Consider the following 56280-nt stretch of genomic DNA (forward strand, 5'->3'; position numbering starts at 1 on the left):
CCAACTCCGCCTGCTCCAGACCGTCGTGGCCGTCGCAGCCGAGAAGAACTCCACCCTCGTGCTGCCCTTCCCCGTCGAGCTGCTCCGGTTCCTGGAGCGGGCGGCCCAGCCGCAGGCCCCGGCACCGCGGAGTGAAGAAGGAGGGGCCGCGGGGTCTTGAGGGGCCCGGCGTCCCATGCTAGAAAGCGCTTGCTAGGCGACACCGCACCCGCCGCTCCCCCTTTCCCTCCCGGGAGTTCAGCATGCCCTCATGGCCCCGCCGCGCCTTCCTCCTGACCACCGGCACCGCCCTCGTGCTCGGCGCCCCCGGCGGCCCCGCCGCCCGGGCCGCGGCGCCGGATCCGTACGCCGGCCTGCGTGCCGCCTGGCGCGCCCTCGTCCTCGGCGAGGGGTTCAAGCCGACCGAAGAGCCCTTCACGAGCCGGCTCGCCGGGCTCGGTGCCTCCGCGCGGCGGTGGCGTGCGGCGATGGCCCCGGCGAGCGGCTCCCTCTGGCCCGACCTGCCGTACGCCGACCCCGAACCGGACACCGACCAGGAGTCGTTCGCGTACTCGGCGAACGTCGTGGCCAGTTACACCCGGCTCGCCACCCTCGCGCAGGCCGCCTGCCAGCCGGGCACCGGCCTGACCGGGGACGCCGGGCTGCGCGCCGACGTCCTCAAGGGGCTCGACCATCTGTACGCGCAGGTCTACAACGAGCGCCAGGTGCGCTTCGGCAACTGGTGGAGCTGGCAGATCGGCGCCCCGCAGGCCCTGCTCGACAGCTGCGTGCTGCTGTACGACGCGCTGTCGGCGGAGCAGGTGGCGCGGTTCTGCGCGGCCGTCGACCACTTCGTGCCCGACTCGGCGGTCGCGCGCTACACCGGCACCAGCACCGGCGCCAACCGCGTGGACCTGTGCCGGGTGCTCGCGCTGCGCGGGATCGTGGGCGCGGCCCCGGCGAAGCTCGCCCTGGCCCGGGACGCCCTGTCGCCCGTCTTCCCGTACGTGACGAGCGGCGACGGCCTGTACCACGACGGCTCGTTCATCCAGCACACCACCGTGCCCTACACCGGCTCCTACGGATCGGTGCTGCTCGGCGGGCTCGGCCTGCTGTTCGCCCTGCTCGCCGACTCGCCCTGGGCGGTCACCGACCCCGAGCGGCAGACCGTGTTCGACGCCGTCGAGCACGCGTGGGCGCCCTTCCTCCACAACGGCCTGGTGATGGACTGCGTCGCGGGCCGCGCGCTCAGCCGGGGCGTGGCCGCGTCCGACGCGCAGGGGGTCCAGGCCGACGACCATCTGCGCGGCCATCCGATCCTGGCGTCGGTGGTGCTGCTCGGCCAGGGCGCGTCCGCCGCCGAACGGGCGCGCTGGCGCGGCCTGGTGAAGGGCTGGATGCGCCGCGACCACTACAGCCCGCCGCTCGCCGACCCGCACCTCGGCATCGCCGCCCTGGCCCGCCTCAAGGGCGTCGAGGACGATGCCTCCGTGGCGCCGGTGCCCGAGCCGACCGGCCACCGGCTCTTCCCCGACATGGCGCGGGCCACGCACCGGCGCCCCGGCTGGGCCGCGTCGATCAGCATGGCCGACTCCCGCATCACGTACTACGAGACCGGCAACGGCGAGAACCTGCGCGGCTGGCACACCGGCTCGGGGCTGCTCGCCTGGTGGGGCGACACCTATGCCAACGGCCAGTACAGCGATGCCTACTGGCCCACCGTCGACCCCTACCGGCTGCCCGGCACCACCGCGTCGCGCAAGGTCCTCGCGGACGGGGCGGGCGGGGACTGGGGCGCGGCGCGGCCCGCGGTGCGCTGGGTGGGCGGTGCCACGGACGGGCAGCGGGCGTGTGTCGGGCAGCATCTGAAGGGGCTGCAGAGCACCCTGTCGGCGCGCAAGTCGTGGTTCTGCCTGGACGACACGATCGTGTGCCTGGGCGCGGGCATCGGCTGCGCGGACGGCACGGCGGTGGAATCGACGGTGGAGAACCGCAACCTGGGGGCGGCGGGCCGCGCCCCCTTCCAGGCCGACGGCGTCACCAAGCCCGTCGCCACGCCCTGGTCGCAGACGCTGACCGGCGCCCGGTGGGCGCACATCGGCGGGCACGGCGGCTACGTCTTCCCCGGCGGCGCCACCGTGAAGGCGCTGCGCGAACAGCGCACCGGCAAGTGGAGCGACATCAACCGGGGCGGCTCCACGACGCCCCTGACCCGCACCTACCTCACCCTGTACGTCGACCACGGCACCGACCCCACGGCCGGGACGTACGCCTATCTGCTGCTGCCCGGCGCGAGCGCCGCCCGCACCGCCGAGCGGGCGGCGGCCGTCGACTGGCTGCGGATCCTCGCCAACTCGGAAGGCGCGCAGGGCATCGCCGTGCCCGCGCTCGGCTGCGCGGCCGTGAACTTCTGGGCGGGCGGCACGGCCGGGCCGCTCGGCGCGAGCGCCGCGTGCTCCGTCCTGGTCACCGAGCGGTCCGACGGTACGGCGACGGTGTGCGTCAGCGACCCGACCCGGGCCGCGGGCGGCGGCCTGACGGTGGTCTGGCGGCGGCCGGTCGCCGAGGTCACGGGCAGGCCCGCCACCGTGACCTCGGCCGCCACGGGCGACCGCCTGGAGCTCGTCTTCGGCGACCTCGCGGGTACCCGGGGCGGCACGCAGAAGGTCACGGTGCGGCTCGGCTGACCGCCCCCGCGCCGCTACGACGTGGCCGCCGCCGGGAGGTCCGACCGGCTCGGCGCGCGCCCGGGGGCCATGCGCAGGACCAGGACCATGGTGAGGCCGCCGCCCGGGGTGTCCTCGGCGGTGAGGGTGCCGCCGAGGGCCTCGGTGAAGCCGCGGGCGACGGCGAGGCCGAGGCCGACCCCGGCGCCGCGCGGGGCGTCGCCGTAGCGCTGGAACGGCTCGAAGATGCGCTCCTTGGCGTCGTCGGGGACGCCGGGGCCGCGGTCCACGACGCGCAGCTGCACCTGGTCGGCGGTGGTGCTGGCGGCGACGAGGACGCTCTCGCCCTCGGGGCTGTACTTCAGGGCGTTCTCGATGACGTTGGCGACGGCGCGCTCCAGGAGGCCCTTGTCGGCGGCGACCATCGGCAGGTCCTCGGGGATGTCGAGGACGACGTTCTCGGCGGGCGCGGTCATGCTCTCCAGGGCGAGCGGGACGACCTCGTCGAGGTCGATCTCGCGAACCATGGGCTGGACGGTGTCGGTCTGGAGGCGGGACATGTCCAGGAGGTTGCCGACGAGGTGGTCGAGCCGGTCGGCGCCCGCCTCGATCGCCTCCAGGAGCTCGGCCCGGTCCTCCTCGGACCACTCGATGTCGTCGGAGCGCAGGCTGGACACCGACGCCTTGATGCCGGCGAGCGGGGTGCGCAGGTCGTGGCTGACGGCGGCGAGCAGCGCGGTGCGGATGCGGTTGCCCTCGGCGAGGGTGCGCGCCTGGTCGCCGCGTGCGGCCGGGTGCCGACGCTGCCCGCGCAGGTCCAGGGCGCCGTGTCGCTCGCGCGCTCCAGGAGGGCGACGGCCTCCATGGCGAAGGTCTCCCGGACGGTCTCCAGGAGCGATTCCAGGCTGTTCTCGCCGCGCAGGACGCTGCCCGCGAGGTGGGAGAGGATCTCCGACTCGGCGCGCAGCCGCGCGGCCTGGTGGGTGCGCCGGGCGGCCAGGTCGACCACGGACGCCACGGACACCGCGACCCCGATGAAGATCACCAGCGCGACGATGTTCCTGGGGTTGGAGATCAGTACGTGGTGGACGGGTGGCGTGAAGTAGTAGTTGAGCAGCAGGGAGCCGAACGCCGCGGAGGCAAGGGCCGGGAGCATGCCGCCGAGCAGGGCCGCCGCGACCGTCAGGGTCAGGAACAGCAGCATGTCGTTGGCGAGGCCGAGGCCCGGCGCGACCCCGCGCAGCAGCACGGCGAGCAGCACGGGGCCGACCATGCCGATGAGCCAGCCCCAGATGAGGCGGTTGCCGCTGAGCCGGGCGGTGCGCGGGGTGCGGGACAGGCCCGTACCGGTGCCGACCTCGTCGTGGGTGACGAGGTGGACGTCCAGGTCGGGCCCGGACTCGCGGGCCACCATGGCGCTGACGCCTGGCCCGAAGGCGTACTGCCAGGCCTTGCGGCGCGAGACGCCGAGGACGATCTGGGTGGCGTTGACGCCGCGGGCGAACTCCAGGATGCCCGCGGGGATGTCCTCGCCTATCACCTGGTGGAAGGAGCCGCCGAGGTCCTCGACCAGGGTGCGCTGGATCGCGAGTTCCTTGGGCGACGCGGCGGTCAGGCCGTCGCTGCGGGCGATGTAGACGGCGAGGACCTCGCCGCCCGCGCCCTTCTCGGCGAGGCGGGCGGCGCGGCGCAGCAGGGTGCGGCCCTCGGGGCCGCCGGTGAGGCCGACGACGATGCGCTCGCGGGCCTGCCAGGTCGAGCGGATGTTGTGCTCGCCCCGGTACTGCTGCAAGTACCTGCCAGCGCTTGGCGTTGCGCGAACCGGGCACGTTCGTGTGGGCCAGCTCGTCCACGAGGGCCACGGCGGGGGCCCGGCGCAGGACCGTGTCCACGTCCATCTCGGTGAACGTCGCGCCCCGGTACTCCAGCTCCCTGCGCTCGACCTGCTCCAGGCCGCCCAACACTCAAAGGCGCTCAGAATGCCAGACGCCGACGCTACGCGCACCGTTGACCTCGGCGAAGTGTGCGGCGAAGGGCAGCGAGAGGACCATGGTGAGGCCGCCGCCGGGGGTGTCCTCCGGCGTGAGGGTGCCGTCCATCGCCTCGGCGAGGCCCCGGGACAGGGCGAGGCCGAGGCCGAGCCCCGTGGTGTTGTCGGTGTCGCCGAGCCGCTGGAACGGCTCGAAGACGCGGTCGCGGTCGGCGGCCGGGAGGCCGGGGCCCCGGTCCACGACGCGCACCTCGACGCGGCCCGCCAGGGCGCTCGCGGTGACCAGGACCCGGCCGCCGGGCGGGGTGTGCCGGGCGGCGTTGTTGACGAGGTTGGCGAGCACGCGTTCCAGGAGCGGCGGGTCGGCGAGGACCGCGGGGATCTCCTCCAGGCCGCCGGTGTCCACGGGGCAGGCCACCGGCAGCGAGTCGAGGGCGGGCCCGAGGACCTCTTCGAGGGCGGTGGCGCGCAGCTCCAGCTTGAGGGCGCCCGCCTGGAGGCGGCTCATGTCGAGCAGGTTGTCGACGAGCCGGTTGAGCCGGGTCATGGACTCCTCCGCGGTGGCGAGCAGCTCCTGCCGGTCCTGCTCGCAGAAGTCCAGGTCGGGGCTGCGCAGCGAGCCGATCGCGGCGAGGGCTGCGGCCAGCGGCGTGCGCAGGTCGTGGCCGACGGCCCGCAGCAGGGCCGTGCGCATCCGGTCGGCGGCCTTGACCGGCTCCACCTCGGCGGCGGCCTCGGCGAGCCGGGCCCGCTCCACGGCGGCGCCGACGTGCGCGGCGAACGCGGTGAGCACGCGCCGGTCGGCGGACGGCAGGGTGCGCCCGCGCAGCACCAGGTAGGTGTCATTGCCCGCGGGCACGGCGGTGACCAAGGCGTCGGTGGTGTCGGGCGGCCGCTCGACCAGTTCGGCGGCGGTCACGCCGAAGGCCTCGCGGGCCCGTTCGAGGAGCGCGGGCACGGGCCGGCCGCCGCGCACGATGGTGCCCGCGAGCGCCGACATCGTCTCGGCCTCCGCGGTGGCGCGCGCGGAGCGCCGGGACAGGCGCAGCGAGCGGTCGACGACGGCGGCGACGGTGGCCGCGACGATGGCGAACACCGCGAGCGCCAGCACGCTGTTGGGATCGCCGAGCGTGAAGTGCCCGACGGGCGGCATGAACCAGTAGTTGAGCAGCAGCGAGGCGGTCACGGACGCGACCACCGCGGAGGCCACGCCGCCGATGCAGGCCACGCCCACCACGGCGAGCAGGAAGAGCAGCGCCTCACTGGTGAGGTTCAGGTGCCCGCGGGCGACGTCCAGGTCGAGCAGGAAGGTCAGGGCGAGGGGAAGGAGCAGCCCCGCCACCGGTCCCGCGACGCGGCGGGGGCCGGAGAGGGTGCGTCTGCGGGAGGGCAGGAGCGTGCCGTGCCCGGCGCGTTCGTGCGTCACGGTGTGGACGTCGATGGCCCCGGAGAGCGCCACGACGGTCTCGCCGGTGCCGCGCCCGGTGAGGAACCGCTCGAAGCGGCCGCGGCGGCTGGAGCCGAGGACGAGCTGGGTGGCGTTCTCGGCGCGCGCGAACTCCACGAGGGCGCTCGCCGCGTCGTCGCCGACCACCGAGTGGTAGCTGCCGCCGAGGTCCTCCACCAGGCGCCGCTGCCGGGTCAGGGCCGCGTGCGAGGTCCCGGCGGCAAGCCCGTCGCTGCGCGTGATGTGCACGGCGAGCAGTTCGCCGCCCACCGAGCGGTCGGCGATGCGGGCGGCCCGGCGGACCAGGGTGTCGCCCTCGGGCCCGCCGGTGAGGCCGACGACGACGCGCTCGCGGGTCTCCCACACGCCGCCGATGCCGTGCTCGGAGCGGTAGGCCTGGAGGGCCTCGTCGACGCGGTCGGCCAGCCACAGCAGGGCGAGCTGGCGCAGGGCCGTGAGGTTGCCGGTGCGGAAGTAGTTGGCGAGGGCCGCGTCGACCTTCTCGGGGGCGTGGATGTTGCCGTGCGCCATGCGGCGGCGCAGCGACTCGGGGGCGATGTCGACGAGTTCGATCTGGTGGGCGCGGCGCACCACCTCGTCGGGGACGGTCTCGGCCTGCGGCACCTTGGTGATCTTCTCGACGACGTCGTTGAGGGACTCCAGGTGCTGGATGTTGACCGTGGTCACGACGTCGATCCCGGCGGTGAGCAGCCGGTCGACGTCCTGCCAGCGCTTGGGGTTGCGGCCCTCGCCCGGCACGTTGGTGTGGGCGAGGTCGTCGATGAGCACGACCTGGGGGCGGCGGGCGAGCAGCGCGTCCAGGTCCAGCTCGGTGAACTGCTCGCCCCGGTAGGAGCAGCGGGCCCGGTCGACGGCCGTCACGCCGCGGGACCGCGCCTGTGCCAGGGCGTCCTCGGTGTGCGGCCGCCCGTGGCTCTCCACGTAGCCGACGACGACGTCCGCGCCGCGGGCGGCCCTGCGGCGGCCCTCGTCGAGCATGCGGCAGGTCTTGCCGACCCCCGGTGCCGCGCCGAGGTAGATCTTCAGCTGTCCGGGTCGTACGTCCGTCATCGCGCCGGTGTCAGAACCTCTCGGGGTAGAGCCGCGCGAGGACGAGGTACCCGACGAGGGCGGCGGCGATCAGAAGTCCCACCACGTTCTCGGCGCTCATGTTCCTCAACTCCCTGGCGTCCTGGGTGACTTCCCCCACCGAAGCGGGTGCGGGGGACTTGGGACACGGCCATTGACGCATCCTTGTCAGCCGTCACCGGGACGTTGACACGGCCTTGACGTGCGGCCCCGCGGCTGCGGTGCCGCACGCCCGGCGCGCCGGCCCACCGTCCGCCGCGCCGGCCCACCGGACAGGCCCTAGCGCAGGGACTCGATGGCGCGGGCCATGCTCTCGCTGCCGTGGCCCTCGGCCAGCTGCCGCTGGAAGAGCTCGTGCAGCGGCTGGAGCAGATCCACGCCGACGCCCTGGGCCCTGGTCGCGGTGAGGATGTTGGCGAGCCCGACGGCGTTGATGTCGATGTTCGACGTCTCCGTGCGGTAGTCGCGCGCGTCGATCTCGGCGGCGAAGGCGGGCAGCGCGCCGAGCGCCTCCTTCAGCCAGCGGACGAGGAGTTCGGTGACCTGCGCCGCCTCGATCCCGGCCGAGCGGCCGACCGCGACGGTCTGGAAGAAGCCGGCGAACATCCCGTACATGCCGCTGAGCAGGGCCACGTCGTGCACCGGCGCGAGCCCGGCGTCGGCGCCGACGAACACCGGCGAGCCGAGCGGCTCCAGGAGCGGCCGGTGCGCGGCGAAGGCCTCGGCGTCGCCGCTGTACAGGACGAAGGCCTCCGGGGTTCCGATGGTCTGCGGGATCGCGTACACCGCGCCGTCGACGTAGGCCGCGCCCTGCTCGGTGACCCAGATGCCGAGCTCGCGGGCGGGGTCGGGGGTGCCCGACGTCAGGTTGACGACGACGCGGCCCGCCAGGGCGCCGCCGACCGGCGTGAGCAGGGCACGGACCGTCGTGTAGTCCAGGACGCAGACGACGACCAGCTCACTGGCCTCGACGGCGGCGGTCGGCGTGGGCGCGAGGGTGGCGCCGAGGGCGACGAGTTCGTCCGCCTTGCCCTGCGAGCGGTTCCAGACGGTGACCTTGTGGCCCTGGTCGACGAAGGAGCGGGCGAGGGCCTGGCCGAGGTTGCCGAGGCCGATGACGGTGACCGTGGCGGGCGTCGGGGCGGCGGCGGGAGTGGTGGTGTTCATGAGGGTCGCTCCGTGGTGAGGGGCCGGGCTCTGGTGCGCCGCGGCCTGTGGTCATCACCCTGCGGGCGGGCGCTTTCGGTCGGCTGTCGGTCCGCTGTCGGTCCGCTACCGGTGCGCTGCCGTCGCGCTGCCCCTGAGGTGATCGCGCCGTTCACCTGGCGGGATATCGTCGTCGGCATGCGATTCGGGGTGCTCGGTCCGCTGGCGGTGCGGACGACGGACGGCGCGGCCGTCACCGTGCCGGGTGCCAAGGTCCGTGCGCTGCTCGCCCAGTTGCTCGTGCACCCAGGGCGGCCGGTCTCCGCCCAGCGCCTCATCGACGGGCTGTGGGGCGAGGCCCTGCCGGACCACCCGGCCAACGCCCTCCAGGGCAAGGTGTCCCAGCTGCGGCGCGCCCTGGAGCGGGCCGAGCCGGGCGGCCGCGACCTGGTCGCGTCGGGGCCCGCCGGGTACGCGCTGCTTGTCGGCCCGGACGACGTGGACGCGACCCGCTTCACGGCCCTGGTCGAGCGGGCGCGCGGCGCCGAGGGGCCGCGCGAGCGGGTGCGGCTGCTCGCGGACGCCCTGGACCTGTGGCGCGGCGAGGCGTTCGCTGACTTCGCGGGCGAGGCGTTCGCGCGGGGCGCGGTGGACCGGCTCGACGAGGCCCGGCTCACCGCGCGGGAGGAGCAGGCCGAGGCGCGGCTCGACCTCGGCGAGCACGGGCCGCTGGCCGCGGACCTCGCCGACCTGGTCGTCCGCCACCCCGCGCGGGAGCGGCTGCGGGCGGCGCAGCTGCTGGCGCTGTACCGGTCGGGCCGCCAGACGGAGGCCCTCGCCGCGTACGAGGACCTGCGGCGCCGCCTCGCCGCCGACCTCGGGCTCGCACCGGGGCCGGAGCTGGCCGCGCTGCACGGGGCGATCCTGCGCCAGGACCCGGGGCTCGACGGGCCGTCCCCGGCGTCCGGCGCGGCGTCCCCCGCGCTCGGCACGACGTCCCGGGCGCCCGACGGAGCGGGCGGATCCACTTCCCGGGACGCGCTCCCCCGCCCGTCGGCCGGACCCTCCGGCGCCCGCACCAACCTGCCCGCGCCCGTCTCCGGTCTCGTCGGCCGGGACGACGCCGTGCCCGAGGTGCGTGCGCTCCTCGGCAGCACGCGCCTGGTGACGCTCACCGGGCCCGGCGGCGTGGGCAAGACGCGGCTCGCGGTGGCGGCGGCGCGCGGACTCGCGCCCGACTTCCCCGACGGGGTGTGGCTCGTCGAGCTCGCGGGGATCGACGCGGGCCGCGACCGGACGGCGGACGCCGTCGCCGAGGCCGTGGCCCGGGTCCTCGGCCTCCACGAGGAGCCAGGGGCGGGCCCGCCCCTGGACGCCGTGGCCCGGCTGACGGACGCGCTGCGCGCCCGGCGCCTGCTCCTCGTGCTCGACAACTGCGAGCACGTGGTGGACGCCGTGGCCGAGGTCGCCGCCGGGCTGCTGCACGATGTGCCGGACCTCACCGTCCTCGCCACCAGCCAGGAGCCGCTCGACGTGAGCGGCGAGCGGGTGCGCCCGGTGCCGCCGCTGAAACTCGAAGGCGCGATGGAGCTGTTCGTGCGGCGGGCCGGGCTCGGCCCCGGCGCGGCGGCGCTGGGCGCGGACGACGCCGAGGCCGTCGCGGAGCTGTGCGTACGGCTCGACGGGCTGCCGCTGGCCCTGGAACTCGCCGCGGCCCGGGTCCGCACGATGGGCGTGCACGGCCTGCTGGCGCGGATCGACGACCGGTTCGCGCTGCTTGGCCGCGGCTTCCGCGGCGCCCCGGCCCGGCAGCGCACCCTCCGCGCGGTGATCGACTGGAGCTGGTCGCTGCTCAGCGGGCCCGAGCGCACGGTGCTGCGCAGGCTCGCCGTGCACGACGGCTGCGGCCTCGCCGCCGCGGAGGCGGTCGGCGCGGGCGGCGCGGTGCGCGCCCCGGACGTACTCGACCTGCTCGCACGCCTGGTGGACCGCTCCCTTGTGGTGGCGTCCGACCGGCCGGAAGGGCCGCGCTACTGCGTACTCGAATCCGTACGGGCGTACGGGGCCGAGCGGCTGCGGGAGGCGGGCGAGGCCGAGGAGGTGCGCGAGCGGCACAGCGTCCACTACGCCGCGCTCGCCGAGCGCGGCGGCGCCGCGCTGCGCGGCCCGGAGCAGCGGCGGTGGCTGGAACGGCTCGACGAGGAGAGCGGCAATCTGCGCCGGGCCCTGGACGCGGCGGTCGCGGGCGGGGCCGTGGAGCGGGCGCTGCGGATGGTGAACGCGCTCGCCTGGTACTGGGTGCTGCGGGGCCGTGTCGCCGAGGCGCGCCGCTCCCTCGACGCGGCCCTGGCGCTCGCGCCCGTGGCCACGGGGCTGGCACCGGGGACGGCCGCCGCGCGGGCGCTCGCGCTGGCCTGGCGCACCGGGATCGCCCTGCGCGAGGGCGACGAAGGGTTCACCGACGCCTGCGCCGGGACCGGTTCCGGCACCGGCGGCCCGGTGTCCGGCCCCGACGTCGACCCGCCCCTCGCCGCCGCCCTGGCCGCGTACCAGCACGTCGACGATCCGTCGGGGCGCGCCACCGCGCTGTGGATCCTCGGCTCCGCGCAGCTCGGCGCGGGCGCCGTGCGCACCGGGGAGCGCCTGGTGAACGAGGCGCTCGACGCCTTCGACGCGCTCGGCGACCGCTGGGGCACCGCGGCCGCGCTCGGCGTGCGGGCCCGGCACGCCATGGCGCACGGCGACCTGGCCGCGGTGCGGCGCGACAGCGAGCGCAGCGCCCGTCTCTTCCGTGAACTCGGCGATGCGCTGGGGCAGTTGCAGACGGTGTTCCCGCTGGCCGCGCTGAGCGAGATCGCGGGTGACTACGCCGAGGCCGCGCGGCTGCACGGCGAGGGGCTCGCCGTCGCGGAGCGGCTCGGCCTGTGGGCGGAGGCCTCCAAGCGCCTGTCCGGGCGTGGCCGGATCGCACTGCTCACCGGCGATCTGGCGGGGGCCCGCGCCGATCATGAGCAGGCCCTGAAGCTGGCGCGTGACCACAGCTTCCGCTCCGGCGAGATCGACGCCCTGATCGGCCTCGGGCTCGGGGCGCGCAGGGAGGGCGACCTGGACGGCGCCGAGCGGCACATGCGCGAGCTCCTCGCGTGGTTCCGCAAGGCCGACTACGGGCCGGGCGTGACGCTCGCGCTCGCCGAGCTCGGCTTCGCGGCGGAGCTGCGCGGCGACGCGGCGGCGGCCCGGGCGCTGCACGCGGACGGGTTCGCCGCGGCGCTGCCCCTGGGCGACCCGAGGGCGCTCGCCCTCGCCCTGGAGGGCCTCGCGGGGGCCGAGGCGGCCGCGGGGGCGCACGGCATGGCGGCGACGCTGCTCGGCGCGGCCGCGGCGGCACGCGCGTCCGTGGGCGCGCCGCTGCCGGACGCCGAGCGCGGGGACGTGGACCGCGTGGCGGCCGCGGCCCGCACCCGTCTGGGCGCGGAGTCGTACACAACCGCTTTCAAGCAAGGGCAGCTGCTGAGCCCGGTGGAAGCGCGCCGCGCCGTGCCCCTCGCATAACGCCGTCACCTGGGCCGATGCCCGTCGTCGCCCCTGCTTCAGCGTCCGTCGCAGGCCTCACGGGCGCGCCATCCGCCCCGGTGGTTACCTGCTGGCACCCACCCGGTCAAGCACCGGTTTCCGGTCGAAGCCCACGCCGCGGAAAACGACCAACCGCTCATTTTCCCAGGTCAGATGGTTGTTTTGGTTTATACCACCAGTGTCAAAACGGCGCGCCGCATGGTTTGTGGGCGCGCTCCCGCATACGTTGAGCTGCCCGAACGGCCATGCGTGCCTCGCTCAGCGGACGCCAGCATCCGGAAATCGACCATCGGTTTGCTGCTCACTCAGCGCACTTGCCAGACTCCCCAACGCAATCGCCGCTACGGCACGCAACCCGTCCGTAACGCGCAGCAGTATCGGTACGCAACACCCATTCTCGTACCACTCACCCGCAGTTGAAGGAGCATCCAGTGCGTCACCTCCTCAAGACCGTGAGCGCGGCCGCGGCCGTGGCCGCCGGTGTCCTGGCCGTCTCGGCGGTCACGACGGGCGCGGCCCAGGCCGCCACGCCGAAGCCGATGGGCCTGTACGCGCCGTCGGACCTCGTGCTCACCGTCGGCCAGGGCGAAGACGCCGCAACGGCCACGGTGCAGCGCGCGGTCACCCTGACGTGTGCGCCCAAGGCCTCGGGCACCCACCCGGCACCGCGTGCCGCCTGCGCGGAGGCCGGCGCCGTGGGCGCGCGGTTCGACGCGCTCGTGGACAAGGAGCCCAAGGCCTTGTGTACCAAGGAGTGGAACCCGGTCATCGTCTCCGTGAGCGGTGTCTGGCAGGGCAAGCACGTCGCCTGGACGACCACGTTCGGCAACCCCTGCATGAAGGACGCGGCGCTCACCGAGGGGGCGCTCCTGAACTTCTGACGGTCCTTCCGTCCCCCTGACCCCTCGGCCACCTTTCGTGGGGGGAGGCAGCCGAGGTACGCGGCCCCCGATGTCCCGAGCATCGGGGGCCGCACAACGTCGTCCTGCGACCACGGAGTCCAGGAACCACGGCCGCCCGGAGCCACGCGCTCCCGGCGGCCGTCGGCCGTCGGGCCCCGGGGGCGCGGGCGCACGGGAAGAGTTCGCGGGTCCGGCCGGTTGGCACCAACCGGGCCGGTCTCCGACCGTCCCGTACGCCCTGGTCGAACTTGTCGAAGGAGCCCGCATGAGCACAGCGGACGACCGCACGCTGGACGGCGACTACGCCCCCAACACCTGGGACTGGGTGGCGGAGCACGTCGAGCGCTACGAGTCCAGCGGCGGCCTGGACGGCACCATGCTGCACGGCTTCCCCACCGTCGTCCTCACCACCAGGGGCGCCAGGTCCGGGAAGATCCGCAAGACCCCGGTGATCCGCGTGCGCGACGGCGAGCGCTACGTCGCCGTCGGCTCCGTCGGCGGCGCGCCCAAGCACCCCGCCTGGTACCACAACGTGCTCGCCCACCCCCGAGTCCGGCTCCAGGACGGCCCCGTGGTCAAGGAGTACGAGGCGCGCGTGGCCGAGGGCGAGGAGCGCGCCGCCTGGTGGGCGCGGGCGGTGGCGGCCTTCCCCCGGTACGCCGAGTACCAGCGGCAGACCGAGCGGGTGCTGCCCGTGGTGATCCTGGAGCCGGTGGCGGCGGACGCGTGACCCGCTCCGGCACCCGCCCGGTCGTCCCCGAACCGCTCGGCACCGACCGGCTCGTCCTCGAACCCCTGCGCCTCGCGCACGCCGAGGAGATGGCCCTCGTCCTCGCCGACCCGGCGCTGCACGCCTTCATCGGCGGCGCCCCGGACGACCTCGAAGCGCTGCGCGCCCGGTACGCCCGCATGCTCGCGGGCGCGCCCGAGCCCGGGGTCTCCTGGTGCAACTGGGTCGTCCGGCTCCGGGCCGACGACCGCCTCGCGGGCACCGTGCAGGCGACCGTCACGCCCGGCCCCCGCCCCGGTGAGCTGACCGCCGAGGTGGCGTGGGTGGTGGGGACGCCGTGGCAGGGGCGCGGCATCGCGGCGGAGGCCGCGCGGGCCCTCACCGCCTGGCTGCTCGGGCACCCGGAGGTGGTGTCGGTGAGCGCGCACGTCCACCCCGATCACGCCGCGTCCGCCGCCGTGGCCCGCGCCGCCGGGCTCGCCCCCACCGCCGAACGGCAGGCCGGCGAGGTCAAGTGGCGACTCGTACGAGAGTCTTGAGGGGGCAAGCACACCGACCCGCCCCCCACCCCGGGGCGGGTATGACGGATGATCGTGTCAGCCACACCACAGAGCTGCACACAGCACCGCAAACGCAGAGAGGAACCACCCCATGGATGACCGCTTCGACGTCGTCGTGCTCGGAGCAGGACCCGGCGGTTACGTGGCCGCCATCCGCGCCGCCCAGCTGGGCAAGCGGGTAGCGGTCGTGGAGGAGAAGTACTGGGGCGGCGTCTGCCTCAACGTCGGCTGCATCCCGACGAAGGCCCTCCTGCGCAACGCCGAACTGGCCCACCTGTTCACGCACGAGGCCAAGACGTACGGCATCAAGGTCGACGGCGAGGTGTCCTTCGACTACGGCGAGGCGTTCCGGCGCAGCCGCACGGTGGCGGACGGCCGCGTCAAGGGCGTCCACTTCCTGATGAAGAAGAACAAGATCACGGAGTTCGACGGCCGGGGCACCTTCCTCGACGCCAACACCCTCCAGGTGGCCAAGTCCGACGGCACCACCACCACGATCGGCTTCGACAACTGCATCATCGCCACCGGTGCCACGCCGAAGCTGCTGCCCGGCACCCGCCGCAGCGACCGCGTGGTCACGTACGAGGAGCAGATCCTCGCCGACGAGCTGCCGGGCTCCGTGGTGATCGCGGGCGCGGGCGCGATCGGCATCGAGTTCGCGTACGTCCTGCACAACTACGGCGTGAAGGTCACCATCGTCGAGTTCCTCGACCGCGTGGCGCCGCTGGAGGACGCGGACGTCTCCAAGGAGCTCGCCAAGCAGTACCGCAAGCTCGGCATCGACGTGCTGACCTCCACCCGCGTGGAGTCCATCGACGAGTCCGGCGCGCAGGTCCGCGTCACCGTCACCGCCAAGGACGGCAAGCAGCAGGTCCTGGAGGCCGACAAGGTCCTGCAGGCCATCGGCTTCGCGCCGAACGTCACCGGCTACGGCCTGGAGGCGACCGGGGTGGCCCTCACCGAGCGCGGCGCGATCGACGTCGACGGCCGCTGCCGTACGAACGTGCCGCACATCTACGCCATCGGTGACGTCACCGCCAAGCTGATGCTCGCGCACACCGCCGAGTCCATGGGCGTGGTGGCCGCCGAGACGATCGGGGACGCCGAGACGATGGAGCTCGACTACCCGATGATCCCGCGCGCCACCTACTCGCAGCCGCAGATCGCGAGCTTCGGCTGGACGGAGGCGCAGGCCAAGGAGAAGGGCTTCGACGTCAAGGTCGCCAAGTTCCCGTTCCAGGCGAACGGCAAGGCGCACGGCCTCGGCGACACCGTCGGCTTCGTGAAGATCATCAGCGATGCCAAGTACGGCGAGATCATCGGCGCCCACCTGATCGGCCCGGACGTGACGGAGCTGCTTCCCGAGCTGACCCTGGCCCAGCAGTGGGACCTCACGGTGCACGAGGTGGCCCGCAACGTGCACGCCCACCCGACCCTGGGCGAGGCCGTCAAGGAGGCCGTGCACGGCCTCGCCGGACACATGATCAACTTCTGATTCGGGGCCCGTACTCCCCTCGTCTCCCGGGGCCGCGGCCGCGGCCCCGGGAGCCCGCCCCGAGTGGCGCGCCCGCATGGTCCGGCCGATCCTGGGCAGGATGTGATGTGCCTCGGGGGCGAGGAGAGGCAGTGGGTCATGTTCTCTGCGCTGGGCCGGTTCGTGGTCCGCCGCCCCTGGTGGGTCGTCCTCGCCTGGGTCGTCGCGGCCGCCGCCGTGATCTCGCTGGCACCGAAGCTCACCTCCAGCACCGACGAGGCGAGCTTCCTGCCCGGGCACTACGAATCCATCCGCGCCTCCGACCTCCAGGAACGGGACTTCCCCCAGCAGGAGAACATCGGCGCGATCGTCGTCTTCCAGCGCTCCGACGGCCGTCAGCTGACGCCCGCCGACTCCGCCGCCGTCACCCGGATCTCGGGAGACCTCCAGGCGAAGAAGGTCGAGGACGTCCAGGCCGTCACGCCCGGCGACCTGTCGCCCAACAAGCGCGTGCAGACGGCCGTCGTGGCCATGCCGAAGATCACCAACCCCGAGGACACCAAGCAGCAGGACGCCGTCGAACAGCTCCGCAAGGACCTGAAGACGGAGCTCAAGGGCACCGGCCTCAGCGCGGGCATCACCGGCTCGGCGGCGCAGGCCCTCGACGAGAGCGACGCGTCCGAGCGCGCGGGTCTGCTCGTCGGCGTCGGCACGATCGTCATCATCGTCGTGCTGCTGCTCGTGATCTTCCGCAGCCCCATCATCGCGCTGCTGCCCGTCGTCCTCATCGGCCTGATCTCCCCGATGGCCACGGGCCTGATCGCCTGGGCCAACAAGGCCTTCGACATGAAGGCCGACTCCTCCATCCAGGAGCTGCTCACCGTCGTCCTGTTCGGCGTCGGCACGGACTACATCCTGTTCCTGCTCTTCCGCTACCGCGAGGCGCTGCGCGCGGGCGAGGATCCCAAGGGCGGCATGGTGCACGCCGTGGAGCGGGTCGGCGAGGCGATCACCTCGGCGGCGGGCGCCGTCATCGTCGCGTTCGCCGCGCTCACGCTCTCCTCGCTCGGCATGCTGCGCTCGATGGGACCGGCCCTCGCGATCGCCGTGTTCCTGACCCTGCTCGCCGGGCTCACCCTGGTCCCGGCCGTGGTGTCGCTGCTCGGCACGAAGGTGTTCTGGCCGTCGAAGTCGTGGCAGCGGGAGCCGCAGGGCACGGGCTTCGCCAAGCTCGGCACGTCCATCGCCCGCAGGCCCGCCGTGTGGGCGGTCGTCTCGGCCCTGTTCATGGGCGCCCTCGCGCTCGGCGCGCTCGGCTACAAGGCGAACTTCGACCTCGCCGGGTCCTCGCTGCCCAAGGACAAGGAGTCCATCGTCTGGCAGGACAACCTGGAGAAGGGCTTCCCGGCGGGCACCACCGATCCGACGTTCGTGTATCTGACGTCGACCGGTGACCAGCCACTGGCCGCAGGTCAACCGGCCGCGTTCCGCAAGCAGTTGGAGTCCGTCGACGGGGTGGGCTCGGTGGCCGCGCCACGGGTCAGCAGGGACGGCACGACCGCCGCGTACTCGGTCGTGCTCACCGACCCGCCCGCCTCCGAGAAGGCCCTCGGTACCGTCAAGGACCAGCTGCGGCCCACCGCCCACGACGACGCGCCGGCCGGCACGGAGGCCCTCGTCGGCGGCACGACGGCGGTGTACGTCGACATCAACAAGGCCGTGGACCGCGACTACTCGGTGGTCTTCCCGGTGGCCGCGATCGCCATCATGGTCATCCTCGGCCTGCTGCTGCGCAGCCTGGTGGCGCCCTGGTACCTGATGCTGTCGGTCGCGCTCGGCTTCGGCGCGACGCTCGGCGCGACGTCGATCCTCTTCCAGCAGATCGGCAGCCAGCCAGGACTGATGTTCATGCTGCCCGTGATCATGTACTTGTTCGTGGTCGCGCTCGGCACGGACTACAACATCCTGATGGTCTCGCGGCTGCGCGAGGAGGCCCGCGAGGGCCGCGACCCGCACGACGCGGCGGGCACCGCGGTGCGGCACTCGGGCCCGACCATCGGCTCGGCGGGCGTGATCCTCGCGGGGACGTTCGCCACGCTGACGCTCGCGGGCAACTCGACGCTCTCCCAGATGGGTTTCTCCCTGTCCTTCGGCATCGCCGTCGCCGCGTTCGTCATGGCGATGCTGTTCACGCCCGCCCTGACGGCCCTCATCGGGCACGCGGCGTGGTGGCCGGGGCACGGGGACCGGGCCCCTCGGGCGGGCGAACGGGGCCGCACCCGGGAGGAGTCGCACCGCTGAGCGCCGCCTGCGCGCGGGCCACGGCCCGCATGCCCACGAGGAGCACGATCAGCACGGCCCGCGCGCCGAGCACGCCCCCGCCCTCACCCGGTCCGCTCACCGCCGCTCCCCGCGTCACCGCCGGGCGGCGCTCCCCGCGTCGGCGCCGCACGGCGACCAGCATCCGCCGCCGGGCTGCAACAAACCTTGGAGATACCTTGAAAGGGCAGGCAGGAACGGGAGTCGAGGGCCCCAGGGAGGGCGGCGGCCGCATACTGGCGTCATGGAGTTCGCCGTCTTCATGACCCTGCCCGGCCTCGTCATCGTCCTGACGGTCGTGGCCTTCGTGGACCAACTGCTGCTCCGCGCCGGGCGCGCCGGACTGCTGCCCTGGCGGAACAGCGCCCGCCAGGGCCAGATATCGGCGACCGGGTTCGAGCAGCTGCACGCCAGCTTCTCACCGGGGAAGCAGAGCGAGCTCAAGGAACGCCAGTCCTCCCTGGTGCTGCGGGACGACGAGGAGGACGGCGCACCGCCCCACCGCACGGCGGTGGACCTGGAGGGCGGCATCGCGACGGTCCGACTGCCCCGGCCGGGCCAGTAGTCGATCTTCCCGCCGGACAGGTCCTAGAGTCGCTCCATGGCTGACGACTGGAGAACGGATCGGATCGGGGCCGCCCTGCGGGGCGAGAATCCCACGGTGCTGCGACGGCTCGACGCGGGCTTCGCGGTGATCGGCGACGTCCAGTTCCTGCCGGGCTACTCGGTCCTGCTGGTGGACGAGCCGGGCGTGCAGCGCCTTTCCGACCTGCCGAGGAGCAAACGCCTTGCGTTCCTGGCCGACATGGACCGGCTCGGCGAGGCGGTCGAGCGCGCGTGCCGACGCCTGGATCCGGCGTTCCGCCGGGTCAACCTGGAGATCCTGGGGAACACCGACCCGTTCCTGCACGCCCATGTCTGGCCCCGGTTCGCCTGGGAACCGGCCGAGTTGGCCGGCAAGCCGGTGTGGCTGTACCCGCAGGACCACTGGCGCGACGGGCGGTTCGGGCTCGGCCCGCGGCACGACGTACTGCGGGAGGCGATCGGCGGCGAACTGGACCGGTTGCGGTCGGCGGAGTGAACCCTCATGACCAGGTGCGAGTGAGCCCTCACGGCCGGGCGCGAGTGAGCCCTCTCGACCGGGCGCGCGAACCCTCGCGACCGGGCGCGGTCGTGCCTCAGCCTCCGCCGCCCGGCGCCGCGCGGCCCGTGCGGGTGCGGCCGATGCTCGTCACGGTGCCGGTCAGGGCCACGGCCACCACGCACGTGCCGACGGTCAGGCACACGGCGCGCACGCCCCACGCCCCGGCCGCCGCGGTGACGGCGGCCGCGCCGGTCGGACCGAGGGCGTTGTGGAGGGTCCAGAAGGACGAGGTGACCCGGCCCAGGAGATGACTGGGTGTCACTTCCTGTCGCAGGGACATGGAGTTGACGCCCGCCACGCCGGTGCAGAAGAGCATCACCGCGGCGAGCACCGCCACCAGCGGCACGCTTCCGGCGAGGCCCAGACAGGCCACGGCGGCTCCGGCGAGCGCGTTGACGCCGATCCAGCTCACCCCGAACCCGAGTCGCTCGCGCATCCGGTCGACGGCGAACGACGCCGCGAGCGTGCCCAGCGTTCCGGCGGTCAGCACATAGCCGACGGTGCTGTCGCCGTGCCCCAGGCCGTGCTTGACGTGGTAGATGATGACGTCGGTCAGGCCGTAGGTGAGGAACGTGAGCAGCGCGAGCAGCACCGTGAGGGGCCGCAGCACCGGGTGCTGCCACAGGAAGCGCGCCCCGGCGAGGAACTCCCGCCGCACGCCGCCGCGTTCGTCTCCCTCGCCTTCGGCCTCGGGCATCGGCCGTATGCGCACGAAGAGGATGCCGACCGCCGATACCGCGAACGTCGCGGCGTCGATGCCGAGCGCGGCGGCGGGTCCGAACGCGGCCGCGACGAGTCCGGCCAGCAGGGGCCCGCCCGCGCTCGCGACGGCGTACGCGCCGAACAGATGGCTGTTGGCCTTGAGGATCTGGCCGGGCCCCACGATGGCGGGCACCACGGTCACGTACGTCACCTGGAAGAGCATCGCAAAGGCCCCGGCGACCGGCACGACCGCGTAGACCAGCCACAGCGGCGTCGCGAACAGCCACACCAGCGGGACCGTGCCGAAGAGCACGCAGCGCGCGACGTCGGTGAGCACCAGCAGGCGGCGCCGGTCCACCCGGTCGGCGACGACGCCCGCGAACAGTCCGGTGACGATCGAGGCGAGGCCGGTGAGCCCGGTGACGAGCCCCATCTGCGCCACCGAACCGGTCTGGTGCAGCACGAGCAGCGGGATCGCCACGTGCGAGAAGGAGTCGCCGAGCGCGGACAGGCCCTGGAGGCCGAGGAAGAGGCGGTAGTTGGGGTCCGCCCACAGGCCGTCCGGGCCGGAGCTCGACGTCCGCGGCGCCCGGCGCGAGGTGCCCCGCCCTGCCATGCGCTCCCCCTCCCCCGCCCCGCCACGGGCGCGGCCCGCCCGGGGCTACCTCCCGGGCTCGCGCGTCCGGTCCTCGAACGCCGTGGCGAGATCTTGGGCATCGGCGTACGAGAGTACGTCCCTGGGGCGCGAAGCGCCGCGAATAAACTCCTGGGCCACGTCCACCGCCTGCTGCACGGCCGCGCGGAACAGCAGCGAGCCCGTGCTCACGCGCCGCACGCCGAGGGCGGCGAGGCGCGCGGGCGACGGACCGTCCGGGGCGTGCAGCACGTTCAGCGGTACGTCGAGGGGTTCGAGGGCGCCGACGAGTCCGGCGATCACGGCCTCGTCCCGCACGCCCGGCACGAACACCCCGTCCGCGCCCGCCCGTTGGTAGGCGTCGACGCGGCGCTCGGTCTCGGGCGCTCCCCCGGCGCCGAGCCAGTACGTGTCCGTGCGCGCGTTGACGAACAGGTCGGGCACGGCGTCCTTCACCGCGCGGATCAGCGCGCACTGCGCGTCGACGGCGGTCAGCGTGCCGTCCGGGCGGCCGTCCTCCAGGTTCACCCCGACGACGCCCGCCTCGGTGAGCTCGCGGGCCAGGTCCGCGACCTCGTCGGGCCGGTCGCCGAAGCCGCCCTCGATGTCGACGGTGATCAGGGCGGGCAGCCGGGCGATGCCGCGGGCGAGGCGCAGGGTCTCCTCGCGCGCCGCCCCGGTGGCGTCCGCCTTGCCCGCGGCGGCGGCCACGCCGAGGCTCGTCGTGCCGATCGCGGGGAATCCGGCGCGGGCGAGGGCGGCGGCGGACGCGTGGTCCCAGGCGTTGGGCAGCAACAGCGGCGAGCCGGTGCGGTGCAGGGCGCGGAAGGCTTCGTGGCGATCACTCATGCCGCGCACTCTGCCAGAGGGCGCCGACAGGGGGCCGGGGCTCAGCGCTGCCAGAGGAACGCCGCGGCACGGCAGTCGGCGCAGGTGAACACGTACCCGATGCCCCCGCCACCGAAGTTGGCCGACGTGGCGAAGTCGTAGCCCTCCTCCAGCTGGGCCGTGAACGCCATGCGCGCGGCGCAGCCGGGGCAGTGCGGGGTCTCGTCGCCCTGGAGCCACGCGGGTTCGCCGCCGAGCTGGCCCTGCACCAGGAGCGAGGCCGCGTCGTCGGCCGCCCAGGCGTCGAGCGCCTCGGGGAAGCCCGCCGCGGCGACCTGCTCGGCGCGCAGCGCGCTGACCGCGCCGAGCCCGGTCTCGCCGCGCTCGGGGACGGCGGCCGGGGCGAGGCCTTCGGCGGTGAAGAGGTACGCGCGGTTGGCGCCGCCGGTGGCGTCCCAGTCGTCGCACATGCCGGGGTCGTTCTGGCACAGGAACACCGACACGACGTCCCCGCGGCCCGTCGCACCGCCCGCGCCCGCCTCGCCGTCGGCGCCCGCGCCGAGCGGCAGGTGCAGCAGGAACAGCAGGGCGCCGCCGCACTCGCGGCAGGTCGGCCACGCGAAGCCGGGCGGCACCAGCGGCACCCCGCCCGTCCGCGGGCCGGGCGCCTCGGCACCGGCCTCACCCGCGTGGATCAGCAACGTCGTCATGGCGTCACCCTAAGTCCGCCGCGAGGCTGATCGAACCCCAACAGGAACCTGACAGCTTCCTCATAACTTCCCGCCAGCCTGGCGACCGTGCCCGGCGGAACACCGGTGTCCGCCGCCCCCGCCGGGCACTCCTCCACGTACGAGCCGGAACGGAGCCCCACCACATGACCCACCGCGCCCACGCCCGTCCCCACGCCCGCTCCCTGCGCGCCGCGGTCGTCGCCTCCGCCGTGGCGGCCGGGGTGCTCGCCACCCCGGCGGCCGCGGCCTTCGCCGACGACTCGACGCCGAAGCCGAAGCCGACGGCCGGCGAGAGCGCCCCCTCGCCCGCGCCCGAGGTCTCCAAGGACGCCGTCGCCAAGAAGCGGGCGGCGACGGAGGAGGCCCTGCGGGACGCCAAGCGCAAGCACGTCGCGCCGCGCGGCGGTGTCGCCGCCGGTGACAAGCCCGTCGTCAAGGAGAAGGACAAGAGCGCGCCCGCGCCCGAGCCCGCCCGGAAGGACCTCGCGGTGACTCCGCGGGGCGGCGTCGCCGCGGGCGAGCGGCCCACGGCGGACGGCAGCGACAACACCCCCGCCCTCGTCGGCTCGGCCGCGGGCATCGCCCTGCTCGCGGGCGCGAGCACCCTGGTCCTGCGCCGCCGCGCCACCGGCCGCGTCCAGAGCTGACCCCGGCCGCGAGGACCACCTCCCCCGCCGGACACCGCGCCGCGAGCGCGGGGCCGGCCCGACCACGCGCGGTGGCGCCGCCTCTTGCCCGGGCGGCGCCACCGCGTCCGGAGTCTCCATGCCCCTCAAGAGCCGACCGCTCCCGGTGTCCGCCGCGCCCCGGCGGCGCGCCGTCGGCGGCTGCGCCCTCGCCGCCGTCGTCTGCGCGACGGTGGGCGGCTGCTCCGCCGCCGACGGAACGGCCGCCGCCACCAAGGCGAGGCCGTCCACCTCCAAGACGTACGCGGTCGGCGAGCCCGACGCGGCCGCCCGGTCCGGGCCGGCCGCCCCCGTGCACGTGGCGATCCCGTCCATCGGCGTGCGCAGCTCCCTGATGCGGCTCGGTCTGAACCCGGACCGCACCGTGGAGGTGCCGCCCGCGGAGAAGGGCATGACGGCGGGCTGGTACACCGGGGGCGCGGTCCCCGGGCGGCGCGGCGCGGCCGTCATCATCGGCCACAACGACACGCGCTTCGGCCGGGCCGTCTTCCACGACCTGAAGAAGGTGCGGGTGGGCGCCGACGTCGCCGTACGGGACGCGCGCGGCAGGACCGTCCACTTCCGGGTCACCGCCACCGAGACGGCCTCGAAGAAGGCCTTCCCCACCGACAAGGTCTACGGCGCGACCAACTCCCGGGACCTGCGCCTGATCACCTGCGACGGCGCGTACGACGCGCAGGGTCACCCCGTGGACAACCTCATCGTGTACGCGACCGCGAATCGGTAGCCGATGGGTCCGCAGGCGGTCGGGTTAGGCTTCCTGCGCAACCTGTTCATGTGTGCGAAGCGGGGGAACGTCGACGGTGTCCGATCTGGGACGGCTCGTGGCCGGCCGGTACCGCCTCGTGGAGCGCGTGGGGCGGGGCGGCATGGGCACCGTGTGGCGGGCCGAGGACGAGCTCCTGGGCCGCCACGTCGCCGTGAAGAAGCTGCACGTGCCGCCGCACCTGAACGACGACGAGATCCGGACGCTCCACGAGCGCACCCGCCGCGAGGCCCGCAGCGCCGCCCGGATCACCCACCCCCACGTGGTCGTCGTCCACGACGTCGTGGACGACGAGGGCCTGCCGTGCATCGTCATGGAGTACGTCCCCTCCGTCACCCTCGGCGACGTCCTCAAGGAGCGCACCACCCTGGCGCCCGCCGACGCGGCCCGGCACGGCCGGGCCATGGCGGCCGCGCTGCGCGCCGCGCACGACGCGGGCGTCCTGCACCGGGACGTGAAGCCCGCCAACGTGCTGCTCGGGCACGACGGGCGGACCGTACTCACCGACTTCGGCATCGCCGTGGAGAGCGGTACGCCGTCCCTGACCCGGACCGGCGAACTGATCGGCTCCGTGCGGTACCTGGCGCCCGAGCGGCTGCGCAGCGCCGAGCCCGGCCCCGCCTGCGACCTGTGGTCCCTGGGCGTGACGCTGTACGAGGCGGTGGAGGGCCACCACCCCTTCGAGCGGGACACGGCGATGGAGACGGCGTACGCCATCGCCACCGACCGCGCGCCCTTGAGCGCGACGCAGCGGCCCGCGAGTGCGAACGCCTACCGCGCCGGACGGCGCCTAAGACAGTCGCAACCGCGACCAACGCGGCAGCGGGCTTTCACCACATGCCGCCCCGCCAGGTGAACGGTGGCCTCGGCCCCCTTCACCACATCAACTTCCGCGCCTGCGAAGCGAGCTCATCTACACACAGGTGACCGTACGGCTTCTTCATACGAGTCAGGCGACGGAACTTCTGGATACGAAAGGTGCTAACTCATGACCAATGCAAGAAGGCGACAAGGTCGGGACGTGGGTCAAGCGGGCCTGCAAGGCAGGTGGGAGGGATTACCTGACCTGCCTCCAGTTGCTCGTGGACTCCGGCGTCCGTAAGAAGCACGCCGGTGGCGCGTGCGATCGGGCCTGAGCGGCTCGGGCGGCCAGCTCGTACCGACCGGTCTGCGACGCGGCCATGAGGGCGTCCGGCTCGACGGCTGGACCCGGACGGTGCGCCCGGGGCAAATCCACTGGTCGCCGAGGAGCGCCGCGGCCTAGGGTGGCGCGGTGACGACTCGGATGATCATCCTCAACGGCGGTTCCAGCTCGGGCAAGTCCGGGATCGTACGGTGCCTGCAGGCCGTCCTGCCCGACCAGTGGCTGGCGTTCGGGTGCGATTCGTTCGTCGACGCCCTGCCCGCGCGGATGCAGGGGGCGGACGGCGGGATCGTGTTCGCGGCCGACGGCGGCGTGGACGTCGGGGCGGACTTCCGGTCCCTGGAGACGGCCTGGACCCAGGGCGTCGTGGCGATGGCCCGCGCGGGCGCCCGGATCGTCGTCGACGACGTCTTCCTCGGCGGTACGGCGTCCCAGCAGCGGTGGCAGCGGGCCCTCGGCGACCTGGACGTGCTGTGGGTCGGCGTCCGCTGCGAGAGCGCCGTCGCCGCGGGCCGCGAGGTCGCGCGCGGGGACCGGACCCCGGGCATGGCCGCGGCGCAGGCCCGCCTGGTGCACGAGGGCGTGCGCTACGACCTGGAGGTCGACACGACGCGCACCGAGTCCCTGGAGTGTGCGCGCGCCATCGCCGCCCGCGTCGTCTGACCGGCCGCCCGGTCGGTCACCGCAGCGGCCGGGCCGCCTGCGCGCGCTCCTTCGTACGGCCCTGGAGCTGGGCGGCACGCTCGCGGATCGCGGGCAGCTGGGCGCGCAGCGCGGCGCCCGGGCAGGACGTGGTGTAGCCGTCGGTGTGCCCGGCCACGGCGTCGAACTCGGCGCGCGTCCCCACCGGGAACCGGCTGAGGCTGTTGCTGGACACCAGCTGGGCCCGCAGCCGCGGGTCGACGTCCACGAGGCCGAGCTTCCACGCGGCGAGGGCCGCGATGGCCTCCGCCATCGGCGCCGGCACCGGGGTGCCCGCGGTGAAGGTGCCGATCGCGGCGACCCCGGCCGTGCGGTGGTTGAAGCCCTGCGTGTGGGCGCCGACGACGGGCCGGTCGGCGCCGCCCGCGCGGCCCTCGTAGATCGTTCCGCAGCGGTCGACGAGGAAGTTGTAGCCGATGTCGTCGAAGAGCCGGGCCCCGGTCTGGCCCGCGGCGAGAGCCCGGATGATGCGCGGCGCGTCGGCGCAGTCGTACCCGTTCGGCGAGTCGGTGTGGTGGACGAAGACGGCGACGACGGGGCCGCCGTAGCGCACCGGCGGCGGGGCCCCGCGGGTGTCGCCGAGCCATGCGGCGCGCGGCACGATGGACGGCCGGGCGGCGCTGTGGACCGCCGGCACCGCGGCGGCGCGCGGGCGCCCTTCGCCCTCGGCCGCGTGCTCGACGCCCACCGCGCACAGCGCGAGCGCCCCCACGGCCACGAGCCCGGGGACACCGGCGACGACCGCGCGCCCGGCACGCGGCAGCCGCCCCGCCACCGTCTCCCGCAAGGCACGCATGCCTCCCACTCTCCGGGCGGCCGACCGGGCCCGCGCGCGGGGTGCGCCCGGTCGGGGGACTTCGAGACACGCGGCGAGGAATTGCGCGGCGGGTGTCGAGAACGGCTCGCCCGCCCCGACGTCCCCTGTGAGAGTGGCCCACGAGGGGCGACGACACAGCCAGAGGAGTACGTCATGAAGTACCTGGTGATGATTCAGGGCGCGCAGGCCGACTACGCCGCCATGAACGGCAAGGCCTCCGCGCACAGCCCGGCCTGGAGCGAGCAGGAGCTCCAAGCGATGTTCGCGTTCATGGGGTCCCTGAACAACGACCTCGCCGAGTCAGGCGAGCTCGTCGACGGCCAGGGCCTGACCGACCCCGCGCAGGCCCGTCTGGTCGGCCGGGACGCGGAGGGGCGCCCCGTGATCACGGACGGACCGTACAGCGAGACGAAGGAGGTGCTCGCCGGGTACTGGCTCCTGGAGTGCGAGAGCCTGGAGCGCGTCACGGAGATCGCCACGCGCATCACCGAGTGCCCCGTGCCCGCGGGCGCCCCGAACTCGCCGGTCGTGATCCGGCCGGTGCAGGAAGGCGGCGGCGAGGTCTGCTGAGCCCGCCCGGGACCCCCTGGATGAAGCCGTCACGCGAGATCGAGGACCTGCTGCGCCTGCACGCGCCGCAGGTCCTCGGCGCGCTCGTGCGCCGCTACGGCCACTTCGCCGAGGCCGAGGACGCGGTGCAGGAGGCGCTGCTCGCGGCCGCCCGGCGCTGGCCGGACGCCGGAGTGCCGGACAATCCGCGCGGCTGGCTGATCAGGGTGGCGTCCCGGCGCCTCGTGGACCAGCTGCGCGCCGACGAGGCCCGGCGCCGCCGGGAGGAGAACGCCGCCCGGCTCACGTCCCGCGACGCCGTCGCCGCGCCTCCGCCGGGCGAGAGCCGCGCCCCGTCCGAGGACGACACGCTCACGCTCCTGTTCCTGTGCTGCGACCCGGCGCTCACCCCGGCCGCGCAGATCGCCCTGACGCTGCGCGCGGTCGGCGGCCTCACCACGGCGGAGATCGCCCGCGCGCACCTGGTGCCGGAGGCGACGATGGCGCAACGCATCAGCCGCGCCAAGCAGAAGATCCGGGGCGTGCCCTTCCGCGAGGCCGGGGCCGCCGACCGCGACCAGCGGCTCGCGGCCGTCCTCCAGGTGCTGTACCTGATCTTCAACGAGGGCTACACGGCGACGTCCGGCGCAAGCCTGCACCGCGCCGACCTGGCCGCTGAGGCGATCCGGCTGACCCGTGCCGTACGGCGGCTGCTGCCGCGCGAGGGCGCGGTGACGGGCCTGCTCGCGCTGATGCTGCTCACCGACGCGCGCAGCGCGGCCCGCACCGGGCCGCACGGCGAGCTGATCCCCCTGGACGAGCAGGACCGCAGCCTCTGGGACGCCCGGGCCGTCGCCGAAGGCACCGCCCTGGTCGAGGAGGCGCTGCGGCAGGGCCCCGGGGGCGCCTACCAGGTGCAGGCCGCGATCGCCGCGCTGCACGACGAGGCGGCCCGCGCCGAGGACACCGACTGGCCGCAGATCCTCGCTCTGTACGACGTCCTGGTGCGCCGCGCCCCGGAGCCGATGGCCGAGCTGGGCCGGGTGGTGGCCGTCGCCATGGTGCACGGCCCGCGCGCGGGGCTCGTCGAACTGGCGGACATGGAGGAGCGATTGGCGGGCCACCACCGTCTCGAAGCCGTCCGCGCGCACCTCTTGGAGAAGGCGGGCGACATCGAGGGGGCGCGCGCCGCGTACCGGACGGCGGCCGAGCGCACGCTGAGCCGCCCGGAGATCCGCTACCTTCAGACCCGCGCCGCGCGGCTCGCCCCTTGAACCGCCTGCGCGGGCACCGCGCCCACGCCGCCCGCGCCGCAGTCGGCGGCCACCGTGTCGGCGAAGGCGCGTGCGAGCGGGCTGAGCGCGTCCCAGCGGCGCACCGCCCAGCCCACGGAGAGCGCGGGCAGCTCCGGCACCGGGACGAGGCGAAGCCCCGGCGGACCCGAATCGCGCCAGCCCGGCAGCTCCGGCACGACGGCCTGGCCGACGCCGAGTTCGGTGAGCAGCAGCGCGGTGTCCCAGTCGGCCACGCTGGTGTGGCCCTGCGGGCGCAGCCCCACCTCGGCGAGGGCCGCGTCGAGGCGCGAGCGCGAGCTGGACACCTCCGGGGGCCGGATGAGCTGCACGGCCGCCAGCTCGGCGAGGCTGACGCGCCGCTTGGCGGCGAGGGGGTCGCCGCACGGCACGGCGAGGACCCAGCGCAGGTCCGCGACGGGCCGCTGCTCGATGCCGCGCACGGGTTCGCCGATGGTGACCCAGGCCAGGTCCAGGTCGTCGGCGGCGAGCGCGTCGAAGCAGGCGCGGCTCGAACTCGCCGTCTGGAACTCCAGGGCCACCTGCGGGAACCGCTGCCGGAAGCCGACGATCGCATCGGCCATGAAGTGCCGCACCGTCGTGGCGCCGGTGGTGATGCGCACCGCGCCGCTCTCGCCGCGCACCAGATCGCGCAGGCGGCGCAGTGCGAGGTCGATGCCGCCGATGCCGTCGGACGCGGCGGCGTGCAGGATGCGGCCCGCCGACGTCGGCACGACACCGCGCGCGTGCCGCTCCAGGAGGCTGACGGCCAGCTCCTTCTCCAGGCGTTTGACGTGCTGACTCACCGCCGACTGCGTACAGGAGAGGTCGCGCGCCACGGCGCTGAGGCTGCCGGCGCGGCAGACGGCGATGAAGACACGGAGATCGTCGAGCGTCACGGCACGAAGCTAGGGCGTTCCCGCCGCGAGTGCCACAGCCCGGACGAATCGGGGCCCCGCTCTCCGCGCTGCCCGCCCCGGCCGCCCGGGGCGCGGGCCCGACGCGCACCGTGTGCATGTAGCACAGATCACAGCGGCCCACGGGGCACGCGGGAACGCACTCCCCTATTTCACCGTTGAACAAGATGAGGGTCCCGACCGCGATTCCCCCGTCCGGCCGGGGCCCTCACACGTGCGCCCCGCCCCGCCCCCCTCCCGCACCTCCTCCCGTTCACTTCTGACCGACACACGCCTCCCTGCTTGTCATGTACAGATCTATCGTCGAGAGCGGCATCCCCCCACTGCCCTCCAAGGAGGCACCGTGTTAAGACGCGTCATCGCGGCGGCCGCTCTCGTGGTCACGGCCGCGCTCGTCCCCGCCGCACCGACGACGGCGAGCGAAACGCCACCGGCCCCCGTCCGCACCGCCCCGGTCCCGGCCGCCGGCGAGGAGCAGCAGGCCGACCTCCGGCTCGGCTCCCCCGGGAGCCCGGTCCGCCAGGAGATCCGGCACCCGGGAGCGGCGTACGTCAAGGTGCACGTCGCCCGCCTCGCGCTGGCGCCCGGCGACCACCTCACCGTGGCCGACCCGGCAGGCCGCGAGGTGCACACCTACCACGGCGATCCCACCCGCGGCGCCGCCGCGCGGGGCGACGCCGGCTTCACCCGGCACGGCCGCACCGGCTTCGCCGCGATGTCGGTCGACGGGGACACCGCGGTGATCACCCTGCACACCCGCGGCGAGCGGGGCTCGCACGCCGTGGTCGACCGGTACTGGCGCGGCTACACCCCGGCGGAGTTCGCCGCCGAGAACCCGTCGACGCGCAGCGTGTGCGGCGCCGACGGCCGCCGTGACGCGGTCTGTTACAAGACCAGCCACCCCGCCCACTACGCCGCGTCGCGCGGCGTGGCCCGCATGCTCCTGAACGGCGGGGGCTACTGCACCGCCTGGCGCGTGGGCCGCGGCAACCACATGATGACCAACAACCACTGCATCAAGACACAGGCCGAACTCGACAGGGTGGAGCTGCAGTTCGACTACGACTGCGCCACCTGCGGCGGCAACGACCCGCGCCCCGGCACCAAGGTCGGCGCAAACGCCCTGCTCCGCACCTCGGCGAGCCTCGACTTCACGCTCTTCAGCGTGGACGACTTCGAGAAGATCACCCAGTTCGGCACCCTGTTCCTGGAGACCCGCGCGCCGATCGCCAACGAGCAGGCGTACATCGCGGGACACGGCGACACCCGGCCCAAGCGCATCTCGCTCTACGAGGAGCGCGACGGCGGCGCCTACTGCGGCGTGCGGACCCCGCAACTCGGCTCCGAGGACGTCGGGTACAACTGCGACACCTCGGGCGGCAGCTCCGGCTCCCCGGTGCTCGCCGGCTCCTCCCACAAGGTGATCGCCCTGCACTGGGGCGGCTCCTGCCCGACCAACGTGGGCACCCGCATGGAGAAGATCTATCCGCAGATCCAGGACCTGGTCGACAACCGCCCGTAGCCGATACGGCACGCACGCGCGGAGCGCGGCACCCGCCCCGGCCGTGCCGCGCTCCGTACCGCACGTGCGCCCCGCCCCGCCCCCGCACCCCCGCGCCACCCCTTCGGGCGGAATATGCCAGCCGTCCCGCGCCGGGCTGGACAGGACGGCATCATGCGTCCATGGACGGTGCCAAGCCTGTGCAGGTCTTGTTCCCACCCGACGAGTACGACGCCGTACTGCGGCATGCGGACGGACTCGGCCTCACGGTCGCGGAGTTCATACGCCGGGTGGCGACCGGGCACGTCCGGCGGGGCGGTGACGCGCGCGGAACCGGCGCCGTCCGGCGGGGCGCGACCGTGCCGCCGGTGCGGCGCCGCCTCGACGCCTCGTCGGCCCCCGCGCTCCAGCGGTTCCTCGACACCCTGGCGACGGGGACCTGACCCGGCGCGATCCTTGCGGCGCGCCCCGGCCGGGTCCTCAGGCCAGCGAGACCTCCGGCTTGTACAGGTCGAGCCACACGGCCAGGTCGAGGGCGCGCTCCATGCCGCGCCGCGAGGCCTGCCTGATCTGCGGCGTCTCGCGGTGCGCGAGGCGCCGCAGCGCGTCCCGGTCGACGAGGTCGAAGACCGGGTGCCCGGGCTGCGCGAGCAGGTCCTTGGCGTGCTCCTGCAGCGCGAAGGCGTACTTCGGATCCTGCGTCGACGGGTACGGGCTCTTCACCCGGTCGTACACCGACTTCGGCAGCCGGTCCGCAGCGGCCTCCCGCAGCAGCGACTTCTCCCTGCCGTCGAAGGTCTTCAGGGCCCACGGCGCGTTGTAGACGTAGTCGACGAGGCGGTGGTCGCAGAACGGCACCCGCACCTCGAGCCCCACGGCCATGCTCGCCCGGTCCTTGCGGTCGAGCAGCACCCGCACGAAGCGCGTCAGATACAGATGGCTGATCGTGCGCATGCGGTACTCCAGGTCGCTCTCGCCGTCGAGGCGTTCGACGGCCGCCACGGCCCCCGCATAGCTGTCGCCGACGTAGGACCGCAGGTCCAGGGCGTCCAGGACGTCACGGCGCAGCAGCCCCGTCTCGTCGCCGAGGGTCTCGGCGTGCCGTACCAGCCAGGGGAAGGTGGTGCCGCGCCGCGCCTCCTCGTCGAAGAACTGGAGGTAGCCGCCGAAGACCTCGTCCGCCGACTCGCCGGACAGGGCGACCGTGGAGTGCTCGCGGATCGCCTGGAACAGCAGGTACAGCGAGGCGTCCATGTCGCCGAAGCCGACGGGCATGTCGCGCGCGGTGAGCATCTTCGCCCGTACCTGGGGGTCGGCGAGCGCCTGCGCGTCGAGCACGATGTCGCGGTGGTCGGTGCCCGCGAGGCGCGCCACGTCGTGCGCGTAGGGGGAATCCGGCGTCGCCCGCAGTTCGTCGGCCACGAAGCCGTCGCTCTGCCCCGCGAAGTCGACGGAGAAGCTGCGCAGCGTCTCGCCCGCGCCATTGAGCTGGTGGGCGGCGAGGGCCGAAAGGGCGGAGGAGTCGAGTCCGCCGGAGAGCAGCACGCAGCGCGGCACGTCGGACACGAGCTGGCGGCGCACGACGTCGTCGAGCAGGGAGCGGACGGTGGCCACGGACTCGTCGCGGCCGTGCGGGTGCGGCCGCGTCTCCAGGCGCCAGTAGGCGCGGGTGCGGATGCCGCGGCGGTCCACGGTGACGACCGTGCCGGGCTCGACCTCGCGCATGCCGTCCCACACGGCGTGCCCCGGCGTCTTCACGAAGGCGAACACCTCACGGAGTCCGTCGACGGTCACGCGGGCCCGGGCCAGCGGGTTGGCGAGGATCGCCTTGGGCTCGGAGCCGAAGAGGACGCCGTCGGGCGTCGGACGGTAGTAGAAGGGCTTGATGCCCATGCGGTCGCGCACCATGACGAGGCGCTGCCGCGGCCCGTCCCACACGGCGAAGGCGAACATCCCGTTCAGCCGCTCGGCGACCTCCTCGCCCCACTGGAGATAGCCGCGCAGCACGACCTCGGTGTCGGACGAGGTGGTGAAGGCGTGGCCGAGCCCGGCCAGCTCCGCGCGCAGCTCGGTGAAGTTGTACGTCTCGCCCGAGTACACGAGCGCCACCGTGCCGCCGGGCGTCGTCGCGGTCATGGGCTGGCGGCCGCCGGGCAGGTCGATGATGGCCAGGCGCCGGTGGCCGAGCGCCGCGGGGCCCTCCGTCCAGGTGCCGCGGTCGTCCGGGCCGCGGCACGCCATCGTCTCCGTCATCGCGTCCAGGACCCGGCCCTCGGTCCGCAGATCGCGGTCGAACGAGACCCAGCCGGTGATGCCGCACATGGGGTTCCTCCCGCCGAAGTAGTTGTATCTAGCAGCTATATCGCCAGACTCCGCCGCCGATCGCCCGCGGTCAACGCGCCCGCAACGCCGCGAACCCGCCCGACCCACGGGTTTCGGCCGCATCGGACCGAAGGTCAAGAAGTCACCACGGACGCGCACGTGCCCCTTGTCGCGCGCCAGACCGCCGCGAGTGCCCCCGGAACGTCAACTTCCGGCCATCCGTAAAGCTTTGCTCAACACATGTGCGCATATCGGGCGGCGCGGCCGCCGGGGGCCCGGGTCACGCGGGCGTCAGACAGGCCTGCACCGCGGGCGCGTACCGGTCGGTGATCTCGGCGATCGCCATCGCCCGCAGATGGGGGCCGCGGGCGATGCCGTACATCACACCGAGGCCGAGCAGCATCGCCACGGCCATCTCGGCGCGCAGCCCCGCGTCCGCGCCCGGGAGCCGCTCGCCGAGCCTGCGCACGACCTGCGTACGGAAGTTGGCGCGCAGCACATAGCCGTGCTCGCGGTGCAGCGGCGCGAAGACGATGCGCAGGATGGGGTCGGCGCCCTGCTCGGACTGGCTGGTGAGCAGGTGGTGGACCATGTGGCGGCCGAGGTCCTCCAGGGGCGCGTCGAGGATGGCCGCGGCGTCCGCCTCGAAGGACATGATCTGCGCGAACAGCGCGTCCTTGCTGCCGAAGTACTTCAGGACGAGGGGCGCGCTCACCCCGGCGCGCTCGGCCACCGCCCTGAGGGTGATGTCGGCGTGCGCGTGCCGCGCGAGCAGGTGCCGGGCGGCACGCGTGATGGCGGCCTTGGTCGCTTCGGCGTCACGGCGCGCGGGCCCCGTCACGTACCGGTGCGGCCCCGGGGTGGAGCTGGTCATGGCGTCACTTTCCCTCACCGGCCGCCCGGTCACGGCAGCCGGGTCCGAGGGTAGGGGGCAGGCGCCCCACAAGCCACGGACGGTTGCACAGGGCGCAACAGCCCCGCCGTCAGCCGCACCATCGGATTTCGGGAAACTCCCGGACAGTCGGGACAGTTCGTGCGCGATTCTCGGTCATCTTCGCCGAGCACAAGTGAATGGCAATTCACCGGCCGCGCCGAATTGCCATTCAGCCACCAAGAGTTGACGGTACGTCGAATAGCCGGCCGGACTTCGGCACCGGCCCCGGGAAACGCTCCGACGGCCGAGCACCCCTCACCGGAAGGTCCGTACCTTATGGCCGAGAGTCGTCACGGGCCGTCTCTGCGTAAGCACGGAGATCGTCCCGCCCCGCCCGCCGGAGGTCACCGCCACCCGGCCCGTGGGGTGCCCCGCACCACTCCGCCATACTGCGGCCATGACCAGATTTCGTGTGGGCCTGATAGGTACGGGTCCGTGGGCGACCGCGACGCACGCGCCGGTGCTCGCCGCGCACCCGGACGCCGAGCTCGCGGGCGTGTGGGGCCGCCGCCCCGAGGCCGCCGCCGAGCTCGCGGCCGCGCACGCCACGACGGCGTACGAGGACGTGGACGCGCTCATCGCGGCGAGCGACGCGGTCGCCTTCGCCGTGCCGCCGGACGTGCAGGCGCCGCTCGCGGCCCGGGCCGCGCGGGCGGGCCGCCACCTGCTCCTCGACAAGCCGGTGGCCACGACCTCGGCCGCGGCGCGCGCCCTGGTCACGGAGGTGGAGCGGGCCGGCGTGGCCTCCGTGGTGTTCTTCACACTGCGGTTCGCCCCGCCCGTGGCGGACTGGCTGGCCGCGCGGGCGCAGGAGGGGCCGTGGTTCACCGGGCGCGCCGACTGGTACAGCTCGTTCTACGCGGCGGACGGCGCCGGCGCGTTCGACTCCCCGTGGCGGGCGGACAAGGGCGGCCTGTGGGACGTGGGGCCGCACGCGCTGTCCGTGCTGACCGCGGTGCTCGGCGGGATCACGTCGGTGACGGCGGCTCCGGGACCGGCGGACACGGTCCATCTGGTCCTGCGGCACGCGGCCGGCGCGTCCAGCACCGCGACGCTCACGCTGCGCGCCCCGGAGCGGGCGGCGGGCGTGACGCTGGAGTTCCGCGGCGAGCACGGGACGGCGTCCCCGGAGGCTTTCGGAGAGACAGGGTGGGGCGATTCGGGCGTCGCATTTCAGTCAGCGGTGAGTGCGCTCGTGACGGCGGCACGTGCCGGACGGCCGCACGCTTGCGACGTGCGATTCGGCGCACAGGTGACGGAGATCCTGGCAGCGGCGGAAAATCAGGTGAAGGCGCTCGACGGCGCGACACAACGGGGCCGAACGCGGACTCAGGCCTCTTGAGCGAATACCAGCCACAAGGGCCGCCCGGAACAACACGGGGCGGCCGGTACCGTGGCCGCTACGTAATGGCGAGTGACGGCACCGGCCGCAGCCAGTGAACCCAGGAACCGAACCGGGTAGTAACTGCCACGCAGGTACACACTGCTCAGTTTCCGACCACACAGATCGGAATACGAACAACCGGTCCCGCGCGCTACCCGACTACGACCCCGTAGGCGGAGGGGGTATCCGACGCCGAGGAATTTCAGCCAATTTCATGCTCCCCGAACAAGATGCCCCTGAGTTGTGCCCGCGAGCCCACCGACGATCAAACCTGCAGGTCGGTGGCCCCGCCCACTCCATGATGCCGCACGAGCTGATCGTTTTCTTCAGGCAATGTTTATGCCCAAAGCTGATGCGAATATTTAGACTGCTGACGCTCAACTCGGCGTGTACGAAGAGGGATTACCCACCATGAACAAGACGGCGCTGCGCGCTCTGCTCCGCGAACGACGCGCCCTCATCGCCCCCGAATCGCACGGCTTCGTCCGATCGACGGGGCAGGGCAGACGGGCTCCGGGGCTCTCCCAGCATCAGGTGGACCAACTCCTGCACCGCACCCTTGGTACGTACCACCGCCTCGAGTCCGGCAACTACCCCAACCCACCGACGGCCCTCCTGCGCGACGTGGCCCGCCTCTTCGGGCTGAACGAACAGGAGTGGGTGTCCTTGTGCCGCTACGCCCTGCTCCAGGACCCGCCCGGGCCGCTCCACCTGTCGTCGGGCAAGGAGGTGCCCGGCGTCTGGCGCGAAGCGGTCAACGGCATCTCGCACATCGCGTACATCGCGGACGCGTCCTGGGACATGCTCGTGTACAACGACGCCTGCGCCGCCGTCTTCCCCGGCGGCGAGGTCCCGCCGAACATCATGCGCTGGATGGTCCTCAGCCCGGCGGCCCGCGAGATCCTCCTCGACTGGGACACCGCCTGGGCCCCCATGCTGCTGCCCCAGCTGCGCGGCGCGCTCGCCACCCGGCCGGAGGACGAGACCCTCCAGCAGATCGAGAAGGAGGTCCTCGCCGATCCCACGGCCGCCCCGCTGTACGGCGCGGACAAACCGTTCCCGCACCCCGACGGCGACGAGCGGCCCCTGCTCCACGCGGAGCTGGGGCCGGGCTGGGTCACCATGTGCGCCGCCCAGCCGCTGACCGCTCCGGGCGCCCGGATGATGATCCTGGTGTTCCACCCCGGGCGGGAGCGCGTCCACCCGCGGGCACCGATGCTGCGGGCCACCTGACGGCTCCGCGCGGGCGGCCACCGCCCGCGCGCTGCGCACCGGCGCCGTTCGCCCCGCGCGCCACCCGGGCACCACCTGATCGCCGCACCCGGGCCCGCTCCGTCCGACGGCCGCGAGCGGGCCCGCGCGGCGGCTCTTCCCAGGTCCGTGGCCCTGCGCTGGAACCGCCACGCCAGGACGCACGTTCGACGAGGTGCAGTACGTTTCCTTATGCCCTCCACATCCGACCTGCGCCCGGCGGGAGTTCCTTCGTGTCCGCATATGTCCTCAGACCCCAGACCGTCGTCGGTGACCACAAGGTCACCACCGCGGAGATCACCGACGACATACGCCTGCACCATCCCGAGCACCCCCGGCTCGGCGCGTTCCTGCGGGTCATCGGCAATTGCGGAGTCCAGACCCGCTACTTCACCCGCCCCCTCGACTCCCCGACCGTCGCCGGCACGGCCGATGTGCACGAGCGGGCCAACGCGGCCTTCGACGACGCCCTGGCCATGGCCGAGCGCGCGGCCACCGCCGCGCTCGCGTCGGCCGGGCTCGCCGCGACCGACATCGACGCCGTGGTCACCACGCACACCACGGGCTGGTCCGTCCCCAACCTGGACATCCATCTGATCGAGCGGCTCGGCCTGCGTCCCACCGTGCGCCGCATCGCGCTGACCACGCTGGCCTGCCCCGGCGGCACCCAGTCCCTGATCCGGGCCGCGGACCTGGTCTCCGTCCGGCCGGGCAGCAAGGTCCTCGTGGTCGCCGCGGAGGTCATCTCGTCCGTCTACCACCACAACGACACCGGCATCGAGGCCATGATCTACAAGGCCCTGTTCGGCGACTCGGCGGGCGCCACCGTCGTGTCGGGCGAGCCCCTCGGCCCGGGCCTGGTGATCGAGGACTCGTACGAGTACGTGCTGCCGGGCAGCATCGACCGCCAGCGCGGCCGGATCACCGCCGACGGGTTCCACTTCGATTCCACCAGGAAGGCGCTCACGGCCGCGGACGACGTCCTTCCGCAGCTCCTCGACTGGGTCGGCCCGCAGCGGGCCGAGTTCGCCGTCATCCACCCGGGCAGTCCGCGCATCATCTCCGACACCGCCGCCGCCCTCGGCCTGGATGCCGTTGACACGCGTCACTCCACGGACACGCTCGCCGAGGAGGGCAACCTGGGCGGGGTGAGCGTGCTGCGCGTCCTGGAGCGCACGCACAACGCGCCGCCCGCCGACGGCGCGCGCGGCTACACCGTCGCCTACGGCCCCGGCTTCACCACGGCCGCGCTGCGCTGCCGCTGGCACGGGTGAGGCCTCCGAGCAGCGGCGCGGGGGCCGCTGCTCGCCTCACCGGCCCCGGGCTTCTCGTCCTTTCGGCCACCGTGGTCCGGCCACCTGACCGATGGCGCGGGCCCGGGTCCTTCCGGGACGGTGGTGAGCATGGACACGGTGTGGAATCCCAGGTGGCGGCTCGTCGCGGTGGCCGTCGCCGGTGTGGCGGCGGCCGCCGTGGCGATCGCCGTCGCCGTGGCGGCACCCGCGCAGCAGGGGCAGGCGCGGACGGCCGCCGCCGACGGCGCGCGGCGGTCCGCCGCCTCGGACTGGCGCCTGGACGCCACCGCCCTGGGCCTGACGGCCGCCGCGTCGACGGCGGTGCTCCTGGTGCTGCGGCGCAGAGGCCGCGGCGGCGCCCGGCAGCCGGCCGCGCGCGAGGCGGCCCGCTGATGCTGCACACGCTGTACCTCGTCGGCATCGCCGCCTTCGCCGCCAGCGGCGTGCTCGCCGCGCACCGGGCGCGGATGGACCCCTTCGGCGGACTCGTCCTCGCCTTCGTGGCCTCCATCTCCGGCGGCACGCTGCGCGACCTCATCCTGGACCGCCATCCGCTGTACTGGACCCACGACTGGGTCCTGCTGACCGTGATCGCGGTCACGGGCGTCACCACGATGCTGTACCTGCGCCACCGCGAGCTGCCGCAGCGCACGCTGATGGTGGTGGACGCGGTGGGCCTCGCCGTGGTGACCGTCATGGGCGCGCAGGCCGCCATCGACGCGCGCGTCACACCGCTCGCCGTGATCATCCTGGCCGTCCTGACGGGCGTGACCGGCGAGGTCCTGCGGGACGTGCTGTGCGGGCAGTTCCCGCCGCTGCTGCTGCGCGAGGAGGTGTACGCGACCGCCGCGCTCGCGGGCGCGGGCTGCTACCTCGGGCTGCACCACGCGGGCGCGTCCCCGACCACCACCACGGTGACGTCGGCCGCCCTCGTCCTCGCGCTGCGCCTCGCGGCGATCACCAAGTCCCTGCACCTGCCCCCGCTGTCCCGCGCCCGGGCCCCACGCGCGGACCGCTGAGCACGGGCCACTGAGCACTGGCCGCTGACCGCTGACCGCCACCGGGAAATCCGGTTGTCCGGCGCGGAACCCCCTGCTGAAGTGGCCGAATGGACTCAACAGAAGCACTCGCGGCGTACGACAAGCAGATCCGGCAGAACCTGGACCCGGACGGGCCGGGCGTCCGCGTCGAGCGGGCCGACGGCGTCGTGCGCCGCGTGGGCAGCGCCGCCCACGACTGGAACGGCGTGCTGTGGTCGGACCTCGACCAGGACACGGCCGACGCGGCGATCGCCGCGCAGGTGCGCCTGTTCGGCGGCCTCGGGCGCGAGTTCGAGTGGAAGCTGTACTCCCACGACCTGCCCGCCGACCTGCCGAAGCGGCTGCTCGACGCCGGATTCACGGCCGAGCCCGCCGAGACCCTGATGGTCACGGAGGTCGACGCGCTGCCGCTCGACGCCGCCGTGCCCGAGGGGATCGAGCTCGTCCCGGTGACGGACGAGGCCGGGGTGCGGCTGATGGTCGCCGCCCACGACCGGGCCTTCGGCTCGGACGGCGCCGCGCTCGGCCGCCAGGTGCTGGACCAGCTGACCACCGCGCCGGACACGCTCGCCGTGGTCGTGGCCATGGCCGGGGACGAGCCGGTGAGCTCGGCGCGCATCGAGTTCAGGCCCGGCACGGACTTCGCGGGCCTGTGGGGCGGCGGCACGGTGGCCGAGTGGCGCGGCCGTGGCGTCTACCGCTCGCTGATCGCCCATCGCGCCCGCATCGCCGCCGCCCGCGGCGTGCGCTATCTCCAGGTCGACGCCTCCAGCGAGAGCCGCCCGATCCTGCGCCGGCTCGGCTTCACCGAGCTGGCCACGACCACGCCGTACGTGTACGGGCCGGGGGCTCGGTTCAGCCCAGGAGCTTGATGATCGCGTCGGCGGTGTCCGTCTCGCCGAGCAGCGGGAAGACCTTCTCGACGGCGGCCAGATGGGTCTGCTCGTCCATGTCGGTCACGGCGTCCACGGCCACCGTCACGTGGTAGCCGTGCTCGTGCGCGGCCCGGGCCGTGGACTCCACGCCGAACGCCGTCGCGATGCCGCCGATGACGACCTGGGTGACGCCCCTGCGGCGCAGCTGGAGGTCGAGGTCGGTGCCGTGGAAGGCGCCCCACTGGTGCTTGGTGACGACGATGTCGCTGTCCTGGCGGTCCAGTTCGGGCCGCAGCTCCGCCCAGTCGGCGGGCGTCGCGCCACCGCCGCCGAGCGTGACCTCGGCCCTGCCGGGCGCCCGGCCGGTCACGCGGACGAGGACGACGGGCAGCCCGTGCGCCCGGAAGGCGGCGGCGAGCCGGGCCCCGCGCTCGACGATCCGGTCGGCCGGGTGGAGCGTGGGCAGGGCGGTGATGCCCTTCTGCAGGTCGACGAGGACAAGGGCGGTCTTCGGGTCGAGCGTGGTGGCGGTCATGGGGGTGCCTTTCTCGTACGGGGGTGGGCGCCCGCCCCGCTCCGGACGACGCCGGGCTGGGGGGCGCGGAGCGTCACGGGCGGACCAGTCGCTCCAGGAGCACGACGGCGTCGGCCAGCTGCCGTCGCTCGTGCTCGTCGAGCCGGTCCGCGATGGCCGCCGCGAGCCAGTTCCGCTTGGCGTCCCGCGCCTCGGCGAGCACCCGGCGGCCGTCCTCGGTCACCGACACCACGGACTGGCGCCCGTCGTCCGGGTCCGGCGCGCGCTCGACCAGGCCCTCGGCCTCCAGCGCGCCGACGGTCAGGCGCATGGACTGGGGCCGCACGTGCTCGGCGCGGGCCAGCGCCGCCGTGGTGGCGGGCGCCTCCGCGAGCAGGGCGAGCGCGGACCGCTGCGAGGCCGTCAGGCCGGTCTCCGGCGTCTGGGTGCGCAGCCTGCGCACGACGTGCCGGACGGCGACGGTGAGATCGGCGGCGATCCCCTCGGGCCCGGGTCCAGCCGCGCTTCCTGGCGTGTCGGTCATGAAGGGACCGTACGAGATAGGCAGGCAAACTTGCAAGGCTGCCTGCCTATCTCGTGAAGGTCCGGACGGCTCAGCTGTTCGGCGGCGTCTCGTCCGGGAAGATCTTCGTGACCACGTTGCCGTCCTCGGTCAGATAGCCGTGCAGCATGCCGGGGCTGCTGTGCGGCGCGTCGAACGTGCCGTCGGGCGCGAGCGCGATCACCCCGCCGTCGCCGCCGAGGGCCGGAAGCCGCTTGACGATCACCTCGTACGCGGCCTTCGCCACGCCCACGCCCTTGAACTCCATGAGGTTCGAGAGGGTCGCGGTGGCCCCGCCCCGGATGAACACCTCGCCCGCGCCGGTGGCGCTCGCGGCGACCGTGCCGTTCTTCGCGTACGTGCCCGCGCCGATCAGGGGCGAGTCGCCGACGCGGCCGGGGAGCTTGTTGGTCAGGCCGCCGGTCGAGGTCGCCGCCGCCAGGTCGCGCCGCTCGTCCACGGCGACCGCGCCGACCGTGCCCTTGGACTGCGCGTCGGCGAGGGAGGCCGGGGAGTCCGCGGCCTTCTTGTCGCCCTTCTCTGCCGCCTTGGCGGCCATCAGGGCGTCCCAGCGGGCCTGTGTCCAGTAGTAGTCCTGGGTGACGGTCCGCAGCCCGTGCCGGGCGCCGAAGTCGTCGGCGCCCTCGCCCGCGAGCAGCACGTGCTTCGACTTGTCCATGACGGCCCGGGCGCCCTCGATGGGGTTGCGCAGGCTCTTCACGCCCGCCACGGCACCGGCCTTGAGGTCCGAGCCGCGCATGATCGACGCGTCCAGCTCGTGGCCCGCGTCGGCGGTGAAGACCGCGCCCTTGCCCGCGTTGAACAGCGGGTCGTCCTCCAGCTCCGTGACCGCCTCCTGGACGGCGTCCACACTGGAGCCGCCCTTGTCGAGCACCTTCTGCCCGGCTCTGAGGGCCTCGGTCAGACCGTCGCGGTACGCCTTCTCGCGCTCCGGCGTGGTCTTGTCCCGGTCGAGGGCGGTACCGGCGCCGCCGTGCACGGCGAGCACCACGTTCCGGGCGTCGGGCCTGGCCTTGCCCGCGGGCCGGGCGTCGGCAGCGGCAGCGGCGCGGGCGTCGTCCGGCGCGCGCTCCCCGCCCCGTGGCAGGGCGAGCGTGGTGGCGGTGACCGCGGCGGCGGTGGCGAGAGCGGGAATCAGCCAGGTCAAGGGTCGTATGCGCATGGGCACTCCTTGGCAGGACGGCGACGGGGTCACCGTAAGGGCATGCACATGACGCCAACCAGGGGGCGTGCCGCCCCTCGAACACCCTCGGCCACTGCTCGGCGCGGCGGCCTCCGCGCGCCGAAGAGGGCAGCAGCGCACCAAAGGGGGCGGCAGCGCGCCGCCCCCTCCGTCCCGCCCTCCGCCCGCGTCAGCGGATCGGCAGCCCCGACAGGGTGCGCGCGATCACCAGGCGCTGGATCTCACTCGTCCCCTCGAAGATCGTGTAGATCGCGGCGTCCCGGTGCATGCGCTCCACCGGGTACTCGCGCGTGTAGCCGTTGCCGCCGAGGATCTGGATCGCCTGCGCGGTGACCTTCTTGGCGGTCTCGCTGGCGTACAGCTTCGACATGGAGCCCTCGGCGCTCTCGAACTTCTTGCCCGTGACCGCCATCCAGGAGGCGCGCCACACCAGGAGCCGGGCCGCGTCGATCTGCGTGCGCATGTCGGCGAGCTGGAAGGCGACGCCCTGGTTGTCGATGATCGGGCGGCCGAACTGCTCGCGCGTCTTCGCGTACTCCAGCGCCTCCTCGTACGCGGCGCGTGCGGTGCCCACCGCCATCGCGCCGACGGCCGGGCGCGAGGCCTCGAAGGTGGCCATGGCCGCGTTCTTCACGCGCTCGCCGCCGCTCTTCGCGCGCTCCCGCGCGCGGGCGAGCCGCTCGTCGAGCTTCTCCTTGCCGCCGAGCAGACAGGAGCCGGGCACGCGCGCGTTCTCCAGGACGACCTCGGCGGTGTGCGAGGCGCGGATGCCGTGCTTCTTGAACTTCTGGCCCTGGGACAGGCCCGGCGTGCCCGGCGGCACGATGAAGGAGGCGTGCCCCTTGGAGCCGAGGTCGGGGTCGACCACGGCGACGACGACGTGGACGTTGGCGATGCCGCCGTTGGTCGCCCAGGTCTTGGTGCCGTTGAGGACCCACTCGTCCTTGGCCTCGTCGTAGACCGCGCGGGTGCGCATCGAGGCCACGTCGGAGCCCGCGTCCGGCTCGGACGAGCAGAAGGCGGCGACCTTCACGTCGTCGACGTCGCCGTACATCTGCGGGATCCAGGTGCCGATCTGGTCCTCGGTGCCGTTGGCGAGGACGCCCACGGCGGCGAGGCCGGTGCCGACGATGGACAGGGCGATGCCCGCGTCGCCCCAGAACAGCTCCTCCATCGCCATGGGTATGCCGAGCCCGGTGGGGTCGAAGTACTGCTGGGCGTAGAAGTCCAGGGAGTAGATGCCGACCTTCGCGGCCTCCTGGATGACCGGCCAGGGCGTCTCCTCGCGCTCGTCCCACTCGGCGGCCGCCGGACGGATCACGTCGGCGGCGAACCCGTGGAGCCAGTCCTTGACCTCCTTCTGCTCGTCGTTGAGCTCCATGGTGAACTCGGCCATGACCCCTCCCGGCTACGAACCCGTGCTACGTTACTTGCGGTAACTGGAGTCTGTTACTGGCCGGTAGCCCCTGTCAACTCCCGGCAGCCCGTTCGATGCTCCAAGGCTTCCGGGTGTTACGTTGCGCGTTGCGTCAGGAATCGCACGGGCGGAGAACACCACATGGAGACCACGCAGCGGACCGATCAGCAGCGGTCCGCCGAGCAACGACGGCGCGAACTCCTTGAGGCGGCCGACCGCGTCGTGCTCCGCGACGGGCCCGGCGCCTCGATGAACGCCATCGCAGCCGAGGCGGGCATCACCAAGCCCATCCTGTACCGCCACTTCGGCGACAAGGGCGGCCTCTACGCGGCGCTCGCCAAGCGGCACACGGACGCGCTGCTCGCCTCGCTGCGCGCGGCCCTCGACGCCCCCGCCGAGCGCAGGGAGCGGGTGGAGTCCACGCTCGACACCTACCTCGCGGCGATCGAGGCCCGGCCGCAGGTCTACCGCTTCCTCATGCATCCGTCGGAAGCCGTGCCGTCCGGCGAGGCGAGCGCCGAGGGCTTCGACGTCGGCCTGCACTCCGCTCCGCTGCTGCGGCGCCTGGGCGAGGAGCTCGCCGAGGTCATCGAGGAGCGCGTCGACCTCGGCCCGGAGAGCGCGGAGCTCGCGCGCGTGTGGGGCCACGGCATCGTCGGCATGATGCACGCGGCGGGCGACTGGTGGCTGGGCGAACGCCCCTGCTCCCGCGCCCAGTTGGTGCGCAGCCTCGCGGACCTGCTGTGGGGCCGCCTCGCCGCCGCGGGCAACCGGGTGGGCGGGCCGGGCTTCTGACATCGAGCCCGTCCGGCGTTTGAGGACGAGGCGCGCAGCGCCAACGGAGCGGGGAAAGGGGCGCGGCCCCAGCCGTAAGTGGCGGGGGTCCAGGGGCGCGGCCCCTGGACCGGCATCAGCTCCAGTCGGCTCGCGCCACTTGGCGCAGGACGCGGCGACGGCGCCACCCGGTGACATGATCGACGTACACCCCACCTGTCAGGTGGTCGCTCTCGTGCTGGAGGCAGCGCGCGAAGAATCCGGTGCCGTGCACCCGCACCGGCTCCCCCGTCGCCGTCACGCCCTCGACGACCGTGTGGTCGAAGCGCGGCGTCGCAGCCTCCAGGCCCGGCAGCGAGAGACAGCCCTCGGGGCCGCGCACGGTCACGCCGTCGAGATCCACCACGCGCGGGTTCACCACGTGCCCGAGGTGGCGCACGTCCTCGTCGTCCGGGCAGTCGTACACGAACACCTGGAGGCCCACGCCGACCTGGTTGGCGGCGAGGCCGACGCCCCGGGCCGCGTACATCGTCGCGAACATGTCCTCGACGAGCGCGGCCAGTTGGGGCCCGAAGTCCGTCACCTCCGCGCAGGGGGTGTGCAGCACGGGGTCACCGAGCAGGGTCAGGGGTCGTACGCGCCCTGAGGCGCCCGGGATCGAGCCGTGTCGCATGGCCGCAAGAGTACGGTCCAGGGGACAGCAGTGGCGCCGGGTGGTGGTGCGATTCGGGCTTGTCAGTCGATCTCGATAGGCTGGACCGACACGATGCCGGGCAGGCGCGGCGCCGTACGCAAGGAGGACCCAGAACGATGGCAGGACACCCTGGCAGCTCAGAGTCGCTGTCGGCACGCGCCAAGCTGGCCGTGACGGCGGGCAAGGCGGCCGCGGCGGTGTCGCGCGCGGCGGGCCGCGGCAGCGGTTCGGTGATCGGCGGCAAGGTCGCGCTCAGACTCGACCCGGAGCTCCTCGGCCGGCTCGCGAACCACCTGGACGTGGTCCTCGTCTCGGCCACGAACGGCAAGACGACCACGACGCGCCTGATCGCCGAGGCCCTGCGCGCCAGCGGCCCGGTCGTGTCCAACGCCCTCGGCGCGAACATGCCCGCGGGCATCACCTCCGCCCTCGCGGGCGGCTCGGACGCCAAGTTCGGCGTGATCGAGGTCGACGAGAAGTACCTGGCGGGCGTCGCCCGCGACGTCGACCCCAAGGCGATCGCGCTCCTGAACCTGTCGCGCGACCAGCTCGACCGCGCCGCCGAGACCCGCATGCTCGCCGAGAAGTGGCGCGAGGGCCTGGCCGGCACCAAGGCCGTCATCATCGCCAACGCCGACGACCCGCTGGTCGTCTGGGCCGCCTCCTCCTCGCCGAACGTGGTGTGGGTGGCCGCGGGCCAGGCCTGGAAGGACGACGCCTGGTCGTGCCCGGCCTGCGGCGGCGTCATGCAGCGCCCCGGCGACGACTGGTACTGCGGCGAGTGCGGCTTCCGCCGCCCGACGCCCAGCTGGGCCCTGTCCGGCGACCACGTCCTGGACCCGCACGGCTCGGCCTGGCCGATCCACCTCCAGCTCCCCGGCCGGGCCAACAAGGCCAACGCCACCTCGTCCGCGGCCGTCGCCGCCGTCTTCGGCGTGCCGCCGCAGGTCGCCCTGGAGCGGATGTACCAGGTGCAGGCCGTCGCGGGCCGGTACGACGTGGTCCAGTTCCAGGGCCGCGACCTGCGCCTGCTGCTCGCGAAGAACCCGGCGGGCTGGCTCGAAACGTTTTCGCTCATCGACGGCCCCCCGGCCCCGGTGATCCTCTCGGTGAACGCGCGCGGCGCCGACGGCACCGACACCTCCTGGCTGTGGGACGTCGACTACACCCGCCTCGCCGGTCACCCGATCTTCGTGCTCGGCGACCGCAAGCTGGACCTCGCCGTCCGCCTGGAAGTCGCGAACCTCGACTTCCGCGTCTGCGAGACCCTCGACGAGGCCGTGCAGCTGGCCCCGCCCGGCCGCATCGAGACCATCGCGAACTACACCGCCTTCCAGGACCTGCGCCGCCGCGTGGGCAACTGACCGCGCCCCGACCGTCACTGAGGACCAATGAGCATGAGCGACAACAGCCTCCGTCTGGTCTGGGTCTACCCGGACCTGCTGTCCACGTACGGCGACCAGGGCAATGCCCTGGTCGTGGAGCGCCGCGCCCACCAGCGCGGCCTCCAGGTCGAGCGCTACGACGTACGCAGCGACCAGCCGGTGCCCACCTCCGGCGACATCTACCTCATCGGCGGCGGTGAGGACCGGCCGCAGCGGCTCGCGGCCGAGCGCCTGCGCCGCGACGGCGGCCTCCAGCGGGCCGTGGGCAACGGCGCCATCGTCTTCTCGGTCTGCGCCGGCTACCAGATCCTGGGCAACGAGTTCATCAACGACCTGGGCCAGCGCGAGCCCGGCCTCGGCCTGCTCGACGTGGTCTCCGTGCGCGGCGAGGGCGAGCGCTGCGTCGGCGACGTCCTCGGGGACATCGACCCGCAGCTCGGCCTGCCTGAGCTCACCGGCTTCGAGAACCACCAGGGCGTCACGCACGTCGGCCCGAACGCCCGCCCCTTCGCCCGCGTCCGCCTCGGCAAGGGCAACGGCACGGGCGACGGCACCGAAGGCGCCTACAACGGCACCGTCTTCGGCACGTACATGCACGGCCCCGTCCTGGCCCGCAACCCGCTGATCGCCGACCTGCTCCTGAAGCTGGCGCTCGACGTGAACGCGCTGCCGCCCACCGACGACCGGTGGTACGAGGCGCTGCGCGCGGAGCGGATCGCCTCCGCGCAGCAGCCCGCCTAGCGACGGGCCTCCCGGCAGGGGAAACCGTTCCTCGCACTGCGCGCTCGTCCTCGAACGCCGGACGGGCTGGACATGTCCAGCCCGTCCGGCGTTCGTGTGTCCAGTGGGTTCGTGTGTCCAGTGGGTGGGCGATGCCTGCGGGGGCGGGCGGTGCGCCGGTAGGGTGGTCGGGATCCAGCCGGACGACGGGGTCCGGTCACCGCCCGATTGCAAAGGGTTTCGCACCATGCGACTTGGTGTCCTGACCTCCGGCGGCGACTGCCCCGGTCTCAATGCCGTCATCCGCTCCGTCGTGCACCGTGCCGTCGTCGACCACGGCGACGAGGTCATCGGCTTCCACGACGGCTGGAAGGGCCTCCTCGAATGCGACTACCGCAAGCTCGACCTGGACGCCGTCGGCGGCATCCTGGCGCGCGGCGGCACCATCCTCGGCTCCTCCCGGGTGCAGCCCGCCCATCTGCGTGACGGCGTCGAGCGCGCCAAGGGGCACGTCGCCGAGCTCGGCCTCGACGCGATCGTCCCGATCGGCGGCGAGGGCACCCTGAAGGCCGCCCGGCTGCTCTCCGACGCGGGCCTGCCGATCGTCGGCGTACCCAAGACCATCGACAACGACATCGCGGTCACCGATGTGACGTTCGGCTTCGACACCGCCGTCGGCGTCGCGACCGAGGCCCTCGACCGCCTCAAGACCACCGCCGAGTCGCACCAGCGCGTCCTGATCGTCGAGGTCATGGGCCGCCACACCGGCTGGATCGCGCTGCACTCGGGCATGGCGGCGGGCGCGCACGCCGTCGTCGTGCCGGAGCGGCCCTTCGACATCGAGGAGTTGACGAAGAAGGTCGGCGAGCGGTTCGAGGCGGGCAAGAAGTTCGCCATCGTGGTGGCCGCGGAGGGCGCCAAGCCGCGCCCGGGCACCATGGAGTTCGACGAGGGCGGCAAGGACGTCTACGGCCACGAGCGGTTCGCGGGCATCGCCCGGCAGCTCTCCCTCGAACTGGAGCAGCGCCTCGGCAAGGAGGCACGGCCGGTGATCCTCGGCCACGTCCAGCGCGGCGGCACCCCCACGGCGTACGACCGCGTGCTCGCCACCCGCTTCGGCTGGCACGCGGTGGAGGCCGTGCACCGCGGCGAGTTCGGGCGGATGACCGCGCTGCGCGGCACCGACATCGTGATGGTGTCCCTCGCCGAGGCCGTGGAGACGCTCAAGACCGTGCCCGAGCAGCGGTACGAGGAAGCGGAGTGCGTGCTCTAGGCCACCGCCCGGCCCCGCGGGAGTCACCGGGGTCCTGAATCCGCCCCCGGTCGCGAGCGCGAACGGGGGCGGTTCTACTCTGGTGCGGACACACAGCACACAATCTGCACGAAACAGGAGCCAGCGGATGGATCACGGCGGGCACGGCATGCATGGCATGGACCATGGAATGAACATGGATCTGCCGCCGTTCACGCTGGCACGCGGACTCGAGCTCTCGATCGACCCCTTCTTCCTCATCAGCTGCCTGGTGGCGCTCGGCCTCTACGGCTGGGGCGTCGTCCGCCTGGTGCGGCGCGGCGACAAGTGGCCCGTCAGCCGCACGGTGTCGTTCGTCGCGGGAGTCCTCACGATCCTGCTCGTGATGTGCACCAAGCTGAACGACTACGGCATGGTCCTGTTCAGCGTGCACATGGTGCAGCACATGATCATCAGCATGCTGTCGCCGATCCTGCTGCTGCTCGGCGCGCCGATCACGCTCGCGCTGCGGGCGCTGCCGGTCGCGGGCCGGGGCCGCAAGGGGCCGCGCGAGCTGCTGCTCGCGCTGCTGCACAGCCGGTACGTGCGGATCATCACGCACCCCGCGTTCACCATCCCGATGTTCATCGCGAGCCTGTACGCGCTGTACTTCACGCCCCTGTTCGACACCCTCATGGGCTCCAAGGCCGGGCACATCGGGATGATGGTGCACTTCCTCGCCGTCGGCCTGGTCTTCTTCTGGCCGATCATGGGCATCGACCCGGGCCCGCACCGGCCGGGCCATCTGATGCGCATGCTGGAGCTCTTCGCGGGCATGCCGTTCCACGCGTTCTTCGGCATCGCTCTGATGATGGCGTCCGAGCCCATGATCGAGACGTACAAGAACCCCCCGGCCTCGCTCGGCGTCGAAGCGCTCGCCGATCAGAACGCGGCGGGCGGCATCGCCTGGGCGTTCAGCGAGGTTCCCTCGGTGCTCGTGCTGCTCGCCCTGCTCTTCCAGTGGTACCGCTCCGACCAGCGCGAAGGCCGCCGCAAGGACCGCGCCGCCGACCGCGACGGGGACAAGGAGCTGGAGGCGTACAACGCCTATCTGGCGTCACTGGCGTCGCGCGGGCGCTAGCGTCCGGGCCTCCTCACGGGTGAGGATGGCACCGAGGCCACGGTCTCGGTGCCCCGGATACCGGACGCCCGAGCCGTCTGTCGTGAGGAGGCAGGGCGATGCCGGGTTCTACGAAGACGATGGGCGCGTTCACCATCGGCGGTCTGGTGATGGTGACCGCCTACACGGTGGCGCTCGGCAGCAACGGCTGGCTGTGGTTCGGCTGGGTGGTGCTCGGCCTGATCACGGTGGCGATGGTCTTCTCCCGGCCCACGTGAGCCGGGGGCCGGACCGCGGGGTCGAAGGCCGGCGGGGCAGGACGTGCGGCCCGGGGCCCTCGGCTCAGAAGCGCCAGAAGCATCCGATGCATCTGATGCATCAGATGCGTCGGACGTGTCCGACGGGTCCGACGGGTCCGACGGGTCCGAAGCGTCAGAAGCGGAACACGTGCCCCGTCGACGCCTCCATCTCGCACGCGTTGCCGTACGTCTTGTGCCAGTCGACCGGCCGGCCCTAGAACGTGCCGGTCGCGCCGACGGTCACCGGGGCGTACTCCTTGGTGCAGATCCGTTCGTCGTGCGGCAGCTCGTCGAAGTCGCCGCCCGCCTGGTCAAGGTCCGCGCAGGCCTCCCGGGCGAACGGGTGGTGCCCGGACGGCTCCGGCGTACAGCGCAGCAGCACCCCGCGCATCCAGGTGTTCTGATCACCCGAAAGCGTCAGGAAGAGACCGCGCTCACCGGGCGGCGGCCCTTCCGCGGACGCGGCTGCCGACGGGACGGCGGACGCGGCGAGCGCGAGCAGCGCGGCCGAGGTGACGAGGAACGAGCGCATGGGACCTCCGGGGGCGAGGGCGGACGCCGCGTCACGGGCAGGGACGTCCGGCGTCACGGACGGTGGCGTCAGGGACGCCTCGGCACCGGCCCACCGCGTCGTACGGCGCCGGGCCCGACCCGCCGGAGGACGGCGGGCCGGGCCCAGAGCACCCCTGCCGGGCGGCGCCCGGCCAGCGGCCACGCCGGGCACTCCCCCGCAAGGACGCACGGCGGGACCCGAACGGACCAGTTGGCCGCGCGATCGAATCGACCCGAACGGGCTCTCGCCTAGGCGCCGCCGATTGACTACTGTGCGTCGGCACCACCCCCGGGGGAAGGCGGCGCCCGCATGTTCTACCTGGTCCTCAAGTACGCGTTGATCGGGCCTCTGCTCCGGCTGATGTTCCGGCCCAGGATCGAAGGCCTCGAGCACATCCCGGAGTCCGGCGCGGCGATCGTGGCCGGGAACCACCTGTCGTTCTCCGACCACTTCCTGATGCCCGCGATCCTCAAGCGGCGCATCACGTTCCTGGCCAAGGCCGAGTACTTCACGGGCCCCGGCGTCAAGGGCCGCCTCACCGCCGCGTTCTTCCGCAGCGCCGGGCAGATCCCGGTGGACCGCTCCGGCAAGGAGGCCGGGCAGGCCGCCATCCGCGAGGGGCTCGGCGTGCTGCGCAAGGGCGAGCTGCTCGGCATCTACCCCGAGGGCACCCGCTCGCACGACGGACGCCTGTACAAGGGCAAGGTCGGCGTTGCCGCGATGGCGCTCAAGGCGCAGGTGCCGGTGATCCCGTGCGCGATGATCGGCACGTTCGAGGCGCAGCCGCCCGGCCAGGTCGTGCCCCGCTTCCAGCGCGTGACGATCCGTTTCGGCGCGCCCCTGGAGTTCTCGCGGTACGCGGGCATGGACGGCGAGAAGGCCGTCCTGCGCGCGGTCACCGACGAGATCATGTACGCGATCCTCGGTCTGTCCGGGCAGGAGTACGTCGACAAGTACGCGGCCGTCGTGAAGGCGGAGGAGGCCGCCGGGCAGCCGGCCGAAGGCGGTCGGCGCGGGTTCCCGAGGATGCCGCTGAGCTGACGGGCGGGGACGCGTCGACGTGCCCGCCCGCCGCTCTGCTGATCGCAGAAAGGGCGGGGGCCGCGCTCGCGGGCCGCGTACGTTCCGGTCATGGGACACGTGGTGGTACTGGGAGCGACGGGGCAGATCGGACGCGCGGCGGTGCGGGCGCTCGCCGCGGACGGCTGGTCGGTGACGGCGGCCTCGCGCGGCGGCGGGCGCGACGACGGCTGGCCGGACGGGGTGCGCGTGGCGCGTCTCGACCGCGAGGACGACACCGCGGTCGCGGACCTCGTGGGCGACGGCTGCGACGTCCTCGTCGACGTCGTCGCGTACGGCGCGGAGCACGCCCGGCAGCTGGCCGCGGTGCGGGACCGCGTCGGCTCGGCCGTGGTGGTCTCCAGCGGCGCGGTGTACGAGGACGAGCGGGGCCGCAGCTTCGACACGCAGGACGAGCCGGACGGCTTCCCGCGCTACCCGGTGCCGATCCCGGAGACGTACCGGACGGTCGAGCCGGGCGAGGCGACGTACGGCACCCGCAAGGTCCGTCTCGAACGGGAGCTGCTCGCGCTCGGCGCCGCGCTGCCGACGACGCTGCTGCGCGCGGGCGCGGTCCACGGCCCGCACTGCCGGGCGCCGCGCGAGCTGTACTTCGTCAAACGGGTCCTGGACGGGCGGCGCGTGCGCGTCCTCAGCCACGGCGGCACCGGCCTCTTCCACCCGGTGAGCGTGCTGAACCTGGCGGAGCTGGTGCGGCTCGCGGCGGCGCGGCCCGGCTCGCGCGTCCTGAACGCGGGCGACCCGGACGCCCTCACGGTGGCCGGGATCGGCGCGGCGATCGACGCGGCGATGGGCTTCGCGAGCGAGACGGTACTCGTCGCGGGCGAGGCGCCCGGCAAGGGCGTGGGCCTGACGCCGTGGACCACGGCGCATCCGGTGGTGTACGACATGGCGGCCGCCGAGCGGGAGTTGGGCTACCGGGCGGTCACGACGTACGCCGACTCGCTGTCCGGCACGATCCCCTGGCTGGCCGACCGGCTCGCGGGGAAGGACTGGCGCACCGCCTTCCCGGTCCTCGCGCGCGCCTACGATCCGGTGATCGACCTCTTCGACTACGCGGCGGAGGACGCCTGGCTGACGGCACGAACGGCCTGACGGAGGCGCTCGGGAACGCCGTCGGGAGACCGCCCGGCCAACGGCCAAGGACGATCTCCCGACAACAAACTTCACTACTACTACGGGTCGTACAGGTACCGCACAGGTGTTACGGCTTGGGCGTGGCGTGCGGGGCGCAGGTCACGTCACGGCTGTCGACCTTGCCGGTGAGCAGGTAGGTGTCGACCCGCTCGTTCAGGCACGGGTTCTCCAGGTTGGTGATGCCGTGCGAACCGGCGTCCTTCTCGGTGATCAGACGCGAGCCCTTGAGGCGCTTGTGCAGCTCCACGCCGCCCTCGTAGGGGGTGGCGGCGTCACGCGTGGCCTGGGCGATCAGCGTGGCGGGCAGGCCCTTGCCGGTCTTGACCTCGATCGGCTGGTGCTGCTTGCTGGACCAGGTGGCGCACGGCAGGTTCATCCAAGCGTTGGCCCAGGTCATGAACGGGTGGTCCTTGTGCAGGCGGGTGTTGTCCCGGTCCCACTTCTTCCAGCTGGTGGGCCACTTGGCGTCGGCGCACTCGACGGCGGTGTAGACCGCGTTGCTGTTCTCCGAGGCCTTGTTGCCCGCGATGTCAGACATGTCCGGGCTGGCGGCCTTGATCAGCGGCTGGCGGTCACCGGCGACGAACTTGCTCCAGTTCGTGGCGATCGAGACCCAGGTGGAGTCGTAGTACGGGGCGCTCTGGAAGTACGACGTCAGCTCGGCGGGGCCGACGACCCCGTCGAACGGCGCCTTCTTCGCGGCGGCACGCAGCTCGGTCCACTGCGCGGCGACCTTCTTCTGCGTGTCACCGAGGTGGAAGACCGAGTCGTACTTGGCGACCCAGGTCATCCAGTCCTTGAGGCGCGTCTCGAAGGCGACGTCCTGGTCGAGGTTGGCCTGGTACCAGATCTTCTCCCGCGACGGGTTCACGACGGAGTCGAAGACCATGCGGCGCACGTGCGACGGGAAGAGGGTCGCGTACACGGCGCCCAGGTACGTCCCGTAGGACACGCCCAGGAAGTTCAGCTTCTTCTCACCGAGCGCGGCGCGGATGACGTCGAGGTCACGCGCGGTGTTCGGGGTGGTCATGTGCGGCAGCATCCAGCCGCTGCGCTCCTGGCAGCCGTCCGCGTACTCGGCGGCGAGCTTGCGCTGGGCGCGCTTGTCGGCCGCGGAGTCGGGCACCGGGTCGAGCTTGGGCGCCTTCACGAACTCCTGCGGGTCGACGCACGAGATCGGCGTCGAGTGGCCGACGCCGCGCGGGTCGAAGCCCACGAAGTCGTAGGCCTTCGCGGTCTTCTCCCACAGCTTGCTCTTGTTCACGACGCGCAGCGGGAAGCGCATGCCGGAGCCGCCGGGGCCACCGGGGTTGTAGACGAGCGCGCCCTGGCGCTCCTCCTTGCTCCCCGTGTTGCCTATGCGGTCGACGGCCAGCTTGATCTGCTTGCCGTTGGGCTTGGCGTAGTCCAGCGGAACGGTGACCCACCCGCACTGCACGGGCTTCGCGAATCCCCAGTCCTCCGGACAGTCCTTCCAGGCGACGCCCTTCTTCGCGGCCCGCGCCGCGGCGACGGCGGCCCCCCGGGCCTCCCGGTCCTTGGCGTACGCGGCCTTGCCGCCGGCGGCATCGGCACTGGCGGCGGGCGCACCGAGCGCCCCCGCGATCAGCGTCGCCGCAACAAGAGCACCCGCGGATCCGAACGTCATCGCTCGTCTGCTCCGCGCGGTCATCGGGGTACGTGTCAAGTGAGGCCTCCCGCACATCGTTTCGGTCATTCCCTCGGTACGGGGATACTTCCGTCTGCGGGGGTGGTGAGGACAGGTGTGGTTGTTGTTCTTTACCAATCCGATAAACGGACCGGCCAGTGCGGTGAACGGTTCATGCACTTCAGCGGGCGGACGCTGGGGCTCCGGCTGGCTCGGGGAGTCGAACGGGGAGCCGCGGGAGCTGCGTCTGGGGCGGCGGGGCTGGATGGGTGGGGTTCAGGCCCAGCGGTGCAGTGCCTCGTCGAGGGTGTGGCGCAGGTGGAGGGCGTCGGGGGCCAGGGCCGTGACCAAGACTGCGGGGCCCGCGAGGGGGGTCAGGGTGGCCGTTTCGCCCAGGACTGCCGCTTCTGGGGGATTTTTAGAGAAAACTGGTCTCACGATGAGGAGTTGCCCCACCGCCCGGTGGCCCCCCAGGATCGCTGGGCCGTTCCAGCCCGGTGGGGCCTTGGGGCCGCAGGTCAGTTGTTGGTCGAGGAGGGGGCGGCCCGCGTGGTGGGCGGTGAGGCGGGTGGTGAGGAGGCCGGAGGGTTCGGCGGTGCGGCCGAGGACTTGTTCCTCGCGGAGGACCAGGCTGCCGCCCTCGGCGATGTCGACGCGGGTGGTGACCCGCAGGTCACTGCCCTGTACGGAGATCAACTGCTCGGGGAGCCAGCGCAGTTCCGCGTTCTCGGCGACGGTGAGGCGCACGTCGTAGTGCGCCGCGCGCTCGTCCTGGCCAGGCAGGGCCATCGTGGCCGCCGCGGAACCGATGTGGAGGCGCGCGCCCGGCTCCGCCGTCGCCTCGACGGTGAGGTGGTCGCCGCCCAGCGGGCCGCTCATCGCGCCGACCAGCAGGACGTGCGCCGCCGGGCCCGCGGCGCGGACGCGGCGCAGGGCCAGCGGGCCCTCGCCCGCCAAGACCGGGAGGGCGGTACCGCCGCGGCCGTCGGGCCGGGCGGTGACGCGGGCGGTGGCGCTGACGCCCGCGGTGCCCAGGGCCCGCACCAGCGTGGGGCTCGTCATGCGTCGGCCGCGACCCAGGCCGCGTACTGCGCGCGCACCCACTCGGCCACCGCCGTCACGCCGTCGGCCGAGCGCAGCGACTGGAAGACGACCGGCAGTTCGGCGCGCTGCGCCTTGGCGTCCGCCGCCATCCGGCCCAGGTCCGAGCCGACGTACGGGGCGAGGTCGGTCTTGTTCACCACGAGCAGGTCGGCCGTGGTCACGCCGGGTCCGCCCTTGCGCGGGATGTCGTCCCCTCCCGCCACGTCGATCACGAAGATCTGGGCGTCCACCAGGCCGCGCGAGAACGTGGCCGTCAGGTTGTCGCCGCCGGACTCGACGAGGATCAGGTCCAGCGGGCCCACCTCGTCCTCCAGGTCCTCCACCGCCTCCAGGTTCGCGGAGATGTCGTCCCTGATCGCGGTGTGCGGGCAGGCGCCCGTCTCCACGGCGGTGATCCGCTCGGGCGGCAGGACGGCCTGCTTGAGCAGGAACTCGGCGTCCTCTCTGGTGTAGATGTCGTTCGTGACGACGGCGAGGGACAGCTCCTCGCGCAGCGCGTGGCACAGGGCCGCCACCGTGGCCGTCTTTCCCGTGCCGACCGGGCCGCCCAGGCCTATGCGGAGGGCGCGGCGCCGGCCGTCGGGGCGGTGCGCGTCCGCGCTCACGGCCGTGGTCTCGTCGTGGGTGTGATCCAGGTGCATGGTTCTCCTTGATGGGCGTTCAGTTCAGTGCATTCAGCTGGGGGTTCGCTGGTGGCACCCGCCGTTGGGCACCCGCCGTTGGGCACCCGCCAGTGGTGACCCCCGCCGGTGGGGCCCCGCCGCCGGTGGCCCCGCCTGCGGTCCCGGTCCTACGACGCGAACAGCCGTACCGGCCACGCCGCGTGCGCCTCTCCCCCGATCTCAAGGAGCGGCGCCGACGCCGCCGGGAGCGCGTCGAGGCCTTCGGCGGGGACGCGTGCCGCCGCGGCCGCCGCCTCCGCCGCCACCCGGTCCATGTCGTTCCCGAGCCGCGCCAGTACGGCCGTCGCGTCGAAGGGGTCGAGGCTCAGCAGGCGCACCACTGCCGATGCGGGGCCGCTGACGGACTCGTAGGCCGCGCAGTACGCCGCGTCGACGGGCCCGAGCCCGGCCGCCCGCGCCGCCGCCCCGAGGACGACCGGCTGGTGGGCGCCCTTGGGGAAGGCCCCGGCCAGCGCGTCGAGTTCGGGTGCGGGCCAGGTGGCGCGGGCCGCCCGCAGGAGCTGGCGGCCCAGCTTGCGCGCGGCGGTCCGCAGGGCCAGGGACGGGGTGCGCGCGTCGGCGGCCGCGTCGAGGGCGGCCGGTTCGGCGACGCCGAGCGCGGCTGCCGCCGCCAGGGCGGCGGACACCAGGCCCGTGGTGTGCAGCCGCCCGCGGCAGAAGGCCTCAAGGCTCGGCGCCCCGGTGATCCGTCCGGCCTTGACGGCCGCCTCGGCGCCGCCGGAGTGCGCGTGGCCCCCGGCGGGGAAGCGGCCGTCGGCCAGGATCA

Annotated in this window: 50 protein-coding genes and 3 pseudogenes (1 of these 53 only partly in view); 32 read left to right on the forward strand and 21 right to left on the reverse strand. The window is 73.6% G+C overall.

Going from position 1 to position 56280, the window contains the following annotated elements; translation table 11 throughout:
- Both IG74_RS52090 and IG74_RS0115965 read left to right on the forward strand, forming a co-directional pair.
- Window positions 1–151: pseudogene (locus IG74_RS52090) on the forward strand (slipin family protein); the annotation flags it as partial.
- 91 nt (window positions 152–242) lie between these two features.
- Entirely contained in the window at window positions 243–2666 is a 2424-nt protein-coding gene (locus IG74_RS0115965; protein WP_030676488.1) for a polysaccharide lyase 8 family protein, read from the forward strand.
- A gap of 14 nt (window positions 2667–2680) precedes the next feature.
- On the opposite strand, the pseudogene IG74_RS45895 reads toward IG74_RS0115965, so the two are convergent.
- From IG74_RS45895 to IG74_RS0115985, 4 genes and pseudogenes are all read right to left on the reverse strand, one after another.
- Window positions 2681–4609: pseudogene (locus IG74_RS45895) on the reverse strand (ATP-binding protein); the annotation flags it as partial.
- Window positions 4610–7153, reverse strand: a complete 2544-nt coding sequence (locus tag IG74_RS0115975; RefSeq protein ID WP_030676491.1) for an ATP-binding protein — start codon at window positions 7151–7153, stop codon at window positions 4610–4612.
- Window positions 7154–7163: 10 nt separating this feature from the next.
- Window positions 7164–7253, reverse strand: a complete 90-nt coding sequence (gene kdpF, locus IG74_RS48715; protein ID WP_037825521.1) for a K(+)-transporting ATPase subunit F — start codon at window positions 7251–7253, stop codon at window positions 7164–7166.
- 197 nt (window positions 7254–7450) lie between these two features.
- The gene (locus IG74_RS0115985) at window positions 7451–8338 is read right to left on the reverse strand and encodes an NAD(P)-dependent oxidoreductase (protein WP_030676493.1); all 888 of its coding nucleotides are present in this window, start codon (window positions 8336–8338) and stop codon (window positions 7451–7453) included.
- 177 nt (window positions 8339–8515) lie between these two features.
- Here IG74_RS0115985 and IG74_RS0115990 point away from each other — a divergent pair, with 177 nt between their 5' ends.
- From IG74_RS0115990 to IG74_RS0116025, 8 genes are all read left to right on the forward strand, one after another.
- Window positions 8516–11869 (forward strand): AfsR/SARP family transcriptional regulator, encoded by a 3354-nt coding sequence (locus tag IG74_RS0115990; protein ID WP_030676496.1) that lies wholly within the window; start codon window positions 8516–8518, stop codon window positions 11867–11869.
- 452 nt (window positions 11870–12321) lie between these two features.
- Window positions 12322–12771 carry a subtilase-type protease inhibitor gene (locus tag IG74_RS0115995; RefSeq protein WP_030676499.1) on the forward strand — a complete coding sequence of 150 codons (450 nt, stop codon included), beginning with the start codon at window positions 12322–12324 and terminating at the stop codon, window positions 12769–12771.
- Between the two features lie 286 nt (window positions 12772–13057).
- Window positions 13058–13522, forward strand: coding sequence for a nitroreductase family deazaflavin-dependent oxidoreductase (locus IG74_RS0116000; protein ID WP_030676502.1), 465 nt, complete (start codon window positions 13058–13060; stop codon window positions 13520–13522).
- Window positions 13519–14061, forward strand: coding sequence for a GNAT family N-acetyltransferase (locus tag IG74_RS0116005; protein ID WP_030676505.1), 543 nt, complete (start codon window positions 13519–13521; stop codon window positions 14059–14061). Before IG74_RS0116000 ends, IG74_RS0116005 begins: the two co-directional genes overlap by 4 nt.
- A gap of 112 nt (window positions 14062–14173) precedes the next feature.
- Window positions 14174–15577, forward strand: a complete 1404-nt coding sequence (gene lpdA / locus IG74_RS0116010) for a dihydrolipoyl dehydrogenase (RefSeq protein WP_030676508.1) — start codon at window positions 14174–14176, stop codon at window positions 15575–15577.
- A 138-nt stretch (window positions 15578–15715) separates the two neighbouring features.
- Complete coding sequence (locus IG74_RS0116015) at window positions 15716–17857, forward strand: MMPL family transporter (RefSeq protein WP_051854947.1); 2142 nt, start codon at window positions 15716–15718, stop codon at window positions 17855–17857.
- Window positions 17858–18119: 262 nt separating this feature from the next.
- Window positions 18120–18440: a DUF6191 domain-containing protein gene (locus tag IG74_RS0116020; protein WP_030676515.1), complete on the forward strand. Its 321-nt coding sequence runs from the start codon at window positions 18120–18122 to the stop codon at window positions 18438–18440.
- 36 nt (window positions 18441–18476) lie between these two features.
- The gene (locus tag IG74_RS0116025) at window positions 18477–18956 is read left to right on the forward strand and encodes an HIT family protein (protein WP_030676517.1); all 480 of its coding nucleotides are present in this window, start codon (window positions 18477–18479) and stop codon (window positions 18954–18956) included.
- 97 nt (window positions 18957–19053) lie between these two features.
- On the opposite strand, the gene IG74_RS0116030 is transcribed toward IG74_RS0116025, so the two are convergent.
- Genes IG74_RS0116030 through IG74_RS0116040 form a run of 3 tightly spaced genes read right to left on the reverse strand, consistent with a single transcriptional unit; the run spans window position 19054 to window position 21893 of the window.
- Window positions 19054–20337, reverse strand: a complete 1284-nt coding sequence (locus IG74_RS0116030) for an MFS transporter (protein ID WP_030676519.1) — start codon at window positions 20335–20337, stop codon at window positions 19054–19056.
- Window positions 20338–20382: 45 nt separating this feature from the next.
- Complete coding sequence (locus IG74_RS0116035; RefSeq protein WP_030676523.1) at window positions 20383–21204, reverse strand: isocitrate lyase/PEP mutase family protein; 822 nt, start codon at window positions 21202–21204, stop codon at window positions 20383–20385.
- A gap of 41 nt (window positions 21205–21245) precedes the next feature.
- Entirely contained in the window at window positions 21246–21893 is a 648-nt protein-coding gene (locus IG74_RS0116040; protein WP_030676526.1) for a hypothetical protein, read from the reverse strand.
- A gap of 164 nt (window positions 21894–22057) precedes the next feature.
- On the opposite strand from IG74_RS0116040, the gene IG74_RS0116045 reads away from it, so the two are divergent.
- From IG74_RS0116045 to cpt, 4 genes and pseudogenes are all read left to right on the forward strand, one after another.
- The gene (locus tag IG74_RS0116045; RefSeq protein ID WP_030676529.1) at window positions 22058–22561 is read left to right on the forward strand and encodes a hypothetical protein; all 504 of its coding nucleotides are present in this window, start codon (window positions 22058–22060) and stop codon (window positions 22559–22561) included.
- Between the two features lie 118 nt (window positions 22562–22679).
- Entirely contained in the window at window positions 22680–23327 is a 648-nt protein-coding gene (locus tag IG74_RS0116050) for a class F sortase (RefSeq protein WP_030676531.1), read from the forward strand.
- Between the two features lie 76 nt (window positions 23328–23403).
- A pseudogene (locus IG74_RS0116055) lies at window positions 23404–24102 on the forward strand (serine/threonine-protein kinase); the annotation flags it as partial.
- Window positions 24103–24651: 549 nt separating this feature from the next.
- Window positions 24652–25173: a chloramphenicol phosphotransferase CPT gene (cpt, locus tag IG74_RS0116065; protein ID WP_030676537.1), complete on the forward strand. Its 522-nt coding sequence runs from the start codon at window positions 24652–24654 to the stop codon at window positions 25171–25173.
- A gap of 16 nt (window positions 25174–25189) precedes the next feature.
- Here cpt and IG74_RS0116070 read toward each other — a convergent pair whose 3' ends face one another.
- Entirely contained in the window at window positions 25190–26008 is an 819-nt protein-coding gene (locus tag IG74_RS0116070; RefSeq protein WP_030676540.1) for a peptidoglycan recognition protein, read from the reverse strand.
- Window positions 26009–26182: 174 nt separating this feature from the next.
- Here IG74_RS0116070 and IG74_RS0116075 point away from each other — a divergent pair, with 174 nt between their 5' ends.
- Both IG74_RS0116075 and IG74_RS0116080 read left to right on the forward strand, forming a co-directional pair.
- Window positions 26183–26599 carry a YciI family protein gene (locus IG74_RS0116075; RefSeq protein ID WP_030676543.1) on the forward strand — a complete coding sequence of 139 codons (417 nt, stop codon included), beginning with the start codon at window positions 26183–26185 and terminating at the stop codon, window positions 26597–26599.
- A 20-nt stretch (window positions 26600–26619) separates the two neighbouring features.
- On the forward strand, window positions 26620–27852 hold the full coding sequence (locus tag IG74_RS0116080; RefSeq protein WP_030676546.1) for an RNA polymerase sigma factor: 1233 nt from the start codon (window positions 26620–26622) through the stop codon (window positions 27850–27852).
- Here the strand turns inward: IG74_RS0116080 and IG74_RS0116085 are convergent.
- Window positions 27822–28769: a LysR family transcriptional regulator gene (locus tag IG74_RS0116085; protein ID WP_030676549.1), complete on the reverse strand. Its 948-nt coding sequence runs from the start codon at window positions 28767–28769 to the stop codon at window positions 27822–27824. The two genes, IG74_RS0116080 and IG74_RS0116085, sit on opposite strands and share 31 nt — an antisense overlap.
- A gap of 361 nt (window positions 28770–29130) precedes the next feature.
- On the opposite strand from IG74_RS0116085, the gene IG74_RS0116090 reads away from it, so the two are divergent.
- Together IG74_RS0116090 and IG74_RS0116095 are read left to right on the forward strand one after the other, a co-directional pair.
- Window positions 29131–30309 (forward strand): trypsin-like serine peptidase, encoded by a 1179-nt coding sequence (locus tag IG74_RS0116090; protein WP_030676552.1) that lies wholly within the window; start codon window positions 29131–29133, stop codon window positions 30307–30309.
- 161 nt (window positions 30310–30470) lie between these two features.
- Complete coding sequence (locus IG74_RS0116095) at window positions 30471–30731, forward strand: hypothetical protein (RefSeq protein WP_030676556.1); 261 nt, start codon at window positions 30471–30473, stop codon at window positions 30729–30731.
- Between the two features lie 37 nt (window positions 30732–30768).
- On the opposite strand, the gene asnB is transcribed toward IG74_RS0116095, so the two are convergent.
- A complete protein-coding gene (gene asnB, locus IG74_RS0116100) occupies window positions 30769–32610 on the reverse strand; it encodes an asparagine synthase (glutamine-hydrolyzing) (RefSeq protein WP_030676559.1) in 1842 nt (613 codons plus the stop codon).
- A gap of 280 nt (window positions 32611–32890) precedes the next feature.
- Complete coding sequence (locus IG74_RS0116105; RefSeq protein ID WP_030676562.1) at window positions 32891–33484, reverse strand: TetR family transcriptional regulator; 594 nt, start codon at window positions 33482–33484, stop codon at window positions 32891–32893.
- Between the two features lie 457 nt (window positions 33485–33941).
- Here IG74_RS0116105 and IG74_RS0116110 point away from each other — a divergent pair, with 457 nt between their 5' ends.
- From IG74_RS0116110 to IG74_RS0116130, 6 genes are all read left to right on the forward strand, one after another.
- Window positions 33942–34886, forward strand: a complete 945-nt coding sequence (locus IG74_RS0116110) for a Gfo/Idh/MocA family protein (RefSeq protein ID WP_030676565.1) — start codon at window positions 33942–33944, stop codon at window positions 34884–34886.
- Between the two features lie 453 nt (window positions 34887–35339).
- A complete protein-coding gene (locus tag IG74_RS0116115) occupies window positions 35340–36161 on the forward strand; it encodes a helix-turn-helix domain-containing protein (RefSeq protein ID WP_030676568.1) in 822 nt (273 codons plus the stop codon).
- A 251-nt stretch (window positions 36162–36412) separates the two neighbouring features.
- The gene (locus IG74_RS0116120) at window positions 36413–37453 is read left to right on the forward strand and encodes a polyketide synthase (protein ID WP_030676571.1); all 1041 of its coding nucleotides are present in this window, start codon (window positions 36413–36415) and stop codon (window positions 37451–37453) included.
- A gap of 129 nt (window positions 37454–37582) precedes the next feature.
- Window positions 37583–37867 carry a hypothetical protein gene (locus IG74_RS45905; protein WP_037825523.1) on the forward strand — a complete coding sequence of 95 codons (285 nt, stop codon included), beginning with the start codon at window positions 37583–37585 and terminating at the stop codon, window positions 37865–37867.
- Window positions 37867–38493, forward strand: a complete 627-nt coding sequence (locus IG74_RS0116125) for a trimeric intracellular cation channel family protein (RefSeq protein ID WP_037825524.1) — start codon at window positions 37867–37869, stop codon at window positions 38491–38493. The genes IG74_RS45905 and IG74_RS0116125 overlap by 1 nt, the downstream gene beginning before the upstream one ends.
- An 89-nt stretch (window positions 38494–38582) precedes the next feature.
- Window positions 38583–39386, forward strand: coding sequence for a GNAT family N-acetyltransferase (locus IG74_RS0116130; RefSeq protein WP_030676579.1), 804 nt, complete (start codon window positions 38583–38585; stop codon window positions 39384–39386).
- Here the strand turns inward: IG74_RS0116130 and IG74_RS0116135 are convergent.
- From IG74_RS0116135 to IG74_RS0116150, 4 genes are all read right to left on the reverse strand, one after another.
- The gene (locus IG74_RS0116135) at window positions 39370–39924 is read right to left on the reverse strand and encodes an isochorismatase family protein (protein WP_030676583.1); all 555 of its coding nucleotides are present in this window, start codon (window positions 39922–39924) and stop codon (window positions 39370–39372) included. The two genes, IG74_RS0116130 and IG74_RS0116135, sit on opposite strands and share 17 nt — an antisense overlap.
- A gap of 73 nt (window positions 39925–39997) precedes the next feature.
- Complete coding sequence (locus tag IG74_RS0116140; RefSeq protein WP_030676587.1) at window positions 39998–40447, reverse strand: MarR family winged helix-turn-helix transcriptional regulator; 450 nt, start codon at window positions 40445–40447, stop codon at window positions 39998–40000.
- 70 nt (window positions 40448–40517) lie between these two features.
- The gene (locus IG74_RS0116145) at window positions 40518–41648 is read right to left on the reverse strand and encodes an isoaspartyl peptidase/L-asparaginase family protein (protein ID WP_030676592.1); all 1131 of its coding nucleotides are present in this window, start codon (window positions 41646–41648) and stop codon (window positions 40518–40520) included.
- 190 nt (window positions 41649–41838) lie between these two features.
- Complete coding sequence (locus IG74_RS0116150) at window positions 41839–43065, reverse strand: acyl-CoA dehydrogenase family protein (protein WP_030676596.1); 1227 nt, start codon at window positions 43063–43065, stop codon at window positions 41839–41841.
- Between the two features lie 162 nt (window positions 43066–43227).
- Here IG74_RS0116150 and IG74_RS0116155 point away from each other — a divergent pair, with 162 nt between their 5' ends.
- Window positions 43228–43881, forward strand: a complete 654-nt coding sequence (locus IG74_RS0116155; protein ID WP_030676599.1) for a TetR family transcriptional regulator — start codon at window positions 43228–43230, stop codon at window positions 43879–43881.
- Between the two features lie 115 nt (window positions 43882–43996).
- Here the strand turns inward: IG74_RS0116155 and def are convergent, their stop codons facing one another.
- Entirely contained in the window at window positions 43997–44533 is a 537-nt protein-coding gene (gene def, locus IG74_RS0116160) for a peptide deformylase (protein ID WP_030676602.1), read from the reverse strand.
- Between the two features lie 137 nt (window positions 44534–44670).
- Between def and IG74_RS0116165 the strand changes: the two genes are divergently transcribed.
- The 5 genes from IG74_RS0116165 (at window position 44671) to IG74_RS50975 (ending at window position 49288) form a co-directional block, all read left to right on the forward strand.
- Window positions 44671–45918 (forward strand): MurT ligase domain-containing protein, encoded by a 1248-nt coding sequence (locus tag IG74_RS0116165; protein WP_030676603.1) that lies wholly within the window; start codon window positions 44671–44673, stop codon window positions 45916–45918.
- Between the two features lie 33 nt (window positions 45919–45951).
- Window positions 45952–46680, forward strand: coding sequence for a type 1 glutamine amidotransferase (locus tag IG74_RS0116170; protein WP_030676606.1), 729 nt, complete (start codon window positions 45952–45954; stop codon window positions 46678–46680).
- A gap of 226 nt (window positions 46681–46906) precedes the next feature.
- Window positions 46907–47932: a 6-phosphofructokinase gene (locus tag IG74_RS0116175; RefSeq protein ID WP_030676610.1), complete on the forward strand. Its 1026-nt coding sequence runs from the start codon at window positions 46907–46909 to the stop codon at window positions 47930–47932.
- Between the two features lie 127 nt (window positions 47933–48059).
- Entirely contained in the window at window positions 48060–49031 is a 972-nt protein-coding gene (locus IG74_RS0116180) for a cytochrome c oxidase assembly protein (RefSeq protein ID WP_030676614.1), read from the forward strand.
- A gap of 98 nt (window positions 49032–49129) precedes the next feature.
- Entirely contained in the window at window positions 49130–49288 is a 159-nt protein-coding gene (locus IG74_RS50975) for a hypothetical protein (RefSeq protein ID WP_037825527.1), read from the forward strand.
- A gap of 235 nt (window positions 49289–49523) precedes the next feature.
- Here IG74_RS50975 and IG74_RS45915 read toward each other — a convergent pair whose 3' ends face one another.
- Window positions 49524–49841, reverse strand: coding sequence for an SSI family serine proteinase inhibitor (locus tag IG74_RS45915; RefSeq protein ID WP_234334343.1), 318 nt, complete (start codon window positions 49839–49841; stop codon window positions 49524–49526).
- Window positions 49842–50171: 330 nt separating this feature from the next.
- Between IG74_RS45915 and IG74_RS0116195 the strand changes: the two genes are divergently transcribed.
- Window positions 50172–50903: a lysophospholipid acyltransferase family protein gene (locus tag IG74_RS0116195; RefSeq protein ID WP_030676616.1), complete on the forward strand. Its 732-nt coding sequence runs from the start codon at window positions 50172–50174 to the stop codon at window positions 50901–50903.
- Between the two features lie 90 nt (window positions 50904–50993).
- Window positions 50994–52037: an NAD-dependent epimerase/dehydratase family protein gene (locus tag IG74_RS0116200; protein WP_030676619.1), complete on the forward strand. Its 1044-nt coding sequence runs from the start codon at window positions 50994–50996 to the stop codon at window positions 52035–52037.
- Window positions 52038–52146: 109 nt separating this feature from the next.
- Here IG74_RS0116200 and IG74_RS0116205 read toward each other — a convergent pair whose 3' ends face one another.
- From IG74_RS0116205 to IG74_RS0116220, 4 genes are all read right to left on the reverse strand, one after another.
- Window positions 52147–53751 (reverse strand): alpha/beta hydrolase, encoded by a 1605-nt coding sequence (locus tag IG74_RS0116205; RefSeq protein WP_030676628.1) that lies wholly within the window; start codon window positions 53749–53751, stop codon window positions 52147–52149.
- 252 nt (window positions 53752–54003) lie between these two features.
- Entirely contained in the window at window positions 54004–54789 is a 786-nt protein-coding gene (locus IG74_RS0116210) for an urease accessory protein UreD (protein ID WP_037825530.1), read from the reverse strand.
- A complete protein-coding gene (gene ureG / locus IG74_RS0116215) occupies window positions 54786–55472 on the reverse strand; it encodes an urease accessory protein UreG (protein WP_030676632.1) in 687 nt (228 codons plus the stop codon). Before ureG ends, IG74_RS0116210 begins: the two co-directional genes overlap by 4 nt.
- A gap of 149 nt (window positions 55473–55621) precedes the next feature.
- Window positions 55622–56280, reverse strand: the 3' portion of a protein-coding gene (locus IG74_RS0116220; RefSeq protein ID WP_030676634.1) for an urease accessory protein UreF. 19 nt of this gene lie beyond the right edge of the window; 659 of the gene's 678 nt are visible here — the last part of the coding sequence; the start codon falls outside the window, past its right edge; its stop codon occupies window positions 55622–55624.

Origin of the sequence: Streptomyces sp. NRRL B-1347 (assembly GCF_000720325.1) — a bacterium.
Taxonomy (GTDB): Bacteria; Actinomycetota; Actinomycetes; order Streptomycetales; family Streptomycetaceae; genus Streptomyces.

Coding starts and splice junctions, on each gene's coding strand:
- kdpF (WP_037825521.1), bottom strand. CDS start 7,253: ATGAGCGCCGAGAACGTGGTGGGACTTCTGATCGCCGCCGCCCTCGTC.
- IG74_RS0116140 (WP_030676587.1), bottom strand. CDS start 40,447: ATGACCGACACGCCAGGAAGCGCGGCTGGACCCGGGCCCGAGGGGATC.
- lpdA (WP_030676508.1), top strand. CDS start 14,174: ATGGATGACCGCTTCGACGTCGTCGTGCTCGGAGCAGGACCCGGCGGT.
- IG74_RS0116135 (WP_030676583.1), bottom strand. CDS start 39,924: ATGACCGCCACCACGCTCGACCCGAAGACCGCCCTTGTCCTCGTCGAC.
- IG74_RS0116210 (WP_037825530.1), bottom strand. CDS start 54,789: ATGACGAGCCCCACGCTGGTGCGGGCCCTGGGCACCGCGGGCGTCAGC.
- IG74_RS0116020 (WP_030676515.1), top strand. CDS start 18,120: ATGGAGTTCGCCGTCTTCATGACCCTGCCCGGCCTCGTCATCGTCCTG.
- IG74_RS0116050 (WP_030676531.1), top strand. CDS start 22,680: ATGCCCCTCAAGAGCCGACCGCTCCCGGTGTCCGCCGCGCCCCGGCGG.
- IG74_RS0116155 (WP_030676599.1), top strand. CDS start 43,228: ATGGAGACCACGCAGCGGACCGATCAGCAGCGGTCCGCCGAGCAACGA.
- IG74_RS0115990 (WP_030676496.1), top strand. CDS start 8,516: ATGCGATTCGGGGTGCTCGGTCCGCTGGCGGTGCGGACGACGGACGGC.
- IG74_RS0116035 (WP_030676523.1), bottom strand. CDS start 21,204: ATGAGTGATCGCCACGAAGCCTTCCGCGCCCTGCACCGCACCGGCTCG.
- IG74_RS0116025 (WP_030676517.1), top strand. CDS start 18,477: ATGGCTGACGACTGGAGAACGGATCGGATCGGGGCCGCCCTGCGGGGC.
- IG74_RS50975 (WP_037825527.1), top strand. CDS start 49,130: ATGCCGGGTTCTACGAAGACGATGGGCGCGTTCACCATCGGCGGTCTG.
- IG74_RS0116150 (WP_030676596.1), bottom strand. CDS start 43,065: ATGGCCGAGTTCACCATGGAGCTCAACGACGAGCAGAAGGAGGTCAAG.
- IG74_RS0116115 (WP_030676568.1), top strand. CDS start 35,340: ATGAACAAGACGGCGCTGCGCGCTCTGCTCCGCGAACGACGCGCCCTC.
- IG74_RS0116200 (WP_030676619.1), top strand. CDS start 50,994: ATGGGACACGTGGTGGTACTGGGAGCGACGGGGCAGATCGGACGCGCG.
- IG74_RS0115965 (WP_030676488.1), top strand. CDS start 243: ATGCCCTCATGGCCCCGCCGCGCCTTCCTCCTGACCACCGGCACCGCC.
- IG74_RS0116205 (WP_030676628.1), bottom strand. CDS start 53,751: ATGACCGCGCGGAGCAGACGAGCGATGACGTTCGGATCCGCGGGTGCT.
- cpt (WP_030676537.1), top strand. CDS start 24,652: ATGATCATCCTCAACGGCGGTTCCAGCTCGGGCAAGTCCGGGATCGTA.
- IG74_RS0116040 (WP_030676526.1), bottom strand. CDS start 21,893: ATGACGACGTTGCTGATCCACGCGGGTGAGGCCGGTGCCGAGGCGCCC.
- IG74_RS0115985 (WP_030676493.1), bottom strand. CDS start 8,338: ATGAACACCACCACTCCCGCCGCCGCCCCGACGCCCGCCACGGTCACC.
- IG74_RS0116080 (WP_030676546.1), top strand. CDS start 26,620: ATGAAGCCGTCACGCGAGATCGAGGACCTGCTGCGCCTGCACGCGCCG.
- IG74_RS0116180 (WP_030676614.1), top strand. CDS start 48,060: ATGGATCACGGCGGGCACGGCATGCATGGCATGGACCATGGAATGAAC.
- IG74_RS0116070 (WP_030676540.1), bottom strand. CDS start 26,008: ATGCGTGCCTTGCGGGAGACGGTGGCGGGGCGGCTGCCGCGTGCCGGG.
- asnB (WP_030676559.1), bottom strand. CDS start 32,610: ATGTGCGGCATCACCGGCTGGGTCTCGTTCGACCGCGATCTGCGGACC.
- IG74_RS0116110 (WP_030676565.1), top strand. CDS start 33,942: ATGACCAGATTTCGTGTGGGCCTGATAGGTACGGGTCCGTGGGCGACC.
- IG74_RS0116045 (WP_030676529.1), top strand. CDS start 22,058: ATGACCCACCGCGCCCACGCCCGTCCCCACGCCCGCTCCCTGCGCGCC.
- IG74_RS45915 (WP_234334343.1), bottom strand. CDS start 49,841: ATGCGCTCGTTCCTCGTCACCTCGGCCGCGCTGCTCGCGCTCGCCGCG.
- IG74_RS0116125 (WP_037825524.1), top strand. CDS start 37,867: ATGCTGCACACGCTGTACCTCGTCGGCATCGCCGCCTTCGCCGCCAGC.
- IG74_RS0116170 (WP_030676606.1), top strand. CDS start 45,952: ATGAGCGACAACAGCCTCCGTCTGGTCTGGGTCTACCCGGACCTGCTG.
- IG74_RS0116030 (WP_030676519.1), bottom strand. CDS start 20,337: ATGGCAGGGCGGGGCACCTCGCGCCGGGCGCCGCGGACGTCGAGCTCC.
- IG74_RS0116015 (WP_051854947.1), top strand. CDS start 15,716: ATGTTCTCTGCGCTGGGCCGGTTCGTGGTCCGCCGCCCCTGGTGGGTC.
- IG74_RS0116000 (WP_030676502.1), top strand. CDS start 13,058: ATGAGCACAGCGGACGACCGCACGCTGGACGGCGACTACGCCCCCAAC.
- IG74_RS0116130 (WP_030676579.1), top strand. CDS start 38,583: ATGGACTCAACAGAAGCACTCGCGGCGTACGACAAGCAGATCCGGCAG.
- IG74_RS0116195 (WP_030676616.1), top strand. CDS start 50,172: ATGTTCTACCTGGTCCTCAAGTACGCGTTGATCGGGCCTCTGCTCCGG.
- IG74_RS0116175 (WP_030676610.1), top strand. CDS start 46,907: ATGCGACTTGGTGTCCTGACCTCCGGCGGCGACTGCCCCGGTCTCAAT.
- IG74_RS0116105 (WP_030676562.1), bottom strand. CDS start 33,484: ATGACCAGCTCCACCCCGGGGCCGCACCGGTACGTGACGGGGCCCGCG.
- ureG (WP_030676632.1), bottom strand. CDS start 55,472: ATGCACCTGGATCACACCCACGACGAGACCACGGCCGTGAGCGCGGAC.
- IG74_RS0116145 (WP_030676592.1), bottom strand. CDS start 41,648: ATGCGCATACGACCCTTGACCTGGCTGATTCCCGCTCTCGCCACCGCC.
- IG74_RS0116165 (WP_030676603.1), top strand. CDS start 44,671: ATGGCAGGACACCCTGGCAGCTCAGAGTCGCTGTCGGCACGCGCCAAG.
- IG74_RS0116095 (WP_030676556.1), top strand. CDS start 30,471: ATGGACGGTGCCAAGCCTGTGCAGGTCTTGTTCCCACCCGACGAGTAC.
- def (WP_030676602.1), bottom strand. CDS start 44,533: ATGCGACACGGCTCGATCCCGGGCGCCTCAGGGCGCGTACGACCCCTG.
- IG74_RS0116075 (WP_030676543.1), top strand. CDS start 26,183: ATGAAGTACCTGGTGATGATTCAGGGCGCGCAGGCCGACTACGCCGCC.
- IG74_RS0115975 (WP_030676491.1), bottom strand. CDS start 7,153: ATGACGGACGTACGACCCGGACAGCTGAAGATCTACCTCGGCGCGGCA.
- IG74_RS45905 (WP_037825523.1), top strand. CDS start 37,583: ATGGACACGGTGTGGAATCCCAGGTGGCGGCTCGTCGCGGTGGCCGTC.